Origin of the sequence: Kitasatospora sp. NPDC094015, assembly GCF_040304075.1 — a bacterium.
Lineage (GTDB): Bacteria > Actinomycetota > Actinomycetes > Streptomycetales > Streptomycetaceae > Kitasatospora.
This window is the reverse complement of sequence record NZ_JBEOUL010000007.1, coordinates 227,461-283,888: the sequence shown is the minus strand read 5'-3', so window position 1 is coordinate 283,888 and position 56,428 is coordinate 227,461. Positions and strand designations below refer to the sequence as shown.

The following is a 56,428-nucleotide window of genomic DNA, read 5'->3' as shown; positions in this document are numbered from 1 at the left end:
GAGCTCGGCCGCCAGGTCCTCGTACGCCTGGAGCTGGCCGCGCTTGGCCTCCAGCGTCTCGGCGGAACGGCCGCTGACCCGGCGGACACCCTCCGACTCCTTGCGCAGCACGCCGCCGAGCAGGCCGCCGTGCAGCGGGGACCACGGGATCAGGCCGAGCCCGTAGTGCTGGGCGGCCGGGACGACCTCCAGCTCGACGTTGCGCTCCAGCAGGTTGTAGATCGACTGCTCGCTGGTCAGGCCGAGGAAGTTGCGCGCCCTGGCGCTCTCCTGGGCCTGGGCGATGTGCCAGCCGGCGAAGTTGCTGGAGCCGACATAGATGATCTTGCCCTGGGCGACCAGTACCTCCATCGCCTGCCAGATCTCGTCCCACGGGGTCGCCCGGTCGACGTGGTGCATCTGGTAGAGGTCGATGTGGTCGGTCTGCAGCCGCCGCAGGCTGGCGTCGACGGCGCGGCGGATGTTGAGCGCGGAGAGCTTGCCCTCGTTCGGCCACTCCCCCATGTCGCCGTAGAGCTTGGTGGCGATGACGGTCTTCTCCCGGCGGCCGCCGCCCTTGGCGAACCAGCTGCCGATGATCTCCTCGGTGCGGCCCTTGTTCTCGCCCCAGCCGTAGACGTTGGCGGTGTCGAAGAAGTTGATGCCCTGTTCGTGGGCGGTGTCCATGATCACGTGCGCGTCGGCCTCTTCGGTGTGCGGGCCGAAGTTCATGGTGCCGAGGCACAGGCGGGACACGGTCAGGCCGGTACGGCCGAGGTGGGTGAACTCCATGACCGCCAGCCTCTGCCGCACCGGCCGGTTTGTCCAGCATTTCGTTCCGCCGCTGCATCAACTCCCGTCACGGCACGAACGAACCGGCGCGAACCGGACGGGGCAGGGCCACCAGGGCGGGGCAGAGCCACCAGGGCGGGGCAGCGGGCGGGCGGCAGGCGGGCTCAGACCGTCCCGGCCAGCGCCCGCGGCAGCACCAGGGCGACGTACTCGGCCGGCTCGGTCACGTGCGGCACGTGGCCGGCGCCCCGGTAGAGGTGGCTCTCCGCCTGCGGGAGGGTCAGTGCGATCCGGTCGAGCACCGGCTCGAACAGCGGCGGGCTGTTGTCGCTGCGGGTGAGCAGCACCGGATCCCGGTAGCGGGCCAGCGCCGCCAGGTCGAGGTCGAACGCCTCCGGATCGCGCAGCTCGTCCAGGTAGCTCGGCGCGTTGCGGATGAAGGTGTGCCGCAGCGGGGCGGGCACCCGCGGCCAGGAGTCCGGCCCGAACGCGACCGTGTCGACGAACAGTTCGGCCGCCGCCGCGGACTCGCCGGCCTCCAGCAGTACCCGGACCGGCTCGTTTCGCTCGACGAACTGCCGAGACAGCGCGGCGAGTTCGGGATCGTCGCGGAGCAGGCCGAGGGCCGGCGGCTCGTGCACGGCGAGGCCGCGGACCAGGTCCGGCCGGGCGACGGCCAGCCGCAGGGCGATCAGCGCGCCGAAGGAGTTGCCGCACACGAAGGCCGGGGCGAGGCCGAGTTCCTCGATCAGGGCGGCCAGGTCGGCGACGTCCTGGTGCACCGAGCCCTGGCCCGGCGGGTCCTCGCTGCGGCTGTGCCCGCGCCGGTCGTACGCCACCACCCGGCACCGGCCGGCCAGGCCCGGCACCACCCGGGCCCAGCCGTCCGCGTCGCTCCAGGAGCCGTGCACCAGGATCACGCCCGGTCCCTCGCCGTGGGCCTCGTGGTACAGCGACACCCCGTTGACGTCGATCTCGGACATCCCGCGCCTCCAGACCCTCGGTGCCGCCAGCTCAGCACGCCCGTACGGCGGTCGCGAGCCCCGTCGGCCGTCCGGGCGTGCCGGGCCCCGACGCCGCGCCGGGCGTGCCGCGCGCGGGGCTCAGCCGGTGCGGCGCAGCAGCGCGAGGTACATCGCGTCGGTGCCGTGCAGGTGCGGCCAGAGCTGGACGTCCGGGCCGGCGCCGAGGCCCGGGAGGCCGGGCAGCAGCGGCCGGGCGTCGATCCACTCCACCCCGAGGTCCTCGCGCAGCACGTCCTCGACCACCGCGCGGGTCTCGGCCAGGTGCGGGGAGCAGGTGGCGTAGCCGACCACGCCGCCGGGCCGGGTGGCCCGGATCGCGGTGCGCAGCAGGTCCCGCTGGAGCGGGCCGAAGCCGGCGATGTCGTCCGGGCGGCGGCGCCAGCGGGCCTCGGGGCGGCGGCGCAGCGCGCCGAGGCCGGAGCACGGGACGTCGACCAGGGTCCGGTCGAAGGAGCCCGGCCGCCAGGCGGGCCGGGTGCCGTCGGCCGCGATCACGGTGTACGGGCCGGGGTTGCCGTCCAGCGCGCGGGCGACCAGGCGGGCCCGGTGCGGCTGCTTCTCCGAGGCGACCAGGGCGGCGCCGCGTTCGGCGGCCAGCGCGCCGAGCAGCGCGGCCTTGCCGCCGGGGCCGGCGCAGCCGTCCAGCCAGAGCCGGTCGGGGCCGTCCAGCGGGGCGGCGGCCAGCGCCAGCGCGACCAGCTGGCTGCCCTCGTCCTGGACGCCGGCCCGGTTCTCCCGGACGGCGTCGACCCCGGCCGGGTCGCCGCCCTCGGCGAGCCGCAGCGCGAACGGCGACCAGCGGCCGGGCTCGGCCTCCGGCAGGGCGGCGGCGAGCTCCTCGACGGTGGCGCGGCCGGGCCGGGCGATCAGGGTGACCTCGGGCCGCTCGTTGTCGGCGGCGAGCAGCTGCTCCATCGCGCTACGTCCGCTGGCCTCGGGCTGCCAGCGGCCGAGCGAGTCCCAGAGCGAGGAGACCACCCAGCGCGGGTGCGAGTGCACCACCGCGAGGTGGTCCTCCGCGTCCTGCTCGTACGGCGGGGCGACCTGCTGGAGCCAGGCGTCCAGGTCCTGGGCGCTGATCTTGCGCAGGACGGCGTTGACGAACTTGGCCCGGCCGTCGCCGAGCACCGCCCGGGCCAGCTCCACGGTGGCGGAGACGGCGGCGTGGGTGGGGATCCGGGTGCCGAGCAGCTGGTGGGCGCCGAGCGCCAGCACGTCCAGCACCGGCGGGTCGACCTCGCGCAGCGGGCGGTCGACGCAGGCGGCGATGATCGCGTCGTAGCTGCCCTGCATCCGCAGGGTGCCGTAGACCAGCTCGGTGGCGAGGGCGGCGTCGCGCCGGTCCATGCCCTTCTGCTCGGCCTCGCGCAGCAGCGAGGGCAGGATCAGGTTCGCGTAGGCGTCGCGCTCGTCGACGGCGCGCAGCGCGCGGAAGGCGACCGTGCGGGCCGGGTCCTTCTTGGGACGGCGGTGCGGGCGGGGGGCGCGCTTGGCGCTGGGGGTGGTCACTGGTGCCTCAAGGTGCTACGGAATCAGGTGAATTCGGATACGGGAACAACAGGTGGGAGCAGGCCGGGAGCGGGGGCGCGTGCCGGAACGAGGAGCGCGCGCCGGGCCCCGGACGCCGGTCAGAGGCCGAGCCGCTCGCCGGACTCGATCCGCACCCCACGGGCCCAGTCTGCCGCGCGCATCGGCTTCTTGCCCTGGGGCTGGACCTCGCCCAGCTCGATCTCGTGGCTGCCGGTGCCCGCGCGGACGCTGTTCTTGCCGACCGCCAGCTCGCCCGGGGCCAGCTCGGCGGCGTCGGTGACCAGCCGGACCGGGCCGGAGAGCTTCAGCCGCTCGCCCCGGAAGGTGGTCCAGGCGCCGGGTGCGGGGGCGCAGCCGCGGACCAGCCGGTCGATCCGCAGCGCGGGGTGGTTCCACTCGATCCGGGCGTCCTCGACGTTGATCTTCGGGGCCAGGGTGACCCCCTCGGCGGGCTGCGGGACGCCGTACAGCGAGCCGTCCGCCAGGCCGTCCATGGTGGCGGCCAGCAGCCGGGCGCCGGAGTGCGACAGCCGGGTCAGCAGCTCGCCGCTGGTGTCGCTCGGGCGGATCTCCTCGGTGATCACGCCGAACACCGGGCCGGAGTCCAGACCCTGCTCGATCAGGAAGGTGGAGGCGCCGGTCACCTCGTCGCCGGCCAGCACCGCGTGCTGCACGGGCGCGGCCCCGCGCCAGGCGGGCAGCAGGGAGAAGTGCAGGTTCACCCAGCCGAGCTCGGGGATCTCCAGCGCGCCCGGCCGGATCAGCGCCCCGTACGCGACCACCGGGCAGCAGTCCGGCGCCAGCTCGGCCAGCCGGGCCAGGAACTCGGGCTCGCTCGGCCTGGCCGGCTTGAGGATCTCGATCCCGGCCTGCTCGGCGCGCTGGGCGACCGGGCTGGCGACCAGCTTGCGGCCGCGGCCGGCCGGGGCGTCGGGGCGGGTGACCACCGCGACGACCTCGTGCCGGTCGGAGGCGAGCAGGGCGTCCAGGGCGGGAACGGCGACCTCGGGGGTGCCGGCGAAGACGAGGCGCATGGGTGCCTTTCAGCGGATCGACAGGGCGGAGCGGGGTAGGTAGGAGCGCGGGTCGGTGGGAGCGCGGGTCGGTGGGAGCGCGGGTAGGCAGGAGCGCGGGGCTCAGCGGGCGGACCCGAAGGTGCTGTGCGGGGAGATCCGGACGGTCGGCGCGGGCCCGTCGCCCCACTCCGCCTCACGGATCGCCCGGAGCGCGGCCTTGCGCTGCTCCCGGTCCAGCCGGTCGATGAAGATGATGCCGTCCAGGTGGTCGGTCTCGTGCTGGATGCAGCGGGCCAGCAGCTGGGTGCCCTCGACGGTCACCGGCTCGCCGTGCATGTCGAAGCCCTTGGCCACCACCCCGTAGGCCCGCTTGGTGTCGAACCGCAGGCCGGGCAGCGACAGGCAGCCCTCGGGGCCGTCCTGCTCCTCCTCGGTGAGGCTCAGGTCCGGGTTGATCAGGTGGCCCACCACGCCGTCCACGTAGTAGGTGAACACCCGCAGCGAGACGCCCAGTTGGGGCGCGGCCAGGCCGGCCCCGGGGGCGTCCAGCATGGTGTCGGTGAGGTCCTTGACCAGCCGGCGCAGCTCCTTGTCGAACACCGTCACCGGCTTGGCGGTGGAGCGCAGCACCGGGTCGCCGAATATCCGGATCGGCTGGATCGCCATGGCGTCGGGCTCCTGTTCGGGACGGGGTCGGCGGTCGGGGTCCGCGGAGGACCACCGGGAAGTCTATGCAATGGCCGCCCCACGTCCGGCCCATCATCTGGCATAACCCTTCTCCGAGCGGGCGCGTGACCCCTGCCCCGGTCGGGCGTTGGTCAAGTGGAATTGACCGGGACGCCGAGCGTCCCTCCCTCACGGAGAGGTGGCATCCAGGCCATGGCCGAGCAGATCAACCACGACGCCCGCGCGCGGGCGTCGCTGCACCTGCTGGTGCGGGACATCGAGCGGGTGCGGCGGCAGGTCGATGCGCTGCGGACCCTCACCGCCCAACTGGGCAACGTCTACCGGCCGCGCCGCCCGAGCACCTCGGCCGGGTTCGTGGTGTACGGGCGGGCGCCCGCCCCCACCGTCCGGCTCGCCCAGGAGCTGCGCGAGAGCGTGGAGACGCTGGTGGCGGCGGCGGTCGAGTTCGACCGGGCGCTCGGCTTCTCCTGGGACTCGGTCGGCTCGGCGCTGGGCGTGACCAAGCAGGCGGTGCACCGTCGCTACGGCATGCGGCGGCCGACCGGCGAGCTGCTGACGGCCGCCGCCGTGCCGGCCCCGGGCGGCCCGCGGGACGACCGGCCGGCCGAGCCGCTCACCGTGGCGCCGCCCCGCGAGGAGCAGGCGCCCGCACCGGCGCTGTCGCGTTCCGTACCGCAGGCCCGTCAGGGCGGGCTCACGCCCCAGGGGGCGCGGGTCGGCCACTGAGCGCCCCTGAGCGCCCCGCTTTCCCGCTCGCGCAGTCCTCCGCTCCTCCCCACCGACCGCCCCGCAGGGGCGCGAGGCACTGCGCGGGTCACCCGATGTCGGGTGGATCGATCCGGATCCGCACCGGCTCCGAGCCCCGCAACGCCAGGCGGGCGATCTGCGCGGCCTTCAGCGCCGCCGCCAGCGCGGCCCCCTGCCCCGGCTCGACCCGCAGCAGGGCGCGCTCCACGTCCTCCCCGCGCGCCCCCGGCGCCGGCACCGGCCCCAGCACGTCCGCCCCCTCGGGCAGCCGGACCAGCCCCAGCAGATCGGCGACCGCCTGCGGCGGACCGGTCACCGAGGCCATCCGGGAGACCGGCGGGAAGCGCAGCTGCGCCCGCTCCTCCAGCTCCAGCGCGGCGTGCCCGGCCGGATCCCAGCGCACCAGCGCCTGCACCGGCCGCGCGGTCGCCTCGGCGACCACCACCACCGTGCCCCCGGCCGAGGCCGGCCGGACGAGGGCCGCGGCCGTCAGCCACCGCCGCAGCGCCTCCTCCCCCGCCCGCAGGTCAGGCCGGTTGAGCAGCGCCCAGCCGTCCAGCAGCAGCGCGGCCGCGTACCCGCCCTCGGCCAGCGGCTCGGCCCCCGGCGTGGCGATCACCAGCGAGGGCTCCCCGGGGACGGTGGCCAGCACCGCGTCCTTCCCGGAGGTGCGCACCGGCACCCGGGGGAACGCCTTGCCCAGCTCCTCCGCCGTCCGCCGGGCACCGACCACCTGGGCTCGCAGCCGGAACGAGCCGCACTCGACGCAGTGCCAGTCCGGCTCCGGGGTGCCGCACCAGCTGCAGGACGGCGGCCGGTCGGCGCCCAGCGCCTCCAGCGGGCCGCCGCACGGCCGGCAGCGGGCCGGCTCCCGGCACCGCCCGCAGGCCAGCCGCGGCTGGTAGCCGCGTCGCGGCACCTGGATCAGGACCGGACCGCGCTCCAGCGCCTCGCGCGCCGCCGTCCAGGCGACCGAGGGCAGCCGGGCGGCCCGGGCGGCCTCGTCCCTGGCCTCGTCCAGATCGGTGACGGTACGGATCCGCGGCGCCAGCGCGCGCACGGTCTCCCGGTCGGCCGCCAGCGGGCGGGCCCAGCCGGTGCGCAGCAGCTGCGCCGCCTCGACCGTGGTGGACAGGCCGCCGAGCAGCACCCCGGCGCCCTCCTCGGCGGCCCGCAGCAGCGCCACCTCCCGCACGTGCGCGTACGGCGCGTGCAGGTCGCTGTGGCTGCTGTCGCCGTCGGACCAGACCACCACCAGGCCGAGGTCACGGACCGGGGCGAACATCGCCGCCCTGGTCCCGATCACCGCGCGCACCGAGCCGCGGCTCACCGCCAGCCAGCGCCGGTAGCGCTCCTGCGGCCCCGCCCCGGCGGCCAGCGCGGCGTGCCGGCCCGGGCCGAGCAGGGCGGTGAGCGCCTCGTCCACCCGCCCGGCGGCGCGTCCGTCCGGCAGCACCACCAGGGCGCCCCGGCCGCCGGCCAGGGTGGCGGCGACCGCCCGGGCGATCTCCTCGGGCCAGGTCGGCCCCGGGAGCGCCGTCCAGACCGCGCGCGGGGCGTGGCCGGCGGCCAGCGAGGCCAGGAAGGCGGGGCCCTGCGGGTAGCGGACCCAGCTGCCGGGCTCGGGCAGCGCGGGCGACGGCAGCGGCGCGGGCGACGGTTCGGCCTCGGCCCCGGCGTGCCGCGGCGGCACCGCGAGCTGGAGCACGTCGGCCAGCGTGCCCGCGTACCGGTCGGCGACCGCACGGCACAGCCGCAGCAGGGCGGGGGTGAGCACCCGCTCGGGCGAGAGCACCCGGGACAGCGGCGCCAGCGGCCCGGCGTAGTCGGAGGCGGCGAGGCGCTCCACCACGAAGCCGTCGTGCAGCTGCCCGCCCTCGCGCCGGCCGGAGGCGCCGACCCGGGCCCCGAACCGGACCCGGACCCGGACGCCGGGCTGCGCCTCCTGGTCCATCGCGGCGGGGACGGCGTAGTCGAAGTACTGGTCGAGGCTGAGCACGCCCTTGTCCACCAGCACCCGGGCGACCGGCAGCTGCTCGGCCAGCTCCAGGCCGCGCGCGGCCCTGGGCCGGGAGCGGCGGACCGTCTCCCGGATGAAGGCCAGCTGCTCGCCGGCGCCCTCTGCGCTGCCCATCGCTCCCGTGCTCCACGCTCCCGACCTGGTCGGCCGACCCGGCCCGAGCATCAACGTAGCCGATCCCGCCGACATCCCCCGGAACGCGCCGGACGGCGGCCGCCCGGCAGGGCGACCGCCGTCCGGCGGAGTCGGGCGTCAGGCCTGGACGGCCTTCTTCAGGTCGTCCACCCGGTCGGTGCGCTCCCAGGTGAAGTCCGCGTCCTCACGGCCGAAGTGGCCGTAGGCGGCGGTCTTCGCGTAGATCGGGCGCAGCAGGTCCAGGTCGCGGATGATCGCGGCGGGGCGCAGGTCGAAGACCTTCACCACGGCTTCCTGGATCTTGAGGACCGGGACGGTCTCGGTGCCGAAGGTCTCCACGAACAGGCCCACCGGCTCGGCCTTGCCGATCGCGTACGCGACCTGGACCTCGGCCCGGGTGGCGAGGCCGGCGGCGACGATGTGCTTGGCGACCCAGCGCATCGCGTACGCGGCCGAGCGGTCCACCTTGGACGGGTCCTTGCCGGAGAAGGCACCGCCGCCGTGGCGGGCCATGCCGCCGTACGTGTCGATGATGATCTTGCGGCCGGTCAGGCCGGCGTCGCCCATCGGGCCGCCGATCTCGAAGCGGCCGGTCGGGTTCACCAGCAGCCGGTAGCCGTCGGTGACCAGCTTGATGCCGTCGTCGGCGAGGCGCTTGAGCTCCGGCTCCACGACGAACTCGCGGATGTCCGGGGTGAGCAGCGAGTCCAGGTCGATGTCGCTGGCGTGCTGCGAGGAGACCACCACGGTGTCCAGGCGCAGCGCCTTGTCGCCGTCGTACTCGATGGTGACCTGGGTCTTGCCGTCGGGACGCAGGTACGGGATGGTGCCGTTCTTGCGGACCTCGGACAGCCGGCGGGAGAGCCGGTGCGCCAGGGTGATCGGCAGCGGCATCAGCTCCGGCGTGTCGTCGCACGCGTAGCCGAACATCAGGCCCTGGTCGCCAGCACCCTGCTTGTCCAGGTGGTCGTCGTCGCCCTCGACCCGCGCCTCGTACGCCGTGTCCACACCCTGCGCGATGTCGGGCGACTGCGAACCGATCGAGACCGAGACGCCGCACGAAGCGCCGTCGAAGCCCTTCTTCGAGCTGTCGTAGCCGATCTCCAGGATCTTCTCCCGGACGAGCTGCGCGATCGGCGCGTACGCCTTGGTGGTGACCTCACCGGCGATGTGCACCAGGCCGGTGGTGATGAGCGTCTCCACGGCCACGCGCGAGGTGGGGTCCTCGCGGAGCAGGGCGTCGAGGATGGTGTCGCTGATCTGGTCAGCGATCTTGTCGGGGTGTCCCTCGGTGACCGACTCCGAGGTGAACAGGCGGCGAGACACAGCGCTCCCTGGGGTTGCAGCGGCTGCTGACTGAACGACCACGGTTCGGCGGACCGGCCATGGTCATCCGGAAAGACTTGATTCCTGGAGTGTAACGGTCAGGCCCCTTCGGCGGGCTACCCGCCCGCGCAATGGGATGCCCGGGCAGCGCGGATCACACCGGGATCAGCGGGCCGCCGGGCTGGGCAGACGGGTGACGACCTGGTCCCAGACCGTGTCCGCCAGGGCCTCCTTCGGGCCGTCCGGGATGGCCACCTCGGCGCCGTCGGCGGACAGCACCACTGCGGCGTTCGTGTCACGGCCGAAGGCCTTGCCGTCCCCGACCTCGTTCACCACCAGCAGGTCGCAGCCCTTGCGGGCGAGCTTGGCCCGGCCGTTCTCCAGCACCCGGTCGGTCTCGGCGGCGAAACCCACCACCAACTGGTCCGGACGGGTGCGGTGGGCCGACAGCTCGGCCAGGATGTCGGGGTTGCGGACCAGCGCGACCGGGGCCGGCTCGACCCCCTCGACCTTCTTGATCTTGCCGGTGGCGTACTCGGCGGGCCGGAAGTCGGCGACCGCCGCGGCCATCACCACCACGTCCGCGTCCACCGCCGCCCCGATCGCGGCCTCGCGCAGCTGGAGCGCGGTGGAGACGTGCACCACGTCCACCCCGGCCGGGTCCGGCAGCTCGGCGTTGGCGGACAGCAGGGTGACCCGGGCGCCCCGGGCGGCGGCGGTGGCGGCCAGCGCGTAGCCCTGCTTGCCGGACGAGCGGTTGCCCAGGAAGCGGACCGGGTCGAGCGGCTCCCGGGTGCCGCCGGCCGAGACCACCACGTGCCGGCCGGCGAGGTCCTGCTCCAGCCCGCCGCGGGCCAGCACCCGGCGGCAGGCCTCGAAGATCGCGGACGGCTCCGGCAGCCGCCCCTTGCCGGTGTCCACGCCGGTCAGCCGGCCGACCGCCGGCTCCAGCACGATCGCGCCGCGGCGGCGCAGGGTGGCGACGTTCTCCCGGGTGGCCGGGTGCTCCCACATCTCGGTGTGCATGGCCGGGGCGAAGACCACCGGACAGCGCGCGGTGAGCAGGGTGTTGGTGAGCAGGTCGTCGGCCAGCCCGTGGGCGGCCTTGGCCATCAGGTCGGCGGTGGCGGGGGCAACCACCACCAGGTCGGCCTGCTGGCCGATCCGCACGTGCGGCACCTCGTGCACGTCGGCCCAGGTCTCGGTGGCGGCCGGCCGGCCGGACAGCGCCGCCCAGGTCGCCTCGCCGACGAAGTGCAGCGCGGCGGCGGTCGGCACCACCGTCACCCGGTGGCCCGACTCGGTGAACCGCCGCAGCAGCTCGCAGGCCTTGTACGCGGCGATGCCGCCGCTGACACCGAGGACCACGCGCGGGGCTTGGGCCTGCTCCGGGCTCGCGTTCATGGGTGCTGCCTCTCCTCGGGGCCAGCTGGCGGCCCACCGTACGACCGGCCCCCGCGGAGCCGGCCCACCGTACGACCGGCCCCGGCCGGGCCGGTCGTCGCTACGACCGGCCCACCTTACGACCCGTCGGACGCGCGGTGCGAGGCGCCCCGCAGCAATGCGGAAGGGCCCGTCCACCCGGTCTTTCGACCGGGTGGACGGGCCCTTCGCGAGCGTCGCCGGATCAGGCGGCCTCGATCGCCTCGGCGGTCAGCAGGCCGGCGTTGATCTCGCGGAGCGCGATCGACAGCGGCTTCTCGTGCACGTGGGTGTCGACCAGCGGACCGACGTACTCCAGCAGGCCCTCGCCCAGCTGCGAGTAGTAGGCGTTGATCTGACGAGCACGCTTGGCCGCGTAGATCACCAGGCTGTACTTGGAGTCGGTGGCCTCGAGCAGCTCATCGATCGGCGGGTTGATGATGCCCTCAGGCGCGGTCATCGAAGAGGACACGCTAAAACCTTCCGAAGTGGATATCTCCGACCCGGACAGGCTCACGAGCCGATCCGGTCAGACTACACCGAGCAAGGCTAGCAGCTCAGCGGCCACCTGCTCGACCGAGGTGTTGACCAGCGTGGTGTCGAACTCCGGCTCGGCCGCCAGCTCCACCTTGGCCGCCTCCAGCCGCTGGTCGATCACGTGCTGCGGTTCGGTGCCCCGACCGGTGAGCCGGCGGACCAGCTCGTCCCAGCTCGGCGGGGCCAGGAACACCAGCTGGGCCTCGGCCATCGACTCCCGCACCTGGCGGGCGCCCTGCAGGTCGATCTCCAGCAGCACCGGGACCCCGGCCTCCAGCTTGTCCTGCACGGCGCCGCGCGGCGTGCCGTACCGGTTGCCGGCGAATACGGCCCACTCCAGCAGCTCGCCGTTGGCGATCAGCTTGTCGAACTGGTCGTTGTCGACGAAGTAGTAGTGGACCCCGTCCTTCTCGCCGGGCCTCGGGTGCCGGGTGGTCACCGACACCGAGAGCCAGACCTCGGGGTGCTGCTTCCTCATATGAGCGACGACCGTGCTCTTGCCGACCCCCGAAGGGCCGGAGAGCACGGTCAGCCGCGGACGCTCACTCATGCACCGATTATCCCGGATCGCGGACGGTCGCGGGACCACGGGGTGCGACGCGGGGCCGGGTCAGGAGGCCGCGCCGCCGAACTCCCGCTCCAGGGAGGCGATCTGGTTGGTGCCGAGACCCCGGACACGACGGCTCTCGCTGATGCCGAGGCGCTCCATGATCTGCTTGGCGCGCACCTTGCCGACACCCGGCAGGCTCTCCAGCAGGGCGGAGACCTTCATCTTGCCGATGACCTCGTCATCGGCCTTGCCGGCCTTGATCACGTCGTGCAGCGAGGCGCCGGAGTGCTTGAGCCGGTTCTTGACGTCGGCACGCTTCCGACGAGCCTCGGCGGCCTTGGCGAGCGCAGCGGCGCGCTGTTCAGGAGTAAGGGGCGGAAGAGCCACGCCGTTCACCTCAGGTGTGAATGGAAGGGAGGAGCTATGACTGGTGGTGCCCGGCCATCGAACACAGAACCGGAGCGCAAGGCTCTGACCTGCGGGAGCGACGCAATGTGCCGCCGTTCGGTGACCTACCGCCGGACACTACCCAACTTGGGCTTCCGCGTCAGGAAAAGAACACGAAAAGTCCTGGTCAGCCAGGGCCGACCCAGGACTTTCCGGGCAAATGCACCGGCTTGCGGCCGGTATTCTCAGCCGTTTGTGACTGCGCTCACATCGTCGACGAAGCGCGCGGCGGCCTCCCGCAGGGCCGCCACCGACGGTCCGTGCTTCAGCACGTCACGGCTCACACTGGGCACCACGTTGCGCACCGAGGCGCCGAAGACCCGCGGCAGGTCCTTCGCGGTCGCCCCCTGCGCGCCCACCCCGGGCGCCAGCAGCGGGCCGTTGATGGCGAGGTCCGCGCCGGCCTCGGCCAGGGTCGCACCGACCACCGCGCCGAACGAGCCGAGCGGCTCCGCGCCGGCGTTCTCGGCCGCCAGCCGGTCGAGCACGCCCTGCGCGACGCTGCGCCCGTCCGCCCCGGTGGCCCGCTGCACCTCGGCGCCCTCCGGGTTGGAGGTGAGCGCCAGCGCGAAGATGCCGGCCCCGCTCGCCCGGGCCAGGTCCAGCGCGGGCTGCAGCGAGCCGAAGCCCAGGTACGGGCTGACGGTCAGCGCGTCCGAGAACAGCGGGCTGCCCGGGGCGAGGAAGGTCTCGGCGTAGGCCGCCATGGTGGAGCCGATGTCGCCGCGCTTGGCGTCCATCACCACCAGGGCGCCGGCCGCCCGGGCCTCGGCGACGCTGCGCTCCAGCACCGCGATCCCGCGGCTGCCGAACCGCTCGAAGAAGGCCGCCTGCGGCTTGAGCACGGCGACCCGGTCGGCCAGTGCCTCGACCACCGTGCGGGAGAACGTCTCCAGGCCGGCGACGTCGTCGGTCAGGCCCCAGGCGGTGAGCAGGGAGGAGTGCGGGTCGATGCCGACGCAGAGCTGACCGCGGGTGTCGAGGGCCTGGCGCAGCCGGGCGCCGAAGGGGGCGAGGGTCATGAGGTCCTTCCAGCAGGGGTGTCGGTGCGGTGGGCCAGGCCCACCACGTCGGTGAAGGCGGCGAAGCCCCGGGCCGCCAGCTCGCCGCGCAGCTCGTCCAGGATGCGCGGCGGGGCGGTGGGGTCGTTGAACAGGGCGGTGCCGACCGCGACGGTGCTCGCGCCGGCGAGGGCGAACTCCAGCGCGTCCCGGCCGGTGCGCAGGCCTCCCATGCCGGTGATCGGCACCGGCGGGATCCGGCCGGCCAGCATCGCGGCGTGCACCTCGTAGACGCAGCGGACCGCGATCGGGCGGATCGCCGGTCCGGACAGGCCCCCGGAGCCGGCCGCCAGGGCCGGTCGCAGGCTGTCCAGGTCGATGGTGGTGCCCAGGGTGGTGTTGATCATCGCGAGGCCGTCCGCGCCGGCCTGGACGCACGCGGCGGCGATCTCGGTGATCGAGGCGACGTCGGGCGAGAGCTTGGCCTGCACGGGCAGAGCGGCGTCGGCGGCCCGGCGCACCGCGCGGACCACGTCGTAGGTGGTGGCCGGGTTGCGGCCGAAGAGCAGGCCGCGGTCGGCGCTGTTGGGGCAGGAGATGTTGAGCTCGATGCCGATCACCCCGGGCAGCCCGTTCAGCCGGGCGGCCACCTCGGCGAACTCCTCCAGCCGCTCGCCGGCGATCGAGACCACCACCCGGGCGCCGCGCTCGGTCAGCCAGGGCAGCTCGTCGCGGACGAAGGAGTCGATGCCGGCGCCCGGGAGGCCGAGCGCGTTGAGGATCCCGGACGGGGTCTCGGCCAGCCGCGGGGTGGCGCCGCCGGCCCGCGGCCGGAGCATGACGGTCCGGGTGGTGACCGCGCCCAGCTCCTCCAGCGGGACGAACCTGGCCAGCTCCCGACCGTAGCCGGCGCAGCCGGCGGCGGTGGTGAGCGGATTGGGCAGGGTGAGCGGCCCGTACGGGACCGACAGGTCGACGTCCTCGGGGTTCATCGGGCCGCCACCCCCGCCCCGGCCGGGCCCGCCGGGTCGGGCGGCCCGCTGCCGGCCTGCGACCAGCGGACCCGGGCGCCGTCGAAGACCGGGCCGTCGGTGCAGCAGCGGGTGAGGCGGTCGACGCCGTCGGCGCCGACCACCGGCAGCACGCAGGCGGCGCAGAGGCCGGTGCCGCAGCCCATCGCCGCCTCGACCGCCGTCCAGCAGCGGGCGCCGAGGCCGAGCGAGATCCGGCTGACCTCGGCCAGCAGCGGCGGCGGGCCGCAGGCGTACACCACCCGGGCGTCGATCGCCTTGATCGCCTCCCCGAGCGGGTCGGTGACCTGCCCGGTCAGGCCCGCCGAGCCGTCCTCGGTGACCACCAGGACGTCGGCGGTGAGCGCGCGGGCCTGCTCGACCCCGAGCAGTCCTTCGGCGCTCGCCGCGCCGAGCACGAAGCCCACCTGGCCGCCGCCGCGCCGGATCTCCTCGGCCAGCGCGGGCAGCGGCGCGGCGCTGTGCCCGGTGGCCACCAGCAGCGTGCTGACCGGGGCCTCCGGGAGCGGGAACGGCGTTCCGAGCGGGGCGATCAGGTCGACCTGCTCCCCCGCCCGGGTGCGCGCCAGCTCCCGGGTGCCCGCGCCGAGCTCCTCGACGAGCAGCTCGACGGTGCCGGCGGCCGGGTCCGCGCGGTGGATCCAGAACGCCCGGCGCAGCAGCGCCGAGGAGAGCGGGCCGCCGACCGCGACGGTCGTGAAGTGGCCCGGTCCGACCCGGGGGGCGGCGGCGGGGGCGTGCAGCACCAGCCGCCGGTAGGCGCCTTCGGGGGTGCTGGACAGCACCTCGGCGGCGGTCCGGACAGGATTGGCCATTGCGCATCACCTTTCGGCCGGCCGTCGTGACGGTGTGAACTCTCCCAAACCCGCGCGGACGCTGTCACTTCGCCCGCGCACCGGTCCGCTCCCCGCCCCCGGCCGCCCCTCCCCGGGCCGCCGCGGCGCCCGCTACGGCTTGGCCGTGCCCACCGCCTCCGCGATGGTGCGGTGCCCGCTGGCCCGCAGCCGGTCGGCCAGGCCCTTGTGCACCCGCCGCATCCAGAACGGTCCCTGGTAGATGAACGCGCTGTAGCCCTGGACCAGGTCGGCGCCGTGCAGGATCCGCTGCCAGGCGTCCTCGGCGGTCTCGATGCCGCCGACCGAGATCAGGGCGAGCCGGCCCTCGGTCCGTGCCCGCAGCCGCTGCAGCACCTCCAGCGAGCGGTCGGCCAGCGGGGCGCCGGACAGGCCGCCCATGCCGATCTCCTCGATCCGGGCGGCGGGTTCGCGCAGGCCGTTCCGGCCGATGGTGGTGTTGGTGGCGATGATGCCGTCCAGCCCGAGGTGCAGGGCCATGTCGGCGATCTCGTCGATGTCCTCGTCCGCGAGGTCGGGGGCGATCTTCACCAGCAGCGGCACGTGGTGCGCCACGGCCGCGTCGGCGGCCTTGCGGACGTCCCAGAGCAGCGGGCCGAGCACCTGGACGGCCTGCAGGTTGCGCAGCCCGGGGGTGTTCGGCGAGCTGACGTTGACCACCAGGTAGTCGGCGTACGGGGCGAGCCGCTCGGTGCTCTTGAGGTAGTCGGCGGTGGCGTCGGCCTCCTCGACCACCTTGGTCTTGCCGATGTTGACGCCGATCACCGGGGTCGAGGTGGTGTGCGGGCGCCGGGCGAGCCGGGCCGCGACCCGGGCCGAGCCCTGGTTGTTGAAGCCCATCCGGTTGATCAGCGCGCGGTCCTCGACCAGCCGGAACAGCCGCGGCGCGGGGTTGCCGGGCTGCGGCTCACCGGTGACGGTGCCGATCTCGACGAAGTCGAAGCCCAGCATCGACAGGCCGTCGATGCCGATGCCGTCCTTGTCGAAGCCGGCGCCGAGGCCGAACGGGCCGGGCAGGTCGAGGCCGAGCGCGGTGGTGCGCAGCGAGCGGTACCGCGGCGCGAGCACCAGCCGGACCAGCTGCCGCAGTCCGGGCACCGAGGCGGCCAGCCGGATCCAGAAGAAGGCCAGGTGGTGGGCCTTCTCCGGGTCCATCTTCCGGAAGACCAGGTTGAACAGGATCTTGTACACGGGCGGGAACGCGCCTTCCTGGAGCGACAGCGGGACAGCGGGACGACATGGGAAGTGGGGGGCACCCGTGCTCGGTGCCCCCCACCAGGGTGTCGCTACTTGCGCCCGGCGTTGATCAGCGCCGCGTGCTCCTGGAGCGACATCACCCCGATCTCGCCGTGGGTGAGGGCGTCGATGCCCTGGACGGCCGCGCCCATCGCCTGCACGGTGGTCAGGCACGGGACGCCGCGCGAGACGGCCGCGGTGCGGATCTCGTAGCCGTCGAGCCGGCCGCCGGTGCCGTACGGGGTGTTGATGATCAGGTCGACCTCGCCGTCGTGGATGAGCTGGACGATGGTCCGCTCCCCGTTCGGGCCCTCGCCCTCGCTGTGCTTGCGCACGATGGTGGACGGGATGCCGCCGCGCTGGAGCACCTCGGCGGTGCCGGCGGTGGCGAGCACCTCGAAGCCGAGCTCGACCAGCGCGCGGGCCGGGAAGACCAGGTTGCGCTTGTCGCGGTTGGCGACCGAGACGAACACCTTGCCCTTGGTCGGCAGCGCGCCGTACGCGCCGGCCTGGGCCTTGGCGTACGAGGTGCCGAACACCTTGTCGATGCCCATGACCTCGCCGGTGGAGCGCATCTCCGGGCCGAGCACGGTGTCGACGCCGCGCCCGTGGATGTCGCGGAAGCGGCTCCACGGCATCACGGCCTCCTTGACGGAGATCGGGCAGTCGGCCGGCAGGGTGCCGCCGTCGCCCTCGGCCGGGAGCATGCCCTCGGCGCGCAGCTCGGCGATGGTGGCGCCGAGCGAGATCCGGGCCGCCGCCTTGGCCAGCGGCACGGCGGTCGCCTTGGAGGTGAACGGCACGGTGCGCGAGGCGCGCGGGTTGGCCTCCAGCACGTAGAGGATGTCGCCGGCCAGCGCGAACTGGATGTTGATCAGGCCGCGCACCCCGACGCCCTTGGCGATCGCCTCGGTGGAGGTCCGCAGCCGCTTGATGTCGTAGCCGCCGAGGGTGATCGGGGGCAGCGCGCAGGCGGAGTCACCGGAGTGGATGCCGGCCTCCTCGATGTGCTCCATCACGCCGCCGAGGTAGAGCTCGGCGCCGTCGTAGAGCGCGTCGACGTCGATCTCCACCGCGTCGTCCAGGAAGCGGTCGATCAGCACCGGGTGCTCGGAGATCAGACCCGCGTGCCGCTCCAGGTAGGAGGCCAGCGAGGGTTCGTCGTAGACGATCTCCATGCCGCGCCCGCCGAGCACGTACGAGGGCCGGGCGAGCACCGGGTAGCCGATCTCGTCCGCGATCGCCTTGGCGTCCTCGAAGGAGAAGGCGGTGCCGTGCTTGGGGGCGGGCAGGCCGGCGTCGCGCAGCACCCGGCCGAAGGCGCCGCGCTCCTCGGCGAGGTCGATCGCCTCGGGCTGGGTGCCCACGATCGGCACGCCGTTGTCCTTGAGCGCCTGGGCGAGGCCCAGCGGGGTCTGGCCGCCGAGCTGGACGACGACGCCCGCCAGCGGGCCGGCCTGCTGCTCGGCGTGGACGATCTCCAGCACGTCCTCCAGGGTGAGCGGCTCGAAGTAGAGCCGGTCGGAGGTGTCGTAGTCGGTGGAGACGGTCTCCGGGTTGCAGTTGACCATGACGGTCTCGTACCCGGCCTCGGCGAGCGCGAAGGAGGCGTGCACGCAGGAGTAGTCGAACTCGATGCCCTGGCCGATCCGGTTCGGACCCGAACCCAGGATGATCACGGCGGGCTTGGTGCGGGACGCGACCTCGTTCTCCTCGTCGTAGGACGAGTAGAAGTACGGGGTCCTGGCGGCGAACTCGGCCGCGCAGGTGTCGACCGTCTTGAAGACCGGGCGGATGCCGAGCGCGTGCCGCACCTCGCGGACCACGTCCGGCTTCAGGCCGCGGATCTCGCCGATCTGCTGGTCCGAGAAGCCGTGCCGCTTGGCGTGGCGCAGCAGCTCGGGGTGGAGCTTGTCGGCCTCGGCCAGCTCGGCGGCGATCTCGTCGAGCAGGAAGAGCTGGTCGACGAACCACGGGTCGATCCGGGTGGCCTCGAACACCTCCTCCTGGGTGGCGCCGGCCCGGATGGCGGCCATCACGGTGTTGATCCGGCCGTCGGTCGGCACCTGGGCCCGGGTCAGCAGCTCGGCCTTGTCGCCGGGCTCGCCGGTCCAGCTGAACTGCGAGCCCTTCTTCTCCAGCGAGCGCAGCGCCTTCTGCAGCGCCTCGGTGAAGTTGCGGCCCATCGCCATGGCCTCGCCGACCGACTTCATGGTGGTGGTCAGCGTGGCGTCGGCGCTCGGGAACTTCTCGAACGCGAACCGCGGGACCTTGACCACGACGTAGTCGAGGGTCGGCTCGAAGGAGGCCGGGGTCTGCTCGGTGATGTCGTTGGGGATCTCGTCGAGGGTGTAGCCGACGGCCAGCTTGGCGGCGATCTTGGCGATCGGGAAGCCGGTGGCCTTCGAGGCCAGCGCCGAGGAGCGCGAGACCCGCGGGTTCATCTCGATGACGATGACCCGGCCGTCCGCCGGGTTGACCGCGAACTGGATGTTGCAGCCGCCGGTGTCGACGCCGACCTCGCGGATCACCGCGATGCCGATGTCGCGCAGGATCTGGTACTCGCGGTCGGTCAGGGTCATCGCCGGGGCGACGGTGATCGAGTCACCGGTGTGCACGCCCATCGGGTCGAAGTTCTCGATGGAGCAGACCACCACGACGTTGTCGTGCTTGTCGCGCATCAGCTCCAGCTCGTACTCCTTCCAGCCGAGGATGGACTCCTCCAGGAGCACCTCGGTGGTCGGCGACAGGGCCAGGCCCTGGCCGGCGATCCGGCGCAGGTCCTCCTCGTGGTGCGCGAAGCCGGAGCCGGCGCCGCCCATGGTGAAGGAGGGGCGGACCACGACCGGGTAGCCGCCGAGGGTGTCGACGCCGGCGAGCACGTCCTCCATCGAGTGGCAGATCACCGAGCGGGCCGACTCGCCGTGGCCGATCTTGGCGTTGACGGCCTCGACCACGCCCTTGAACAGCTGGCGGTCCTCGCCCTTGTTGATCGCCTCGACGTCGGCGCCGATCAGCTCGACGTTGTACTTGTCGAGGGTGCCGGCGGCGTGCAGCGAGATCGCGGTGTTGAGCGCGGTCTGGCCGCCGAGGGTGGGCAGCAGCGCGTCGGGGCGCTCCTTGGCGATGATCTTCTCGACGAAGTCCGGGGTGATCGGCTCGACGTAGGTGGCGTCGGCGATCTCCGGGTCGGTCATGATGGTGGCCGGGTTGGAGTTGACCAGGATCACCCGCAGGCCCTCGGCCTTGAGGACCCGGCAGGCCTGGGTCCCGGAGTAGTCGAACTCCGCCGCCTGGCCGATCACGATCGGGCCGGACCCGATGACCAGGACGGACTTGATGTCGGTGCGCTTCGGCACGGGTCAGCTCCCTGTGGTGGTGCGGGCCGGGGCACCGGCCATCAGGTCAACGAAGCGGTCGAAGAGGTACGCGGCGTCGTGCGGGCCCGCCGCGGCCTCCGGGTGGTACTGGACGCTGAACGCCGGGGTGTCCAGGCACTGCAGGCCCTCGACCACGTCGTCGTTCAGGCAGACGTGGGAGACCTCGGCCCGGCCGTACGGCGTGTCGCTGACCTTGTCCAGCGGGGCCTCCACGGCGAAGCCGTGATTGTGCGCGGTGACCTCGACCTTGCCGGTGGTGCGGTCCTGCACCGGCTGGTTGATCCCGCGGTGACCGTACTTCAGCTTGTAGGTGCCGAAGCCGAGCGCGCGGCCGAGGATCTGGTTGCCGAAGCAGATGCCGAACAGCGGGGTCCGGCGGGCCAGCACGCCCTGCATCACCGCGACCTGGTGGTCGGCGGTGGCCGGGTCGCCCGGGCCGTTGGAGAAGAACACGCCGTCGGGCTCGACCGCGTAGACGTCCTCGATGGTGGCGTCGGCCGGCAGCACGTGCACCTCGATGCCGCGCTCGGCCATCCGCTGCGGGGTCATCGCCTTGATGCCGAGGTCGACGGCGGCGACCGTGAAGCGCTTGGTGCCGATCGCCGGCACCACGTACGCCTCGGTGGTGGCGACCTCGGCGCAGAGGTCCGCGCCCTTCATCTCGGGCGCCTCGTTGACCCGGGCCAGCAGCGCCGCGTCATCGGGCAGCGCGGGGCCGGAGAAGATGCCGACCCGCATCGCCCCGCGCTCGCGCAGGTGCCGGGTGAGCGCGCGGGTGTCGACCCCGCTGATGCCGACGACGCCCTGCTCGGCGAGCTCCTCGTCCAGCGAGCGCCGCGAGCGCCAGTTGGACGGGACCCGGGAGGGGTCGCGCACCACGTAGCCGGCGACCCAGATCCGCCGGGACTCCGGGTCCTCGTCGTTGACGCCGGTGTTGCCGATGTGCGGGGCCGTCATGACGACCACCTGGCGGTGGTACGACGGGTCGGTGAGGGTCTCCTGGTAGCCGGACATGCCGGTGTTGAAGACCGCCTCGCCGAAGGTCTCGCCCTGGGCGCCGTAGGCCTGGCCGCGGAAGATCCGGCCGTCCTCCAGGACGAGCACGGCGGGCACGCGCTCCCGCCTCAAGCGCTGAGTGGTCGGGGCAGGTGCGGTCATGATGCGGTGCCTTCCGTCTGCTGCGTGCGGGTGGAGAGTTCGAGGATGGCGGCGATCCAGGCCGCGTGCTGGTCCGGCCGGTCGAGCCGGAAGCCGGACTCCAGGCCGGTGCTGCCCAGGCGCCAGCCGACGACCAGCAGGCCCGAGGGGACGACCTTGCCGGCGATGCCGGAGTCCTGCCGGGCACCGGCCAGCGCCTCGACCGGGATCCACAGGTCGGCGGTGCCCGGGCGGCGGGCCAGCAGGCCGCGCTCGGTGAGGGTCAGGTCGGCGAGGCTGCGGGTGCCGAGGTCGTGCGCGACGACCCGGTCCAGCCAGTTCCCCGCGGTGGTGGTCCCGTGGTAGCGGCCGGCGGCGGTGCGGGTGACGGGACCCGGGTCGGCCGGCACCTCGGGCAGCGCCGGCAGGTCGGACTGCAGGGTGCGGCGCCAGTTCCAGCCCTGCCGCATCAGCCAGTAGACCAGCGCGATCACGATCACCAGGCCGACCGTCCAGCCGATGTAACCGGGCCAGTTGGTCACCTGGGCCTGGCCGTCGGCGGCGAGCGACGCGGGTGCGAGGGCGCTCACGCGAGGTCGCCCTGCTCGGCCAGCTCGCCGGCCAGCACGGTGGCGGCGCCGCGCAGGAAGGTGGCGTGCACCCGCCCGGGGAGGTCGAGACCGCGGTAGGGGCTGTTCCGGCTGCGGGTCGCAAAGGTTTCGGGGTCCACGGCACCACGGTACGCGGGATCGAACAGCACCAGGTTGGCCGGTTCACCGACCGAGACGGGCCTTCCGTGGCCGGTCAGGCGCCCGATCCGGGCCGGCCGGCGGGACATCCGGTCCGCCACGCCCTCCCAGTTCAGCAGGCCGGTGTCGACCATGGTCTGCTGCACGACCGACAGCGCGGTCTCCAGGCCGACCATGCCCATCGCGGCGACCGCCCACTCGCAGTCCTTGTCCTCGGCCGGGTGCGGCGCGTGGTCGGTGGCGACCGCGTCGATGGTGCCGTCGGCCAGCGCGGCGCGCAGCGCCTCCACGTCCGCGGCGGTGCGCAGCGGCGGGTTGACCTTGTAGACCGGGTCGTAGCTGCGGACCAGCTCGTCGGTGAGCAGCAGGTGGTGCGGGGTGACCTCGGCGGTGACGTCCCAGCCCTTGGCCTTGGCCCAGCGGACGATCTCGACCGAGCCGGCCGTGGAGAGGTGGCAGACGTGCAGCCGGGAGCCGACGTGCGCGGCCAGCAGCACGTCCCGGGCGATGATCGCCTCCTCGGCGACCGCGGGCCAGCCGCCGAGCCCGAGCTCGCCGGAGACCTGGCCCTCGTTCATCTGGGCGCCCTCGGTCAGCCGCGGCTCCTGGGCGTGCTGGGCGACCACGCCGTCGAAGGCCTTCACGTACTCCAGCGCGCGGCGCATGATCACCGCGTCGTCGACGCACTTGCCGTCGTCGGAGAAGACCCGGACGCCGGCCGCGGAGTCGTGCATCGCGCCGAGCTCGGCGAGCTTCTTGCCCTCCAGGCCCACCGTGACGGCGCCGACCGGCTGCACGTCGCAGTAGCCGGACTCCTGGCCGAGCCGCCAGACCTGCTCGACCACGCCGGCGGTGTCCGCCACCGGGAAGGTGTTGGCCATCGCGTGCACGGCGGTGTACCCGCCCTTGGCGGCGGCCTGGGTGCCGGTCAGCACGGTCTCGGCGTCCTCCCGGCCGGGCTCGCGCAGGTGGGTGTGCAGGTCGACCAGGCCGGGCAGGGCGATCAGGCCGTGGCCGTCGATCTCCACGTCCGCCTCGGCGGCCAGGGCGGTGCCGATCTCCCGGAACACGCCGTCGGCGATGAGGATGTCCTGGGGCGCACCGCCGAGGATCTGGACGTTGCGGATCAGGTAGCTCGTCACTTGGCGGCCTCCGGGGATTCGGTACGGGTGGTGTCCGCTGCGGCGGTGTCGGCGAAGACCGCCCCGCCGAGCAGGAGGTAGAGCACAGCCATCCGGGTGGAGACGCCATTGGCGACCTGCTCGACCGCGGTGCAGCGCGGGGAGTCGGCGACCTCGGCGGTGATCTCCATGCCGCGGACCATCGGCCCGGGGTGCATCACGATGGCGTGCTCGGGCAGCTGCGCCATCCGGATGCCGTCCATGCCGTACCGCCGGGAGTACTCGCGCTCGGTCGGGAAGAAGGCCGCGTTCATCCGCTCGCGCTGGACCCGGAGCATCATCAGCGCGTCGGTCTTGGGCAGCACCGCGTCGAGGTCGTAGGAGACCTGGCAGGGCCAGTTCTCGATCCCGATCGGCAGCAGGGTCGGCGGGGCGACGAAGGTGACCTCGGCGCCGAGCGTGGTCAGCAGGTGGACGTTGGAGCGGGCGACCCGGCTGTGCAGGACGTCGCCGACGATGGTGACCCGGCGGCCGGCCAGGTCGTGCCCGGCGCCCGGGTTGAGGTGGCGCCGGATGGTGAAGGCGTCCAGCAGGGCCTGGGTGGGGTGCTCGTGGGTGCCGTCGCCGGCGTTGATCACGCTGCCGTGCAGCCAGTCCGACTGGGCCAGCCGGGCGGGCGCGCCGGAGGCGTGGTGGCGGATCACGACCGCGTCGGCGCCCATCGCCTGGAGGGTCAGCGCGGTGTCCTTGAGGCTCTCGCCCTTGGAGACCGAGGAGCCCTTGGCGGAGAAGTTGATGACGTCGGCCGACAGCCGCTTCTCGGCGACCTCGAAGGAGGTCTTGGTGCGGGTGGAGTCCTCGAAGAAGAGGTTGACGACGGTGCGCCCGCGCAGCGTGGGCAGCTTCTTGACGGAGCGTGCGGAGAGGTGGGCCAGCTCCTCGGCGGTGTCCAGGATGAGCAGGGCGTCGTCGCGGCTGAGGTCTGCGGTGGAGACGAGATGGCGCTTCACGCGGTCACTCCGGGAGGTGCGGGTCGGACGGCTGGGCGGCGAGCGCCTGGGAGGACCGGGCGGCGTAGTCGCGGTCGCCGACCAGGACGGCGTCGCGGCCGTCGGTGTCGGCGAGCTGGACCTGGACCGCCTCGCGCAGCGAGGTGGGGAGGTTCTTGCCCACGTAGTCGGCGCGGATCGGCAGCTCGCGGTGGCCGCGGTCGACCAGCACGGCCAGCTGGACGGCGCGCGGGCGGCCGATGTCGCTCAGGGCGTCCAGCGCGGCCCGGATGGTGCGGCCGGAGAACAGCACGTCGTCGACCAGGATGACCAGCTTGCCGTCGATGCCCTCGGCGGGGATCTCGGTGTGCTCCAGCGCGCGGGCCGGCTTCAGCCGCAGGTCGTCCCGGTACATGGTGATGTCGAGGGTGCCGAGCGGGATCTCGCGGCCGGCCACCTGGTTGAGCCGGGTCTGCAGCCGGCGGGCGAGGTGGACACCGCGGGTGTGGATGCCGAGCAGCACCACGTCGTCGGCGCCCTTGGCGCGTTCGACGATCTCGTGGGCGATCCGGGTGACGATCCGGGCGATGTCGCCGGCGTCGAGCACCTGGTGCGGCGGGCGCGGCGGCGATGGGAGTTGTGTGGTCATGCCGAAGCGGACCTCCTTCCCCGCCTCACTGGACGGGCCTTAAAGGATGTCTGGGAGAGCACTCCCGACCGTGGCGGGAGCCTCGCCCATGGTAGCAGTGCGCTCACCCGCGTTCAGGACCGGCCGGTTCCGTTTTGCCTGATCCGCCGTACCGCGCCGGTTCACGGACCGGCCCGGAGCTATTCGCACGACTGCCCCATTCGGCTTGACGCGACTACCTCACTCTACGTAACCTCACAGTGAGTTACGAGACCGCCGCTGTACCCACCGGTACGGTCGGCCGGGTCCGCGGTCATCACCCGCTCGCTCGTGGCTCGCCACTGAACGCGAAGCAATCTCGTCCGGGGAGATCTATGTCCAGCGACTACGCGAAGCAACTCGGGGCCAAGCTCCGGGCGATCCGCACTCAGCAGGGTCTCTCCCTGCACGGCGTCGAGGAGAAGTCCCAGGGTCGCTGGAAGGCAGTCGTCGTCGGCTCGTACGAGCGCGGCGACCGCGCGGTGACGGTGCAGCGCCTGGCCGAACTGGCCGAGTTCTACGGCGTCCCGGTGCAGGAGCTGCTCCCCGGCGGGACCCCGGGCGGCGCGGCCGAGCCGCCGCCGCGCCTGGTGCTCGACCTGGAGAGACTGACTCAGGTGCCGTCCGAGAAGGCCGGTCCCCTCCAGCGCTATGCGGCCACCATCCAGAGCCAGCGCGGCGACTACAACGGCAAGGTGCTGTCGATCCGCCAGGACGACCTGCGCACGCTGGCCGTGATCTACGACCAGTCGCCGTCGATCCTCACCGAGCAGCTGATCAGCTGGGGTGTGCTCAACCCGGATGCCCGGCGCGCGGTGCGCGAGGAGGACGCCGGCTGACGCTCAACCGTCAGCAGAAACGTCACGGCGGGGTGCGCTTCGGCGCACCCCGCCGTCGTGCCGTCCGGGCATCGGCCCGGCGGCCGTGCCGTCAGCACACCGTGCCGAGGCTGAAGCCCGGCCTGGCCTCCACCCCGTCCAGCTCGACCGCGGCCGGCGCGTACCCGGAGCCGGCGCTCTGCCAGGCCCAGGCGACCTGCCGGTACTCCCCGCAGGCCTGCGCCGAGCCCTGCGAGCCGTGCAGCAGCGCCGCCCCGGGCAGCTCCCGGACCAGCCCGGCGCAGAGCACCGCGCAGACCAGGTCCAGGTCCTCGTCGTTGATCCGCACCACCCCGTCCTCCCAGTGCAGGATCCGGGCGTCCGCCGCCAGCCGCCCGCTCGGGCCGTCCACCACGCAGTGGAACTGGTAGGTGCCGGCGCCCGCGCCGACCAGCATCCGGCGGAACAGCTCCGAGGCCCGCTCGTACGCCTGCCGGACCTGGGGCGACGCCTGCTCCTGGGCGCCGCACAGCCCGCCGTCCAGCAGCAGGTCGGCGTGGCGCAGGGTCAGCCCGCCCTCCCGGGCCCGGACCAGCCGCGGCAGGAAGTCGTCGGCGAGCTCCTCGCCCTGGTAGGGCAGCAGTTGGGTCTGCAGCGGCGGGTTGACCAGGTAGCGGTCCCGGGCGACCTGTTCACCCGGGTCGAGCGCGTGCAGCAGGCAGAAGTCGGCGAAGTCCTCGGGGTGGAACATCCGCGCCTGCACGGTGCCGAACACCCGGCGGGCCTCGGCCAGCAGCGTCGCGGTGTCCCGCAGGTACGTCTCGTGGTCGGGCGCCTCGGTCAGCCCCCACGGGCGGGCCCGCTCGAAGTCCTCCGCACTGGTGAGGATGCCGGTCACGAAGGCCTCCTCGGGCCTGCGGCCGCCGGCCGCCCCGGTGGAGGTGCAGCGGGAGGACCGGGGGGTGCGGCTGTTGCGGGGCATCGAGGCTCCTGGGGGGCGGGGAGTCGCAGGGGGCGGCCGGCCGGCCGCTGCCCCTCTTCCTCCCCACCCTCACCCGGTGCACACGTACGGGTTGTCACAGCCCTGTAACCGAGTGCGACGACCCGGCGCGCCCCGGCCCGCTACGGCTGTCGCGGGACGCGGGCCAGCTGGCGGGACTGGGCGACCAGCCGGCCGGCCGAGTCCCAGACCTCGGCGTCCTCCTCGAAGTAGCCGCCGGCCACGTTGCGGGTGGCGTGGCTGACCCGCAGCCAGCCCGGCTCCGGACGGGCCCGCAGGTGGACCGTGAGTTCGATGGTGGGGGCCCAGCCGGGCATCCCGAGGTCGAAGGTGACCGGCGGCAGCGCGTCGGCCACCAGGAGCAGCAGCAGCGGGTCGGGCTCGCGGCCGTCCGCCAGCCGGAACCAGCCCTGGATCCGGCCCTCCTTGGACGGCTGCCCGACCGCCCAGCCGATGGTGGCCGGGTCGAGTCTCAGGTCGAAGCGCTCCAGCAGCGCCGCCTGCTCCAGCAGCGCGGGCGGGGCGTGCTCGACCCCGATGCACTCCTGCGGCGGCGGCATGACCGGCGGCCGGGCCGTGGTGAGCACCTCGCCGGCCGACCGGCCCAGGTCGCCGTAGGTGGCCAGCACCCGCAGCCGCTCCTCGCCGTCCTGGCTGATCGAGGCCGTGCCGGTGGACAGCGAGCGGCCCTGGCGGACCAGCTCGGTGCGCACCTCGGCCGGCCCCGGCCGGGCGGCCGAGAGGTAGTAGCCGCTGATCGACATCGGGTCCGGGTGCTCGCCGTGCCGCAGCGACAGCGCGTGGCCGGCCACCGCGAGCAGCAGGCCGCCGTTGATGCCGCCGCCGATCTGCCAGCCGGCGCCGAGCTCTGCCCGGTAGCGGTCGGACTCCTCGGGGTGCGGGGTCAGGGCGATGCCCCGGTCGAACTCGCTGCGGATCGCGGTGGTCATCGGGGGGTGCCCTTCGCTGCGACGGTCCCGGCCTGCGCCTGGTTACTGATGAGTAGCCTACGCCGTGGGGGCCGCACCGACCAGGTGCTTCCGGCGGCCGGACATGCGTGAAGGCCGCCGGACCGTGGTCCGGCGGCCTTCACGCAGGGGACGGGGATCAGTCCCGGCGGATGGTCGGCTTCAGCTCCATGAACCGGGCCAGCAGGCCGTTCACGAAAGCGGGCGAGTCATCCGTGGAGTACTCCTTGGCGATCTCGACGGCCTCGTCGACCACGACCGCGTCCGGAACGCCGTCCTCCCAGATCAGCTCGTAGGTGCCCAGGCGCAGGACGTTGCGGTCCGCGACGGGCATCCGGTCGAGCGTCCAACCGACCGCGTAGGTGGCGATCAGGTCGTCGATCCGGCGGGCGTACCGGGAGTACCCCTCGACCAGCTGCATGGTGTACTCGGCCACCTGCGGGATGCCCTCGTCGGGCTTGGGCTCGCGTGCGCGGGCCACCCAGTCGGCGAGCACCTGCTCGGGGGAGACACCGCGGTGATCCGCCTCGAACAGGATCTGGAAGGCCCGGGTGCGGGCCTTGCTGCGTGCAGCCGCCACGGTTACTTGTTCACCCGGCCGAGGTAGCTGCCGTCGCGGGTGTCGACCTTGATCTTCTCACCGGTGGTGATGAAGAGCGGGACCTGGATCTCGGCGCCGGTCTCCAGGGTGGCCGGCTTGGAGCCGCCGGTGGAGCGGTCGCCCTGCACGCCGGGCTCGGTGTGCTCGATGACCAGCTCGACCGAGGCCGGGAGCTCGATGTACAGCGGGGCGCCCTCGTAGACCGCGACCAGGGCCTCGAAGCCCTCCAGCAGGTACTTGGCGGCGTCGCCGACGACCGCGGGGTCGATCGGGAGCTGGTCGTAGGTGTCCGTGTCCATGAACACGAACTGCTCGCCGTCCTTGTAGGAGAACTGCATGCCGCGCTTGTCGACATTGGCGGTCTCGACCTTGGTGCCCGCGTTGAAGGTCTTGTCGACGACCTTGCCGGTCAGGACCTCCTTGAGCTTGGTGCGCACGAAGGCCGGGCCCTTGCCGGGCTTGACGTGCTGGAACTCGACGACGGACCAGAGCTTGCCGCCGTCAAGCTTGAGGACCATGCCGTTCTTGAGATCGTTCGTGGAAGCCACGGGCGCACTAACTCCTGGATATAGCTGTCAAGGAACCAAGAATGACGCGCAACCTGCTGCCGGGCCGGGGCCGCGGGCTACAGGGCGAGGAGCTCCTTGGTCGTTATGGTGAGCAGCTCGGGCCCGCCCTCCTCAGGGGGGCGCACCACGAGCGTGTCCTCGATCCGGACACCGCCCTTGCCCGGGAGATGGACCCCCGGACCGACGGTGACCGGCACGCGATTGTCCAGTTTACCCATGTCGGCGGGGCCCAGACGCGGCGCCTCCCGGATCTCCAGGCCGATTCCGTGTCCGACCGGATGCACGGAGCGCTCGCTGTGGCCGGCCGCCTGGAGGATCGAGCGGGCCGCGTCGTCCGGTACGTGCTGCGCGACGCCGGGCCCGAGCGCCTCCCGACCGGCCCGCTGGGCGTGGAAGACCAGCCGGTGCAGCTCGACCTGCCAGGGCGAGGGGGCCGCGCCGATCACGAAGGTGCGGGCGGTGCGCACGCCGTACCCCCGGTACTGGGCGCCGAGCACGACGGTGAGGAAATCACCCTCCTCGACCCGGTGGTCGGTGGGCTGGTGGTGCTCCAGGCCGGAGTGCGCGCCGGTGCCGACGGAGACCGGGAAGGCGGCCCGGTCGGCGCCGTGGTCGATCATGCGGCGCTCCAGCTCCATCGCCAGGTGCCGCTCGGTCCGGCCGACCAGGATCGACTCCAGCAGCTCGCCGAGCGCCTGGTCGGCGATCTCGGCGGCGATCCGCAGGTCGGCGATCTCGTGCTCGTCCTTGACCACCCGCAGCCGCTCCACCGCCTGGTCCAGGTCGAGCAGCCGCAGTCCGGGGTCCGTCCGGCTCAGGTCGCGGTGGCGGCCGACCGTGAGGTCGTGCTCCTCCACGGCCAGGTCGGCCACCTTGAGCCGGACCGCCGCCTCGGCCAGCGCCAGCGCGGTGTCGGTCTGCGACAGCACCGGCAGCCGGGCGATGTCCTCGGCGATCAGGTGTTCGCCGGCGTCGTCCGGTGGCAGGTCGTCCGGGACCGCCAGCAGCACCCGGTCCCGGGTGAGCAGCAGACCGGCCCCGCACGGCGGGCAACCGGTGAGGTAACGGACGTTGGCCGCGCGGGTGATGAGCGCGGCGTCGGCCCCGGAGGCACTGCAGTACTCCCGGAGGCGTTCCCGTCGGGCCGCGTGCACATCGGACATGGATCGAGCGTACGGAGCCGGGCGGCCGTCCGCCCGTCGGGACGGCCGCCCGTGCCACGGCTACTCGTGCCGCAGGGCGGTGGGCCGGGTGCCGCGCCGCAGGGCGGGCAGGGTCAGCACGGTCACCCCGAGCACGGCGGCGGCGGCCGTCCCGGCCAGGGCGAGCACGCCCGTCCGGTCGACGGTGCCGGGCAGGCCGGCCAGCGTGAGCAGGGCGCGCCCGAGGCCGGTACCGACCGCGACCGCCAGCAGCAGCCCGACCGCGGCCGGCACCGCGCTCTGCCACAACAGGGACCAGGCCAGGGTGCGCCGGGGCGTGCCGAAGGCCACCAGGCAGGCCAGCGCACGGCGGCGCTCGCGCAGCTGCTCCAGCAGGCCGACCAGCATGCTCAGCGCGATCAGCAGCACGGTGGCGGTGGCCGCGGCGGTGAGCGCCCGGCGGACCCCGTCGAAGCCCCGGTCGGCGTCGTCCACGGTCTCGTCCGGGAAGTGCACCCGGGCCGCGGGGTCGAGAGCAGCCACGGCGTTGCGCACCCGCTCCCGGGCGTCCGGCTCCCCCGCGTCCAGGGTCAGGGCGACCTGGGCGGGCAGGCCGCTGCGGACCCCGTCGGGCAGGGCCGCCGGGGTGGCCAGGACGACCCCGTCGAGGAAGCGCCGGTCCTGCCCGGGGCGGGCCTCGACCGGGGACAGCGCGGCGGGCAGGCGCCACCGGGTGCCCTGCCGGCCGTCGAGCGCCGTGACCTCGGCGCCCGGGGTCGGGCGGACGGCCACCGGGCCCGCGCCGGCGACCACGAAGGCGTCGCCGTCGGCGCAGGAGGGCAGCACGGCGAAGGTCTTCAGGGCGGTGCAGTCACCCACCCGGACCAGGTCCGGCCGGTCCCCGGCGCCGCTCTCGCTCAACCACAGCTCGGTGTACCCGGTGCTGACGGTCGTGCCCTGCACGGCGCGCAGCCGGGCGGCCAGCTCGTCGGCCCGGTCACCGGCGCCCGCGAAGGTGGCCGTGCCGCTCGGGGCGCCCGCCCCGGCGGCGCCGCGCGGATCGCGCTCCCGATGGCCGGCCGCGATGCCGCCGAACAGGCTCTGCAGCGCGATCGCCCCCGCCACCGCGACCAGCACGCCGGCCGTCGCCCGGGCTGCGGCCCCGCCGCCGAGCCGCAGGCGTCCGGCCGCCAGCTGCCAGGACGGCGGGCCGGTCGGCAGGAGCCTGGCGACGGGGTCGAGCAGGGCCGGCAGCACCACCGCGATGCCGATCAGCAGCAGGACCATGCCGAGGCACACCGCCACCGACGAGCGCGGATCCGCCATCAGGTCGCCGCCGTCCCGGGCCTGCCCCAGCAGCAGGGCCCCGGCCGCGGGCAGCGCCAGCCGCCACCACAGCCGGCGCCGCGGCGCGCCACGCCCGCGGGCCACGCCGAGCGGCTCGGCGACCACGCCGCGCATCGCCACCAGGGCGGCGGCCACCGCGAGCAGCGGGACCACCGCCATCACCACCGCGGCCAGCAGCGGATCGGGGACGATGTCGGCGGCGAAGACGCTGATCCCCTCGATGGTCACCGACTCCGCGAGCCGCCCGGCCAGCAGGAACAGCAGCCAGCCGACCGCGAGACCGGCCAGCGCGCCGGCCAGCGCCTCGCCCGCGGCGATCCGGGCGGTCATCGCCCGGTCGGCGCCGACCAGGCGCAGCGCGGCCAGCCGCCGGTCCCGGGCCTCGCCGCCGAACCGGGTGGCGGCGCCGGCGAACACGGCCACCGGGGTCAGCAGGACCACCACACCGACCACGGTGAGCAGCACCAGCTCGGGCTCCGGCGCCCGGGGCGGGTAGGAGTCACCGAACGAGTCGATCCGTACCGCCCCGCGGTCGCGGCTCAGGTCGTCGGCGCCGAGCACGAAGGAGAGGTCGCCGGGGCCGACCAGGCCGCCGTTGCCGATCCCCCCGCTCACCGGGTGGTCCAGCCGTTCCTTCAGCAGCCGCCCGTCGGCCGAGCCGAGCAGGTCGGCGAGGGCGGGCGAGACCACCATCCCGCCCGGCGCCGGGTACCTGCTCAGACCGGGCGGCAGCGGGGCGTTCGGGCCCTCCGGTTGCACGATCCGGCCGCGCACCTCGGTGCCGTGGTAGCTGGTGGAGGCGTCGACCACCAGCAGGGTGCCGGGCCCGGCGGCCAGGCTGTCGTCGGCGTGCAGGGTGTCGACCAGGGCGTGGATCCGGTCGTCGCGGTGGTGCTTCATGGTCTGGAACGAGGACGCGAGGAGCAGGGTGGCGACGCCGAGCCCGACCCCGACGGCGGTCAGCAGGGTCCGGACGAGGCTGTCCCGGCCGCCGGTGAGGGCGAGCCGGACGCCGAACGCGAGCTGGCCGAGCCGGCGCAGCCGTACGGTCGGGGCGGGGGTGGTCTGGTTCACGGGGCGGGCTCCGGGTCGCGGGCGTCACCGTGCACGAGGACGGCGCTCAGGTCGGGGGCGGTGACGGCGCTCCAGCACAGCCGGATCAGCCGGCGGCTGTCGCCCAGCGGGCCGGGGGCCTGCTGCTGCCGGTCCTCGCCGGCGGCGGAGTACGCCAGGGCGAGGAGCAGCGCGGCGGCGGCGAGACCGGCACCGAACCGGCGCGGTCGGGCGCGGTCCGGGCGCGCGGCCGCGGGCCTCACCGGGCGGCCCCGGGCTCGCGGGTGCGGCCGTCGCGGACCACGACCTCCCGGTCGGTGTAGGCGGCCACCCGGGCCTCGTGGGTGACCAGGACGACGGCGGCGCCGGTCTCCTCCACCGCGGACCGCAGCAGCCGCAGCACCCGCTCGCCGTTGAGCGAGTCGAGCGCGCCGGTCGGCTCGTCGGCGAACACCACCCGCGGTCCGGTGACCAGCGCCCGGGCCACCGCGACCCGCTGGCCCTGACCGCCGGAGATCTCGCCGGGCCGCTTACCGGCGGCGTCCGCCACCTCCAGGCGCTCCAGCCACTCGCGGGCCTTGGCCTCGGCGGCCCTCCGGCGCACGCCGTTCAGGCGCAGCGGCAGCGCCACGTTGTCCAGGCAGCTGAGTTCCGGCACCAGCTGGCCGAACTGGAAGAGGAAGCCGAAGTCGGTACGGCGCAGCGCGCTGAGGCTGCGGTCGGTGAGGTCCGACAGGCTCTGGCCCCGGTAGGTCACGACGCCCTCGTCCGGCCGGACGATGCCGGCCAGGCAGTGCAGCAGGGTGGACTTGCCCGAGCCGGAGGGGCCCATCACCGCGACCAGTTCGCCGGGCATCACCCACAGGCCGGCGCCGGCGAGAGCGGTGGTGGGGCCGTAGTGCTTGACCAGTCCGGCCCCGCTCAGCAGGGCTCCGGGGTGGGCCAGCGGGTGCTCGGCGACGGGGTCGGCGGCGGGGCCCGAGCCGATCACCTCGACGGGGGAGATCCTCATGCGGGACGCACCTCCCGGCCGAGCTCGTCCAGCCGGGCGCCGGTCAGTTCCAGCCAGCGCAGGTCGGCCTCCAGGTGGAACAGTGCATGGTCGCAGATCAGCTGGTCGGCGAGGTCGCCACCGGCCTTGCGGCGGGTCAGCTCGCGCATCTGCCGCAGGTGCTCGGCGCGCTGCACGTCCAGCACCTCGTACGCCGGGCGCCCGGTCAGCAGGGCCAGCACGACCTTGGTGTACAGGGTGTTCTGCAGGTACGGCTCGGGGCTCTCGGCGCGGGCCAGCCAGCCGGCCACGTCGGTGACGCCGGCCTCCGTGATGGCGTACCGCTTGCGCTCGGGGCCGCCGCCGGGCTCGACGCCCTCGACCTCGACCAAGCCGCTCTTCAGCAGCCGGGAGAGCGTCGAGTAGACCTGCCCGTAGGCGAGCGACCTGGTCCGGCCGAACTGCTCGTCGTAGGCGCGCTTGAGGTCGTAGCCGTGGCGCGGGTGGGACTCCAGGAGCCCGAGGATCGTGTGTCCGAGTGACATGGCAGGACTATACCCCGAGGGTATACACCGAGTGCATAGTGGCCCCGACGGAGGATCCGCACCCCGGGAATGAACCGGAGGCAGGGCCGGTTATGAACCCATGACAATGACTTCCATTGCCAACAGAAGGAGGGCGACCATGGCCCGCAGCGACCTGCGCCCGATCGTGACCCTGCGATCGACGGCCGGCACCGGCTACACGTACGTGACCCGCAAGAGCCGCCGCAACGACCCCGACCGGCTGGAGATCCGCAAGTTCGACCCGGTCGCCGGCGCGCACGTGCTGTTCCGCGAACAGCGCTGAACCACCGCCCGCAGCAGCAGGAGCACTCGCAGAGGAGAGACGACATGCAGCACGGCATCCACCCCGCGTACCGTCCGGTGGTCTTCCGGGACCGCGCCGCGGACCACGCGTTCCTGACCCGCTCGACGCTCGCCGGCACCGGCACGGTCGAGTGGGCCGACGGGAACCGCTACCCCGTGGTCGACGTCGAGACCTCCTCGGCCAGCCACCCGGTCTACACCGGCAAGGCCAGGATCCTGGACACCGCCGGCCGGGTCGAGCAGTACCGCCGCCGCTACGGCCAGGGCTGACCGCCCAGCACCACCACCGGGTCGCACCCCGGGCCTCCGGGCCCGGGGTGCGACCCGGTTCGCTGCTGCCCGGCCGTCAGCTCCCCGCCCCTGAGTGGCTGTTGACCCACCCGCCCCACCGGTACGGCCGCGGCGGTGGACGCTCATCCCGCCGAAGCCCGCAATTCCTTGTCATGTCACCTTCCGTGCGCTCGAATGGTCGACGCTCTTCCCCAGCGCCCCGACCTTCCCCGCACAGGAGGAACCTTGACCGTCCGTCGCATCCTCGCCGCCGGCCTGCTCGCCCTCGCCGCGGCCGCGGTGATACCGGCTCAGCAGGCGGTCGCCGCCGGGCCCGGCGAGCTCCCCTTCGGCTCCGCCACCACCGTCGGCCTGCACAACACCTACGACCCGGCAGCCTTCCCGTACCTGGCCCAGGGCCTGGACACCGGCACCGGCCTGATCGAGCTGGACGCCTGGACGGACACCATCACCAAGGAGTGGAAGGTCAGCCACTCCAACCCGCTCGGCAACGCCAACAACTGCGTCAACGCGAGCACCGCCGCGCAGCTGTACACCGGGGGCGCCAACAAGAACCTGGAGAGCTGCTTCGACGACATCCGGGTCTGGCTGGGCGCGCACCCGACCGCCGGGCCGCTGGTGGTCAAGCTGGAGCTCAAGGGCGGCTTCGCGGCCAACCGGGGCATGGGCCCCAAGGAGCTCGACGCGCTGATCGCCGCGCACCTGGGCAGCGCCGCGTTCCGCCCCGCCGACCTGCTCGCCAAGGCGGGCGGCGGCGCGTACCCGTCGCTGGACGACGCCGCCCGGGCCGGGAACTGGCCGAGCCGCGCCGCCCTGGCCGGCCGGGCGATGGTCGAGGTGATCCCCGGCACCGTCGAGGAGAGCAACCCCTTCGACACCCTGCACACCGACGTCGAGTACGGCCGCTACCTGCGCGACCTGGCCGCCGCCGGCAAGCTCGGCCAGGCGCAGATCTTCCCCGCCGTGCACGGCGCCGCCGCGGCCGACCCGCGCAGCCGGTACGAGGCCGCGATCCGGCCCTGGTTCGTGCTCTTCGACGGTGACGCGGCCGCCTACCTGAACGGCATCGACACCTCCTGGTACGACAGCCGCCACTACCTGCTGGTGATGACCGACGCGCAGAACGTCGCGCCCGCCATCAGCGGCACCGACCCGACCGCCGACCAGGCCCGGGCCCGCGCGGTGCAGCTGGCCGCGGCACACGCCTCCGTGGTCTCCAGCGACTGGCGGCACCTGCCCGAGGTGCAGTCCCTGGTCCTGCCGCGCGGCTGACGCCGGCCGACCGACCGCGAGCGGCCGCCCGACCCGGGCGGCCGCTCAGCCGTCCCCGGGGGGACAAGTGACGCGATTTTCCCCGGGGTTGGGCGGGCCGGCCGGGGGTGTGGCCCGGCCGCCCCGGCCAGGGGTGCCCGTACCGGCTGGGTAGGGTGGGCGGACACCCGCAGCGAGAGGCACCCGCCCATGGCCAAGACGTCCGCCGAGGCCCGCAAGGCCCTGCTCCAGCTCACCGGAGTGAGCCGCACCTACGGTGAGCGGCAGGTGCTGCACCCGGTCGACCTGCACCTCGCCGCCGGCGAGTGCCTGGCGCTGCTCGGCCACAACGGCTCCGGCAAGTCCACCCTGCTGCGGATCGCCGCCGGCCGGGAGCTGCCGACCGGCGGGACGGTCCGCTTCGACGGGCTCCCGATGGACGAGAACGACCCCCGGATCCGGGCCCGGGTCGCCGTGGTCGGCGACACCGTCGCCTGCTACCCCGACCTGTCGGTGCGCGAGCACCTGCTGCTGGTCGCCGTCGCCCACGGGGTCGCCGACGCGGCCGACTGGATCGAGCACGTGCTGACCGAGCGCAACCTCGCCGACCGCGCCGACGCCCTGCCGTCCGCGCTCTCCTCCGGGCAGCTGCAGGCGCTGCTGCTGGCCTGCGCCATGGTCCGCCCGCGCGACCTGCTGCTGCTCGACGAGCCGGAGCAGCGCCTCGACCCGGACGCCCGCCGGCGGCTCGCGGAGCTGCTGACGGCGGAGCTCGCGGACGGCGTCGCCGTGCTGCTGGTGACCCACCACACCGACCTGGCCCTGGAGGTGGCCGACCGCGTGATGGTGCTGGAGGACGGCAAGGTACTGGCCGAGGGCCCCCCGCGCGGCATCCTCGCGGACGGGATCACCGGCGGCGTCCTCGCCGCCGCCACCGCCACCGCCACCGCCGGCACCCCTGCGGCCACCCCCGGCACCCCCGCCGCCCGCAAGCGTGGTGCCGGCGCCGGCGGCAAGGGCGGCGCCCGGTGAGCGAGTCCGCGGCCCTGTCCGCCGCAGCCCCGCACGCCGCCGCCGATGCCGCCGCCGATGCCGTCGATGCCGTCGAGCCCGAGGACCTCCCGGCGGACTGGACCGCGGAGGACGACTGGACCGACGAGGCGCTCACCCTGCTGCGCACCCTGCGCGCACCGCACCGCCGCAGCCGGGCCGGCCAGATCGCCTTCATGGTCTACTGCACCGTGCTCGTCCTGGTCGCCTGGGGCGTCACCCCCAGCTTCGGGCTGCTGCTGCAGTCCTCGATGGGCGCCGACTACACCGGCCACGGCCCGACCCTGCTCGCCGCCCTGCCCAGCGCCGTGGCCGCGGCCTCGCTCGCCACGCTGCTGCTCGCCGCCCGCGACGGCCTGTGGCGCGGGCCGGTGATACCGCCCCGGGCGACCGCCGACTGGCTGCTGCCGCACCCGGTCCGCCCGCGCCGGGTGCTGCGCCCCTGGTTCTGGCTGTCCTGCGCGCTGGCCACCGCACCCGGCGTCCTCGCGGCGGCCGGCGCGATGGTCGTGCTGGCGCTCACCACCCACGCGTCGCTGCCCGCGGCGTTCGGCTGGTGCCTGCTCGGCGGTGTCTGCCTGCCGCTGCTGGCCACCTGCACCGGGCTGGCCGTGGAGCGCAGCGACCGGGTGGCCGCCGCCGTCCACCGGCTCACCCCCTGGGTGACCGTGGCGGTGCTGCTGCTCGCCACCCAGAGCGTGTTCGCCGCCCAGGGCCACCGGGTGGGCCGGCTGGAACGGATCGAGCTGTGGTCCGGGCCGTGGGGCTGGGCGGGCCTCGCCGCACTCGCCCCGACGCCCGCGGCCAGGCCCGGCGCCTGGGCGGCCGCGGCACTGCTGGTCCTGCTCACCGCCGGCTGCGTGGTACTGGCCGACCGGTACTGCGGGGACATCGCGCCGGCCCGGCTGCGCGAGCGGGCCCGGACGGCCGCCGGCGTGCTGGCCGCCCTGCGCACGGTGGAGCTGCGGGCCGCCCGGCTCACCGTCAGCAGCACCACCAAGGGCCGGGGCCCGCGCCGGCTGCGGCTGCCGGCGCCGCGCGCCCGCTGGCTCGCCGTGCCCTGGCGGGACGCGCTGACGCTGCTGCGCGCCCCCGCCCGGCTCGGTCGCGCGCTGCTGCTCACGGTGCCCTCGGCGCTGTGCGCGTACCTGGTCCACTCGGCGTCCGGCCTGGTCTCCTGGGGCGGGACGGCGCTCGCCCTGCTGTTCGGCTACCTGGCGACGGCGCAGCTGCTGGAGCCGGCCCGGATCGAGACCGACGACGCCCGGCGCGCCTCCTGGTCGCCGTACCCGTTCGCCGGGCTGATGCTGCGGCACGCCGTGGTGCCGACCGTGCTCGGGGTGGTCGCGGGCGCGGTGGCGGCCGGGGCGGCGGTGATCGCCGGGTCCGGCGGGCGGGCCTGGCTGGCGCCCGCCGCCGTACCCGCGATGGTGGCCGCCGGGCTGGTGAACGCCTGCCGGGGCTTCATCCGGCAGGACCTGATGTTCGGTTCCGCCCGGGCGCCCGGCTCGGGCGGCGGGCCGCTGCTGTTCGCCGCCTGGTACGCGGCCGGGCCGGCGGTGGCTGTGGTGGTGCTGACCGTCCCGTTCACCGAGGCGCTCACCGACGGCTCACCCACCGCCGTACTGAAGACCGTGGCGCTGAGCCTGGTGACGGCGGCGGTCCTGCTCTGGTGGGCCTACGACCGGGCCGGCAACGTGACCATCCGCAGCCAGGCCGCGCGGGCCGCGCAGCAGCGCTAGCGGATCTAGCGGCGCTAGCAGTCCTATCGGCGCTATCGGCACTGGTGTCGCTAGCACTGCTAGATCGTCCGGCCGGCTGGTGGCGACAGCTTCGCTAGCGGCGCTAGAACTTCCAGCGCCGCTAGCGGCCGAGGTCGGCCGACGGACGCGCCGCGTCGTGCCCCCGGCGGTCAGGGCACCGGCCAGCCGTCCCGGGTGGTGGAGGTGCGGTGGTATCGGCCGTCCGGGCCGGTGGAGCGGTAGTCCTCCACCGCGCTCGCCGTCCGGACGGTGGCGTCGCCGTCGTGGCGGTGCGCGCTCGGGCGCAGGGTGTGGTCGACGGTGGTCCGCCGGAGCGGCAGCGGCCCGAGGCTCAGGGTGTCCTCCTGGTGGCGCCCGAGGGCCATGGTGGTCAGCTGGTCGGTGTTGCCGGCCGCGTCCCGGGAAAATCGGTAGTCGACGTCCAGCGGGTCGCTCTCATGGCTGCTGCGCAGCTGCGGCAGGCAGCCGCCACCGCGGGTCTCGCTGGAGCGGGTCAGGTCGGTCCGGTTGTGGAGGGTCAACTCGTTCCCGGATGCGCCGAGTTGCTGCTCCGAGGAGAAGGTGAGGTCGTCCCGGACCTCGGTGCTGACCCGGCCGTGCGAGGTCTGCACCCAGCCGGTCGCCCGGTCGTGCCGGGCGGCGGTGACCGTCCAGTGGCCGCTGCCGCCGCCCTGGTCGGTGAGCGCCGTGCTGACGGCCGCCGCCGGGGCGACCCGGTACTCGGTGAGGCCGCCCTCGGTGCGGGCCCGGCCGTGGTCGGTCTCGGCGAACAGGTTGACCTGCCCGGTCCACAGGTCGTTGCTCTGGCTCTCGGCCGCGTTGACCGCGACCCCGACGGCGTGCGGGCGCCCGTCCAGCAGCAGCCCGACGTACGGGGTCAGGTCGAGCCGGTAGGCGGGCAGTTCGAAGGCGCCGATCCCCGGGGTCGGCCGCCACAGGAGCGGGTCCCAGCCGCCGGTGTAGATCACCGGGTACGGCCAGACGGCGCCGGCCACCCGGCCGTCCACCGTCAGCGCCAGCTCGCGGAACGGCCCCTTGCCGCACAGCCCGAGGCCCGGATTGGCCCGCACGAAGTCGTCCGGCGCCGAGGCGTACGCGAACTCCTCGCAGGCGCCGCCGCCGCGGGTGTACACCTCGGCGGTCAGCCGCTCCAGGTTCGGCGGGAAGGTGAGCGGCACGGCGGCGGAGGGTGCGGCGCCGGTGAGGCCGAACGGGCCGGTGGTCAGCAGCCGGTCCGCGGCGGGGGCGGCCGGCCAACGGGCGGAGGTGGTGAAGAAGGTGAGGGTCGCGGTGATCCGGAAGACCCCGGTGTAGGTGCTGTCGGTGACGTTCGGCAGGTCGAAGGCGAACGGCTGCAGGCGGTCGAACAGCGGGGCGTAGCGGGTCAGGTCGCTCTCGACGTGCCACTCGATGCCGTCCGCGGACGGCTCGGGGGTGGAGGAGAGCAGCACCTCGACCCCGCCGATCCGGACGGTGAACAGCCGGTCGAACTGGCGGCCCGCCACCTGCCCGTGCAGGTCGAGCAGCACCGCCGACCAGGGGCCCCGGCAGCCCGCGGGCGGCGTGACGGTGGCGGTGTACGGGGTGTCCGGCGGGTTCCCGTACCCGTTGCTGAACGGCTGGTCGTGCATCGTCTCGACGGTGCAGGACCTGGTGTCCGGCCTGGTCAGCGGCTTGGTCACACTGAACGGGTCGTGGTAGTCGGTGCCGAAGTCGGCCTGGGCCGGGCCCACCGCCAGCACGGTCACGGCAAGGGCGAGCAGGGCGGCGAGCAACCGCGCGGCGCGGCGGAGCAGGGGACGGACGGCCATCGCGGGATGCCTCTCTTCACTGCCGGGGTCGAGGCATCCTCCCGATTCTGACATGCCATGGTCAAGAGGGCCGGGACTGCCGGATCCCGTAAAATCTTTGTCCGCGCATCGTCAAATCCCTTCTGGTGGACCGCACTTCACGGCTAGCGTCGTCCGCTGTGATTACCAGCCGAACCAGATCGTTCGCCCTCGTCACAACCCTCCTCGCCGCCCTCGCCGCCACCCTGCTCTCCCCCGCGGCGGCCCGGGCCGGCACCCTCGGCACCGCCGCCGCCGGAACCGCCGCCGCCGGCACCGTGCGCGACGGCGCCAGCCAGCCGGTCTACTCCTACGCCGGCGCCGTCCGCGAGACGGTCTGGGTCGACACCGGCCTGGACGGCGACGGCGACGGCCGCACCGACCGGGTCGCGGCCGACATCGTCCGCCCCCGAGAACCGGCCGCGGCCGGCCTGCGGATCCCCGTGATCATGGACGCCAGCCCGTACTACTCCTGCTGCGGGCGCGGCAACGAGAGCCAGTTGAAGACCTACGACGCGCAGGGCGCGCCGGTGCAGTTCCCGCTCTTCTACGACAACTACTTCGTGTCGCGCGGCTACGCCGTCGTCCTGGTCGACCTCGCCGGCACCAACCGCTCCGACGGCTGCGTGGACGTCGGCGGCCCGTCCGACGTGACCTCCGCGAAGGCGGTGGTGGACTGGCTGAACGGCCGCGCCCACGGCTACCGCACCCGTACCGGCACCACCACCGCCGACCCGGGCTGGGCCTCCGGCGCGGTCGGCATGATCGGCAAGTCCTGGGACGGGACGATCGCCAACGGCGTGGCCGCGACCGGCGTGCCGGGCCTGCGGACCGTCGTGCCGATCTCCGCGATCAGCTCCTGGTACGACTACTACCGCTCCGACGGCGCCCCGCTCTACAGCGGCACCCCCGCCGACCTGTCGAGCTACGTGGAGAGCTCGGCCACCCTCGGCCGCTGCGCCAAGGTCCAGCGGCAGCTGACCAGCGGGGCGCCCGCGAACGGCAACTGGACAGCGCTCTGGCAGGCCCGCGACTACGTCGCCTCGGCCTCCCGGGTGCGCGCCAGCGTCTTCGTGGTGCACGGCATGCAGGACCTCAACGTCCGCGACATCAACTTCTCGCAGTGGTGGTCCGCCCTCGCGCAGAACGGCGTCGAGCGCAAGATCTGGCTCTCCCAGACCGGCCACGTGGACCCGTTCGACTTCCGCCGCTCCGCCTGGGTGGACACCCTGCACAGCTGGTTCGACCACTACCTGCTGGGCGTCGACAACGGGATCGAGCGCGGCCCGGTGGCCGACCTGGAACGCTCCCCCGACCAGTGGACCCAGGACCCGACCTGGCCCGCCCCCGGAACCGTGACCAGCACCCTCGGCCTGCGCCCGGGCGCCCTCACCACCGCGTCCGGCAGCGGCACCGCCCGGTTCACCGACGACCCGTCCCGGGACGAGAACGCCTGGGCCGCCGACGCCGACCGCAGCACCCCGGACAAGACCGTCTTCACCACCGGAGCGCTGAGCGCACCGCTGCGGATCTCAGGCGGCGGTTCGATCACCCTGACCGCCACCCCCTCGACCCGCAGCGCCCGGCTCAGCGCCGTGCTGGTCGACCTCGGACCGGCGACCATCCGTGACTACCGGGCCGACGGCGAGGGCATCAGCACGCTGGCCACCCGCTCCTGCTGGGGCGACAGCACGGCCGGCGACAGCGCCTGCTTCCTGGACACCGCCGCCGACACCGCGCAGGTCGGCGCCACCGTGTTCAGCCGCGGCTGGGCCGACCTCGGCCACTACGCGGGACTCGACCGGTCGGTGAACCTCACCCCCGGCACCGCCTACCCCATCACCTTCGACCTGGCCGGGACGGACCACGTGGTGCCCGCCGGCCACCGGCTCGCCCTGATCGTCGCGGGCACCGACGCCGGTCTGATCGACCCGCCCTCGACCAGGCCTGCCGTCACCCTCGACCTGGCCCGCTCGGCGCTGCGGCTGCCGGTCGTGGGCGGGGTGACCACGCTGCCGCGGGCGGCAGCCCCGACGGCCGGGCCCGCCCTGCCCGGCCTGCTCCCCGGGAAGGCCGGCACCGCCGCCCGCCCGGAGACCTTCCGCTAGAGCGGGTCCACCAAGTCCCGCCCGCCCCGAGCCGGGTCGCCGCCGAGCCTGACCGGCGGCGGCCCGGCCGAACGGCGCGCCCGACCGAGCGGCGACCCGACCGAGCGGCCGACCGGCTCAGCGCTGCTGGCAGGCCGGGCACCAGAAGAGGTTCCGGGCGGCGTGCTCCTCGGTGCGCACCGGGGTGCCGCAGACCAGGCAGGGCTGGTCGGTCCGGCGGTAGACGTAGACCTCGCCACCGTGGTCGTCCACCCGCGGCGGGCGCCCCACCGCCTCCGGGGTGTGCTCCGGCCGTACGGTGTCGATCCGGCCGATCCCGGCCCCGTCGTGCATCAGGGCCACCAGATCGCCCCAGATCGCGTCCCACTCCGCCCTGCTCAGGTCGCGGCCGGCCCGGTGCGGGCTGATCCCGAGGCGGAACAGCACCTCGGCCCGGTACACGTTGCCGACCCCGGCCAGTACCTTCTGGTCCATCAGCAGCGCGGCCACCGTGGTCGGGCTGCGGGAGATCCGCTGCCAGGCCGGCCCCGGGTCGGCGCCGGCCCGCAGCGGGTCGGGCCCGAGGCGGCGGTGCACCGCGGCCTTCTCCGCCGGGGTGAGCAGCTCGCAGGTGTTGGGGCCGCGCAGGTCGGCGTAGGCGTCCTCGGAGGCCATCCGCAGCCGGATCAGGCCGACCGGCGCCGGCGCCGCACCGGTGCCGAAGGTGAAGCCGCCGTAGAGGCCGAGGTGGATGTGCAGCCAGTCCTCGCCGAACCCGAGGAACAGGTGCTTGCCGTGGGCCTCCGCCTCGTCCAGGGTGCGGCCGTCCAGCAGCGCCGCACCCTCGGCGAACCGGCCCTGCGGGCTGGAGACGCCGACCGGGCGGCCCCCGAAGGTCCGGAGGTTCTCGGTGGCCAGGCGGTGGATGATGTGGCCCTCGGGCACGGGCGTCAGCTCCTCGGCAGATCCGTTGCGACGCCTCCATCATCCCAGCGGGGTACGACACCCCCGGCCCGGCTCCGGGCTACCGCTTGGGGGTGACCAGCCGGGCGGCGCTCCAGTTGGCCGCGACGCTGGCCGACTTGGTCTGCGACAGGCCGGCGGTCTGCGCGGCCTCGCTGATCTCGCTGGGCTCCAGGTGGCCGGGCCGGCCGGCCTTGGGGGTGAGCAGCCAGATCATCCCGCCGTCCTCCAGCAGCCCGATGGCGTCGACCAGGGCGTCCGTGCAGTCGCCGTCGTCCTCGCGGAACCAGAGCAGGACGGCGTCCACCACGTCGTCGAACTCCTCGTCCACCAGGTCCTGGCCGGTGGCCTCCTCGATCGCCTCCCGGAGCTCGAGGTCGCAGTCCTCGTCGTACCCGATCTCCAGGACGACCTGGCCGGGCTGGAATCCCAGCCGGGCAGCCGGATTCGCGCGCTCCTCGGCCTGGTCGGCGGTCGCCGTCATCGCAGTCTCCCTCTGTGCCCGTTCGTGGTTTCCGCCCACCATGGCCGACGACCGCCCGTAGGCCCGGCAAGCACGAGTTACGTCACTCGATCGAGTGAAACGAGCCCCCCGGAGCGCACCCACGCGCCCACGCACCCACGCGCCCGAGCCGATCGCCCCGGCAGCTCAGCCGATCGGGCGGCCGGTCAGCCGGGAGAGGATCGCGTGGTCCAGCGCGGCGGCGGTGGAGGCCACGTCCAGCTGGGAGTTGTCGATGATCGGCAGCCCCGAGGTGCGCCAGCCGGCCATCCGCCCGTGGATCCGGGCGACCTCCTCGTCGCTGAGCCGCCGGTTGCCGCTGCGCCGGGCGTTGCGGGCGAGCACCGAGTCCAGGCCGGGCAGCAGCACCACCGGGATCATCCCCGGGCCGATGTGCCGCTTCCAGCCGCCGAGGCCGATCGCCGGGCGGTCCGGGAAGACCGCGTCGTCGATGATGCAGGAGATCCCGTTCGCCAGGTAGTTCCGGCAGGCGAAGCCGCAGGTGCGGCGGGCCAGCCGGTACTGGGCCTCGGAGGCGGTGTTCCAGCCGGACTGCGGGTTGGCGAATCCGGCCTGCACCCACTCGCGGACGTCGTCCAGGCTGATGTGCGCGGTGGCGGTCGGCCGGCGCTCCGCCCAGTGCCGGGCGACGGTGGTCTTGCCCGCGCCGGCGGGACCGATCAGCAGCACCGCGAGCGGCCCGGTGGGCAGGTGCGGCGGCGGTTGCGCGGGAAGCTGCACGGGAGCTCCGGTCGGCAGCACGAAGTGCCCGGTCGCCCCGGGCGGTACGACACCAGGAGGTATGACACCGGGGGGCACCGCGCCGGGCGGTACGGACCCGGGCGCGCCCGGGTGCGGCGGCCGGGCCGGGGTGTACGGCGGCTGCGGGCCCGCCTGCTGGGTGGGGTACGGCGGCGCCAGTGGTCGCGGAGGCACCGGCCCTCCCCCTACGTACTGCGTCACGGTCACCTCCCGACGGGGACACTACACGTCGGCCCGGTGGCGGGCACAGTCCGCCACCGGGCCGATGATCGCACGTCAGCGCGTGGTGAGCTGCTCCGCGAGCGCGCGCAGCGCCAGCTCGTACGAGCCGAGGCCGAAGCCGGCGATGGTGCCGGAGGCGACCGCGGCGATGACCGAGGTGTGCCGGAACTCCTCGCGTGCGTACGGGTTGGAGATGTGCACCTCGATCAGCGGCGCGGTCCGCTGGGCGGCGGCGTCGCGCATCGCGTACGAGTAGTGCGTGAACGCGCCCGGATTGATCACCACCGGGGTCTGCCGGTCGGCCGCCCAGTGCAGCCATTCGACCATCTGCTGCTCGGAGTTGGTCTCCTTGACCTCCACCTCGAAGCCGAGCTCCTTGCCGAGCGCGGTGCAGCGCTCGACCAGGCCGGCGTAGGAGGTGGCGCCGTAGACGTCCGGCTCGCGACTGCCGAGGCGGCCGAGGTTGGGGCCGTTGAGCACCAGGACCCGGCTCACCCGGACACCTCCGCGTAGGCGCCGACCAGCAGCGTCGGGTCCGGGCCCTCCAGGATGGAGGTCTTGCCGAGGCCGTCGAGCACGACGAAGCGCAGCAGGTCGCCGCGCGACTTCTTGTCGATCTTCATGGCGTCCAGCAACTTGGGCCAGGCGTCCGCCCGGTAGGTCAGCGGCAGGCCGACCGAGCCGAGCACGGCCTTGTGCCGGTCGGCGGTCTCGTCGTCCAACCGGCCGGCCAGCCGGCCGAGTTCGGCGGCGAACACCATGCCGATCGAGATCGCCGCGCCGTGCCGCCACTTGTAGCGCTCGTTGCGCTCGATGGCGTGACCCAGCGTGTGGCCGTAGTTGAGGATCTCCCGGCGCCCGGACTCCTTGAGGTCGCCGGAGACCACGTCGGCCTTGACCTGGATGGCGCGCCGGATCAGCTCCACGGTGTGCGGCCCGGACGGCGTGGTGGCGCCCTGCGGGTCGGACTCGATCAGGTCCAGGATCGCCGGGTCGGCGATGAAGCCGCACTTGATCACCTCGGCCAGGCCGGAGATGTAGTCGTGCCGGGGCACGGTCTCCAGGGTGCCGAGGTCGGCGAGCACGCCGGCCGGCGGGTGGAAGGCGCCGACCATGTTCTTGCCCTCGGCGATGTTGATGCCGGTCTTGCCGCCGACCGCCGCGTCCACCATCCCGAGCAGGGTGGTGGGCATCGAGATCCAGCGCACCCCGCGCAGCCAGGTGGCCGCCACGAAGCCGGCCAGGTCGGTGGTGGCACCGCCGCCCAGGCCCACGATCACGTCGCTGCGGGTGAAGCCGGTCTGCCCGAGCACCGACCAGCAGTACGCGGCCACCTCGGCGCTCTTGGCCTCCTCCGCGTTCGGCACCTGGAGCGCGATCGCCTCGTAGCCCTCGGCCGCCAGGTCCTCCCGGATCGCCTCGCCGGTGGCCTCCAGCGCCTCCGGGTGGATGATCGCGACCCGCTTGGCCCGGTTGCCGATCAGCGGCGCCAGCTCGCCGAGCAGCTGATGCCCGATCAGCACCTCGTACGGGTCGTGGCCGGCGCTGCCGCCGACCCGGATCGTCACGGTGTCAGTCATCGATCTTCAGCTCCAGTGCTTCCAGTACGGCGCCGGCGACCTGCTCGGCCGTACGCCCCTCGGTGTCGACCGTGACGGTGGAGACCGCCAGGTAGACCGGGCGGCGGACGTCCATCAGCTCGCGCCAGCGGGCCCGCGGGTTGATCGCCAGCAGCGGCCGCGGGGCGTCCAGGCCGACCCGCTTGACGGCGTCGCCGAGCGCCACGTCGAGGAAGACCACCGGCAGCCCGGCCAGCACCTCGCGGGTGGCCTCGGCCATCACCGCGCCGCCGCCGAGCGCCAGCACCCCGGCGTGGCCCTCGACGGCGGCGCGGACGGCCCGCTGCTCCAGCTCGCGGAAGTGCGGCTCGCCCTCGTCCACGAAGATCTCCGGGATCGGCTTGCCGGCCAGCGCCTCGATGTCCGCGTCGGTGTCCCGGAAGGGGACCCCGAGCCGGTCGGCGAGCAGCCGTCCGACCGTGGTCTTGCCGGCCCCGGGCGGGCCGACCAGCACGACCACCGGCGCGTTCATCGGACGATCAGGTTGTCGAGGTAGCCCTGCACGTTGCGGCGGGTCTCGGAGACGTTGTCGCCGCCGAACTTCTCCGCGACCGCGTCGGCGAGCACCAGCGCGACCATCGCCTCGGCGACGATGCCGGCGGCCGGCACCGCGCAGACGTCCGAACGCTGGTGGTGCGCCTTGGCGGGCTCGCCGGTGCGCACGTCCAGGGTCTGCAGCGCGCGCGGCACGGTCGCGATCGGCTTCATCGCGGCCCGCACCCGCAGCAGCTCGCCGGTGGACAGGCCGCCCTCGGTGCCGCCGGAGCGGCCCGAGGTCCGCCGGACGCCCTCCGGGGTGGGGACGATCTCGTCGTGCGCCTGCGAGCCCGGCACCCGGGCCAGGTCGAAGCCGTCGCCGACCTCGACGCCCTTGATCGCCTGGATGCCCATCAGCGCGGCGGCCAGCCGGGCGTCCAGCCGGCGGTCCCAGTGCACGTGCGAGCCGAGGCCGACCGGCACGCCGTACGCCAGCACCTCGACCACACCGCCCAGGGTGTCGCCGTCCTTGTGGGCCTGGTCGATCTCGGCGACCATCTGCTCGGAGGCCTCCGGGTCCAGGCAGCGCACCGGGTCCGCGTCGAGCCGGGCCTCGTCCGAGGGCACCGGGTAGACGCCGGCCGGGGCCTTGGCGGCGGCCAGCTCGACCACGTGCGAGACGAGCTCGATCCCGCAGGTCTCCTTGAGGTAGGAGCGCGCCACGGCGCCGAGCGCGACCCGGGCCGCGGTCTCCCGGGCGGAGGCGCGCTCCAGGATCGGCCGGGCCTCCTCGATCGAGTACTTCTGCATGCCGGCGAGGTCGGCGTGGCCCGGGCGCGGGCGGGTGAGCGGCTCGTTGCGGGCCAGGTTGGCCAGCACGTCCGGGTCGACCGGGTCGGCCGACATCACCTGCTCCCACTTCGGCCACTCGGTGTTGCCCACCATCACGGCGACCGGGCTGCCCATGGTGAGGCCGTGCCGGACACCGCCGAGGAAGGTCACCTCGTCCTGCTCGAACTTCATCCGCGCACCTCGGCCGTACCCCAGCCGGCGGCGGGCCAGTGCGTCGGCCACCAGCTCGGTGGTGACCGGCACACCGGCCGGCAGGCCCTCCAGCGTCGCGACCAGAGCGGGACCGTGCGACTCCCCCGCCGTCAGCCAGCGCAACCTACCCAACGGAGCTCCTTCGTCAGCGGCCCGGACCGCAGCAGCGGGCCGGGCCGGGCGTTTCGTCGGCGGTCCCGTGCGGGTCCCGCCCTCCGTCTCCGATCTTTTCATGCCTGGCGGCCGACCGGGTCCACGGTCCGCGTTGCGGACATCGAACATCCGCCCCTTGTCCGCCGGCACCTGCTCCGACCTGCGGGATCGCCGGCGTCCCGGGAGCGGTCCGGCGGATTCGGACGCCGGTTCTCAGTCAGGTCCGGTCGGCCGCCGCCGGGCCGGCCAGTGCCGCCTCGCCCGCAGCGCGCATCGCCGCCAGCGGGCCGCCCGACCCGCCCGGACCGCCGGACCCGGCGGTGAACTGGTCGAACTGCAGGACCGCCTGGTGCACCAGCAGGTCCAGGCCGCCCAGCACGGTCGCCCCGCGGGCGGCGCAGGCGGCAGCCAGTGCCGTCGGCCACGGGTGGTAGAGCACGTCGAACAGCGCGCCCGGACGCTCCGGGACGTCCGGCGCGAAAGCGTCGGTGGCGCCCACCGGCGTGGTGGAGATGGTCAGCGGCGAAGCCAGGGCCTCGGCCGCCCGGTCCCAGCCGGCCGTCCGCAGCCGCAGTCCGAGCCGCTCGCCGAGCGCGCGCATCTCGGCCGCCCGTTCCGGGCTGCGGACGTACGCCGTCACCTCGCCGTCGCAGATCCGGGCCAGCGCCGCCAGCGCCGAGGAGGCGGTGGCGCCGGCGCCCAGCACCGCGGCCGCCTCGACCCGGTGGATGCCGCGCTCGGCCAGCGCGTTGACCAGGCCGGGGACGTCGGTGTTGTCGCCGCGCCTGCTGCCGTCCGGGCCGAACACCACGGTGTTCACCGCCTGCACGGCGCGCGCGGTCCCGCTCACCTCGTCCAGCAGCGGCATGATCGCCCGCTTCAGCGGCATGGTCAGCGACAGGCCGGCCCACTCCGGGCCGAGGCCGGCCACGAAACCGGGCAGCGCGGCCTCGTCCACCTCGAAACGGTCGTAGCTCCAGGCGCCCAGCCCCAGCGCGGCGTACCCGGCCCGGTGCAGTGCCGGGGAGAGCGAGTGCGCGATCGGCGAGCCGAGTACGGCCGCCCTGTGCTGCGTGGTCACGAGCCTGGTCACCTTTCGCCGGGATCGCCGTGGGCGGAGATCACCGAGAACGATAGCGCCGTCAGCGGGCGGGCCCGCGGGCAGCCGCCGTGGCCGCCCAGCGGCCCTCGTCGCGAGTGATCCGGATCGGGTGCCGGAAGCACGCGCTGACCAGTTCGGTGGTCAGCACCTCGGCCACCGGGCCGGCGGCGACGGTCTCGCCGTCGCGCAGCAGCAGGGCGTGCGTGGTGCTCGCCGGCAGCTCCTCCAGGTGGTGCGTGACCAGCACGCTCGCCAGCTCGGGGTGGCGCAGCCGGAGGTCGTCCAGGCTGGCCAGGAGCTGTTCGCGGGCGGTCAGGTCCAGGCCGGTGGCGGGCTCGTCGAGCAGCAGCAGCCGGGGCGCCGGCATCAGCGCCCGGGCGATCAGGGCCCGGCCCCGCTCGCCCTGGGAGAGCGTCGGCCAGGGCGCCTCGGCCCGGTGGGCGATGCCGAGCGTCGCGATCAGCGCGTCGGCGTGCGCCGCCTGCTGTCCGGTCGGCTGCCAGCGCGGAAACAGCTCGATGCTGTTGGTCACCCCGGTCAGCACCACCTGGCGCAGCGTCAGCGGCGAGCGCAGCGGGTGCCGCGGGTTCACGTGCCCCAGGTACGAGCGCAGCTCGCGCAGGTCCACCCGGCCCAGCTGCCGCCCGAGTACCCGGACCTCGCCCCGGGTCGGGTGGCTGACCGCGCCGAGCAGGGCGAGCAGCGTGGTCTTGCCGGCCCCGTTGGCGCCGAGCACCGCCCAGTGCTCGCCGGGCAGGACCGCCATCGAGACCCCGCGCAGCAGGTACCGGCCGTCGCGGACCACGTCCACCCGCTCGGCCCGCAGCAGCGGTTCGGCGCCGTCCGCGGTCACTTGCACATGCCCGCGCTCTCGTCGAAGCCCTGGTTGTGGGCGGTGCAGTAGTCCTTGACGTCCTTCTTGAAGTCGTCGAAGGTGACCGCGAACCTGGTCTCCTTCGCGGACAGCGCCACGAAGTACGCCCAGTCGCCCGGCGTCGGGTTGAGCACCGCCTGGATCGCCTCGTCGCCCGGGTTGGCGATCGGCGTGGGCGGCAGGCCCTTGTTGACGTAGGTGTTGTACGGGCTCTTGTCCCCGTCCTTCTCCGCGACGGTGAACTTGGTCCGGCCCAGCTTGTACTGGAGCGTGGTGTCCAGCTGGAGCTTGCCCTGGGTCGCGGGCGTGTTCAGCCGGTTGTAGAGCACCCGGGCGATCTTGCCGAAGTCCGCGTCGTTGTTGCCCTCGGCCTGCAGGATGCTGGCCTCGATGAGCACCTCGTAGCCGCTCTTGAGGCCGATCTTCTGGGCGCCCTCGTCGAGCTTGAGGTCCTGGAAGTGCTGGACGGCCGTGGAGACCATCTGCTTCAGCAGCTCCTCGGGCTTCATCCCGTCGGCGATCGAGTACCGGGCCGGGAAGAGGAAGCCCTCGGGGTTGCCCTGCGCGTACGGCGGCAGGCCGAGCGAGGCCACCTGGGCCTTGGCGGCGTTCGCCGTGGTGCCCTTCTCCAGCTTGAGCTTGCCGTCGATCAGCGCGTAGATGTCCGAGGCCTTCTTGCCCTCGGGGACGACCAGCACGTTGCCGCCGGCCGAGTCCACCAGGTACTTCACCGCGGCCTCGCCGGACATCTGGTGGTGCATGGTGAAGAAGCCCGGCTGGATGGTGCCGGCCTTGGGGTTCTTGTTGAAGGCCGCGATGAAGGCGTCGGCGCTCTTCACCACGTCGGCCTCCTTCAGCGCCGCGCCCATGGCGGCGCCGGAGCCCGGCTTGATCTCGATGTTGACCGAGCCGGAGCCCTCGCCGGCGTAGTCCGGCGGCGGCCCGAAGTGGTTCTGGTAGAAGCCGTACCCCCACCAGCCGGCGCCGGCCACGCCGCCGAGCAGCACCAGGGCGACCACCAGGCAGGCGCCGCGGTTGCGGCGGCCGGCCTTCTTGCCCTTCTCCTTGCGCTTGCGCTCGGCGTCCCGGGAGGTGTCCTCCTCGGCGGCGCCGAAGAAGGACTCGTCCGTCGCCTCCGCGGGCTCCTCGAAGCCGAGTTCGGACTCGTCCTCCCAGTCCTGCGCCTGGGGCTCGGCCTGCGGGGAGTCCAGCGCGGCGGCCTCGGCCTCCCAGTCGATGCCGTCCGGTCCGGGGGCGGCGGCCTGCCGGCGCGCGGGCTGCTGCGGCACGGGCTGCGGCTGCGGCGCCGGTCGGGGCTGCTGCTGCACCTGCTGGGGCTGCTGCTGGTAGCCCTGTTGCTGCGGGGGCTGCTGGTACACCGGGGTCTGCGGCTGGCCGTACTGCGGCTGCTGGTAGCCCTGCTGGCCGCCGTACGAGCCGCCCTGCTGCGGCCAGCCCTGCTGCGGGTACGGCTGCTGCTGGGGCTGCTGCTGTTGCGGGTAGCCCTGCTGGGGCTGCTGCTGGGGGTAGCCCTGCTGCTGCCCGTACGGCCCGCCCTGCGGGTACCCCTGCTGCTGGCCGTACGGCCCGCCCTGCGGGGGCTGCTGCTGCCAGGCGCCCGGCTGGCCGCCGGGGTGGGGCTGCCCGTCGCCGCCCGGGGAACCGGGGTACCACGGCTGCTCGCCCTGGGGGCGGTAGCCCCCACCCTGATCAGTCATCGATCCCCTTAAGCGCCCCTGCGGCTGCGGCGGACCGCAGACGTATCGAACCGGCGTGCTAGGGACACGCCCGAAAGGAGACGTTACCGTACCGCAGCGTAGCCCCCGGCCGGGTGCCCGCCGCCCTCACGGGGAGGACGGCGCAGGTGAGGACGGATGCTGCGCGCTGTAGGCGTTGAAGTCCGCGACGTTCTTCAGGTGCTGTTCGGGACTGTCCGTGAACCTGGTGTCCCCCGGGCTGACCGTGACGAAGTAGATCCAGTCGCCCTCGGCGGGGTGGGTGGCCGCACGCAGGCCGTCCCGGCCGGGGTTGCCGATCGGACCGGGCGGCAGGCCCTTGTGCAGGTAGGTGTTGTAGGGCGAGTCCAGCTGGGTGTCGGTGGCGGTGGTGGTCAGGGTGGAGCGGCCCATCGCGTAGTTGATGGTGGAGTCGAGCTGCAGCGGCATGCCCTTGGCGAGCCGGTTGTAGATCACCCGGGCCACCTTGGCCATGTCGTCCGGGTTGTCCGCCTCCGCCTCCGCGAGGCTGGCGACGATCAGCGTCTGGTACGCCGACTGCCCTTCGGTGGCCACCACGCCACTCGCGTCGGCGGCCCTCCTGGCTTCCTTCACCATGTCCTGGAGCAGGCCGAACGGCGTGGTCTCGCCGGTGATCGGGTAGGTCGAGGGGTACAGGTAGCCCTCGGGGTTGCCGTGCGCGTCGGGCGGCAGGCCGAGCTCGCCGGAGCGCTGCTGGGCGACCGCCTGGGTGGTGCCGGCCGGCAGGTTCAGCCGGGAGTCCACCGCCGCGTAGATCTGGGTGGTCCGCCGGCCCTCGGGGATGGTCAGCGCGTTGGCGTTGCCGGGGTCGAGCAGCACGTTCAGCGCGGCGGCCGCCGCCATCCGCCTGTGCAGGGTGTACGTGCCGGGCTGGATCCGGTTGCCCGCCGGGCTCTTGGCCGCGGCCTCGGTGAACGCCCGGGTGCTGGCCACCACATCGTCCTTGACCAGCACCTGGCCGATCTGGGTCAGGGTGGCGCCCTGGCTCACCGAGACCTGGACCGTGCCGCTCCCGCTGCCGGTGTAGTCGGCCGCCGGCGGCCGGCCCTGGGGCCACAGCAGGTAGCCCGCCAGCAGCACCGCGCTCGCCACCGTGAACAGCGCCACCGCCGTGAGCAGGCAGGCCAACCCGGTGTGCCGGCGCCGCGGGTCCGGCGGCCGCGGCGGCTCCCCGCCGATCGGCACGTACGGCTCCGGGTCCAGCACGGGCGCGCCGAGGTGGCCGGAGGTGAGGCCGGGAGTGAGACCGGGGGTGATGAACGGGTCGGACACGGGAACCCTCGGGTCGGCGGCAGGCGGCGGGGAACGGCAAGGGGCCCGTACGGACTCGCGTCCGCACGGGCCCCATCCCGCACGCTAGGCCAGACCGATCAGCTGACCGGTTCGACGCTCTCACCAGGGGCGCGCCCGCTCACCCGTTCGGTCTCCAGGGCGCTCTGCAGGATCACCACGGCCGCGGCCTGGTCGATCACCGAGCGGCCCTTCTTGCTGCTCCGCCCGGAGGCCCGCAGACCCTGGCTGGCGGTGACGGTGGTCATCCGCTCGTCCACCAGGCGGACCTCGACCGGGGCGACCAGCGCCGCCAGCCGCCCGGCGTACGCCCGGACCTTGGCCGCCGCCGGGCCCTCCTTGCCGCTCAGCGAGCGGGGCAGGCCGACCACGATCTCGATCGCGTCGTACTCCTCGGCGATCTCCTTCAGCCGCGCCTGCGACCGGCCGCCGGCCGGGACCGTCTCCACGGGGGTGGCGATCAGCCCGTCGGGGTCGCAGGACGCGACCCCGATCCGGGCGTCACCCACGTCGACGGCGATCCGGCGGCCGCGGCGGAAGACCTTCTCCGGCTGCTCCTCCATCAGGCGGCGCGCTCCGCCACCAGGGCGCGGACCGCGGCGATCGCCTGGTCGACGGCGCCGGCGTCGGTGCCACCGCCCTGGGCGACGTCGTCCTTGCCGCCACCGCCGCCACCGAGCGCCTTGGCCGCGGCCCGGACCAGCTCGCCGGCCTTGGCGCCGCGCGCGCGGGCGTCCTCGTTGGTGGCGATCACGGTCAGCGGGCGGCCGTTGGCCACGGTGAAGGCGGCGACCACGGCCGGGCGCGAGCCCAGCCGCGAGCGGACGTCGAGGACCAGCTTGCGCAGGTCGTCGGCGCCGACGCCGTCCGCCACCCGGGCGGCCACCAGGGCCACCCCGCGGACGTCCTCGGCCGCGTCGGCGAGACCGGCCGCGGCGGCGAGCACCTTCTCGGCGCGGAACCGCTCGATCTCCTTCTCCGCGTCCTTGAGCTTGGCGAGCATGCCCGAGATCTTCTCCGGCAGCTCCTCCGGACGGCCCTTGACCAGCTCCTGGAGCTGCGCGACCACGGTGTGCTCACGGGCCAGGAACTTGTACGCGTCGACGCCGACCAGCGCCTCGACCCGGCGCACGCCGGAACCGATCGAGGACTCGCCGAGCAGCTTCACCAGGCCCAGCTGGGCGGTGTTGCCGACGTGGGTGCCACCGCACAGCTCCTTGGAGAAGTCGCCGATGGTGACCACGCGCACGGCGTCGCCGTACTTCTCGCCGAACATCGCGATGGCGCCGGCCTTGCGGGCCTGGTCCATCGTCATCACCTCGGCGGTGACCTCCAGCTCCCGGACCAGCACCTCGTTGATCTTCTGCTCGACGTCGGTCAGCACGCTGCCGGGCACGGCGGCGGGCGAGCCGAAGTCGAAGCGGAAGCGGCCCGGCGCGTTCTCCGAACCGGCCTGGGCGGCCGTCGGGCCGAGCGCGTCACGCAGCGCCTGGTGGGTCAGGTGGGTCGCCGAGTGGGCCCGCGAGACGGCCCGGCGGCGGTCGATGTCGATGGTGGCGTACGCGGACGCGCCGAGTGTCACCTCACCGAACAGCACCGCGCCGGAGTGCACGATCACACCGGGCACCGGCTGCTGGACGTCGCGGATCTCCACCACCGCGCCGGAGTCCAGCCGGATCCGGCCGTGGTCGGCGAGCTGGCCGCCGCCCTCGGCGTAGAACGGGGTCCGGTCGAGGATGAGCTCGACCTCGTCGCCCTCGCCGGCGACCGGCGCGGGCACGCCGTCCACCAGCAGGCCGACCACGGTGGCCTCGCCCTCGGTGGCGTTGTAGCCGGTGAAGACGCTGGCGCCGGAGGTGTCCGCCACCTCGCGGTAGGCGGCCACGTCGGCGTGGCCCATCTTCTTGGCCCTGGCGTCGGCCTTGGCCCGGTCGCGCTGCTCCTGCATCAGCCGGCGGAACCCGGCCTCGTCCACCTGCAGGCCCTGCTCCTCGGCCATCTCCAGGGTGAGGTCGATCGGGAAGCCGTAGGTGTCGTGCAGCTTGAAGGCCTGGTCGCCGGAGAGCACCGCGCCGCCGGACTTCTTGGTCTCGGTGACGGCCGCGTCCAGCAGGTTGGTGCCGCTGCGCAGGGTCTGCAGGAACGCGGTCTCCTCGGCGACCGCGACCGTCTCGATCCGCTTGCGGTCGGTCCCCAGCTCCGGGTACTGCGGGCTCATCGCCTCGATGGTGACCTCGGTGAGCTCCTTGGCCACCTGCCCGGTGGCGCCGAGCAGCCGCATGTTGCGGATGGCGCGGCGCAGGATGCGGCGCAGCACGTAGCCGCGGCCCTCGTTGCCGGGGGTCACCCCGTCGCCGATCAGCATCACCGCGGTGCGGAAGTGGTCGGTGACCACGCGCAGCGAGACGTCCGACCTGTGGTCGGCACCGTAGGTGTGGCCGGTCAGCTCGGCCGCCCGGTCGAGGATCATCCGGCTGGTGTCGATCTCGAAGAGGTTGTCGACGCCCTGCAGGATGGCGGCGAGGCGCTCGAGGCCGAGGCCGGTGTCGATGTTCCGGCTGGGCAGGTCGCCCAGGATCTCGAAACCGTCCTTGCCGTCGCCCTGGCCGCGCTCGAACTGCATGAAGACCAGGTTCCAGATCTCCAGGTAGCGCTCGCCGTTGACCGCCGGGCCGCCCTCCTCGCCGTACGCGGGGCCGCGGTCGTAGTTGATCTCCGAGCACGGGCCGCACGGGCCGGGGACGCCCATCGACCAGAAGTTGTCCTTCATGCCGAGCCGCTGGATGCGCTCGGCGGGGACGCCGATGACGTCCCGCCAGATCTTCTCGGCCTCGTCGTCGTCCTTGTAGACGGTGATCCAGAGCTTCTCCGGCTCCAGGCCGTAGCCGCCGTCGGCGACCGGCGTGGTGAGCAGCTCCCACGCCGACCTGATGGCGCCTTCCTTGAAGTAGTCGCCGAAGGAGAAGTTGCCGCACATCTGGAAGAACGAGCCGTGCCGGGTGGTCTTGCCGACCTCTTCGATGTCCAGGGTGCGCACGCACTTCTGCACGCTGGTGGCGCGCGTGAACGGCGGCTTCACCTCGCCGAGGAAGTACGGCTTGAACGGCACCATGCCGGCGTTCACCAGCAGCAGGGTGGGGTCATCGGCGACCAGCGACGCCGACGGAACGACGGTGTGGCCGCGCTCCTCGAAGAAGCGCAGCCAGCGGCGGCGGATCTCTGCCGACTCCATCAGTGGTCCTTCCGGTTGGGGCCTCCCGGCAGCTCGTCGAGCCGGCGGGAGGGCGAATCAAGGGCTTGGGGGGTGGTGCGGGTACTGCGCGACGGGGGCAGGGCGGCGGCCGGGGAGCCCGGGGCCGCCGAGATAGCTCGGTACGTCGGCTCGCCGCGCAGCGGGGCCCGGCGGCGCGGCGGCTCGACCACCGCGGTGCCGTCCAGGCCGAGGTCCGCGCGCAGTTGCTCCTCGCGCTCGACCATCCCGGTGCGGACGTCCCGGGCGAAGCGCTTGGCGGCGTCGCCCAGGTGCAGGGCGCCGCGCGCGGCGGTGCCGGACAGGCTGTCAGGGGTGAGCCGGTGCACGGCCTCGTTGGCCTTGTTCATGGCCCAGACGGTGGCGCCCGCGCCGACCGCCATCCAGAAGATGCGACGAACCATGG

General features: G+C 74.0%; 53 protein-coding genes (1 of these 53 cut by a window edge). 8 read left to right on the top strand and 45 right to left on the bottom strand.

Translation table 11 applies throughout. The features are described from left to right. From ABT014_RS12350 to def, 5 genes are all read right to left on the bottom strand, one after another. Nucleotides 1-771: the 5' portion of an aldo/keto reductase gene (locus tag ABT014_RS12350; RefSeq protein ID WP_350638628.1), read on the bottom strand. Its footprint begins 201 nt before the window's first position; only the first 771 of its 972 coding nucleotides appear in the window; its start codon is at nt 769-771; its stop codon lies beyond the left edge, outside the window. A 164-nt stretch (nt 772-935) separates the two neighbouring features. Continuing rightward, the gene (locus ABT014_RS12345) at nt 936-1,754 is read right to left on the bottom strand and encodes an alpha/beta fold hydrolase (RefSeq protein WP_350638627.1); all 819 of its coding nucleotides are present in this window, start codon (nt 1,752-1,754) and stop codon (nt 936-938) included. A gap of 120 nt (nt 1,755-1,874) precedes the next feature. Further along, entirely contained in the window at nt 1,875-3,305 is a 1,431-nt protein-coding gene (locus ABT014_RS12340) for an RsmB/NOP family class I SAM-dependent RNA methyltransferase (protein WP_350638626.1), read from the bottom strand. Between the two features lie 119 nt (nt 3,306-3,424). Further along, a complete protein-coding gene (gene fmt / locus ABT014_RS12335; protein WP_350638625.1) occupies nt 3,425-4,360 on the bottom strand; it encodes a methionyl-tRNA formyltransferase in 936 nt (311 codons plus the stop codon). A gap of 102 nt (nt 4,361-4,462) precedes the next feature. Next, nucleotides 4,463-5,008: a peptide deformylase gene (gene def / locus ABT014_RS12330; protein ID WP_350638624.1), complete on the bottom strand. Its 546-nt coding sequence runs from the start codon at nt 5,006-5,008 to the stop codon at nt 4,463-4,465. A 213-nt stretch (nt 5,009-5,221) separates the two neighbouring features. Between def and ABT014_RS12325 the strand changes: the two genes are divergently transcribed. After that, the gene (locus tag ABT014_RS12325; protein WP_350638623.1) at nt 5,222-5,755 is read left to right on the top strand and encodes a hypothetical protein; all 534 of its coding nucleotides are present in this window, start codon (nt 5,222-5,224) and stop codon (nt 5,753-5,755) included. An 88-nt stretch (nt 5,756-5,843) separates the two neighbouring features. On the opposite strand, the gene ABT014_RS12320 is transcribed toward ABT014_RS12325, so the two are convergent. The 16 genes from ABT014_RS12320 to pyrR form a co-directional block, all read right to left on the bottom strand. Continuing rightward, nucleotides 5,844-7,910: a primosomal protein N' gene (locus ABT014_RS12320; RefSeq protein WP_350638622.1), complete on the bottom strand. Its 2,067-nt coding sequence runs from the start codon at nt 7,908-7,910 to the stop codon at nt 5,844-5,846. Between the two features lie 138 nt (nt 7,911-8,048). Continuing rightward, on the bottom strand, nt 8,049-9,257 hold the full coding sequence (gene metK, locus ABT014_RS12315; RefSeq protein WP_350638621.1) for a methionine adenosyltransferase: 1,209 nt from the start codon (nt 9,255-9,257) through the stop codon (nt 8,049-8,051). 165 nt (nt 9,258-9,422) lie between these two features. Continuing rightward, the gene (gene coaBC, locus ABT014_RS12310; protein ID WP_350638620.1) at nt 9,423-10,661 is read right to left on the bottom strand and encodes a bifunctional phosphopantothenoylcysteine decarboxylase/phosphopantothenate--cysteine ligase CoaBC; all 1,239 of its coding nucleotides are present in this window, start codon (nt 10,659-10,661) and stop codon (nt 9,423-9,425) included. Between the two features lie 223 nt (nt 10,662-10,884). Next, nucleotides 10,885-11,151, bottom strand: coding sequence for a DNA-directed RNA polymerase subunit omega (gene rpoZ, locus ABT014_RS12305; RefSeq protein WP_033819200.1), 267 nt, complete (start codon nt 11,149-11,151; stop codon nt 10,885-10,887). 57 nt (nt 11,152-11,208) lie between these two features. Next, complete coding sequence (gmk, locus tag ABT014_RS12300) at nt 11,209-11,766, bottom strand: guanylate kinase (RefSeq protein WP_350638619.1); 558 nt, start codon at nt 11,764-11,766, stop codon at nt 11,209-11,211. Nucleotides 11,767-11,826: 60 nt separating this feature from the next. Further along, complete coding sequence (mihF, locus tag ABT014_RS12295) at nt 11,827-12,153, bottom strand: integration host factor, actinobacterial type (protein ID WP_033819202.1); 327 nt, start codon at nt 12,151-12,153, stop codon at nt 11,827-11,829. A 245-nt stretch (nt 12,154-12,398) separates the two neighbouring features. Beyond that, complete coding sequence (gene pyrF, locus ABT014_RS12290; RefSeq protein WP_350638618.1) at nt 12,399-13,235, bottom strand: orotidine-5'-phosphate decarboxylase; 837 nt, start codon at nt 13,233-13,235, stop codon at nt 12,399-12,401. Continuing rightward, nucleotides 13,232-14,206, bottom strand: coding sequence for a dihydroorotate dehydrogenase (locus ABT014_RS12285; RefSeq protein ID WP_350638617.1), 975 nt, complete (start codon nt 14,204-14,206; stop codon nt 13,232-13,234). The genes pyrF and ABT014_RS12285 overlap by 4 nt, the downstream gene beginning before the upstream one ends. Then, nucleotides 14,203-15,060: a dihydroorotate dehydrogenase electron transfer subunit gene (locus ABT014_RS12280; protein WP_350638616.1), complete on the bottom strand. Its 858-nt coding sequence runs from the start codon at nt 15,058-15,060 to the stop codon at nt 14,203-14,205. Before ABT014_RS12280 ends, ABT014_RS12285 begins: the two co-directional genes overlap by 4 nt. A 132-nt stretch (nt 15,061-15,192) precedes the next feature. Next, nucleotides 15,193-16,290, bottom strand: coding sequence for a quinone-dependent dihydroorotate dehydrogenase (locus ABT014_RS12275; RefSeq protein ID WP_350638615.1), 1,098 nt, complete (start codon nt 16,288-16,290; stop codon nt 15,193-15,195). Nucleotides 16,291-16,385: 95 nt separating this feature from the next. Then, on the bottom strand, nt 16,386-19,694 hold the full coding sequence (carB, locus tag ABT014_RS12270) for a carbamoyl-phosphate synthase large subunit (RefSeq protein WP_350638614.1): 3,309 nt from the start codon (nt 19,692-19,694) through the stop codon (nt 16,386-16,388). A gap of 3 nt (nt 19,695-19,697) precedes the next feature. After that, complete coding sequence (carA, locus tag ABT014_RS12265; protein ID WP_350638613.1) at nt 19,698-20,873, bottom strand: glutamine-hydrolyzing carbamoyl-phosphate synthase small subunit; 1,176 nt, start codon at nt 20,871-20,873, stop codon at nt 19,698-19,700. Continuing rightward, nucleotides 20,870-21,442: a PH-like domain-containing protein gene (locus ABT014_RS12260; protein ID WP_350638612.1), complete on the bottom strand. Its 573-nt coding sequence runs from the start codon at nt 21,440-21,442 to the stop codon at nt 20,870-20,872. Before ABT014_RS12260 ends, carA begins: the two co-directional genes overlap by 4 nt. Beyond that, entirely contained in the window at nt 21,439-22,743 is a 1,305-nt protein-coding gene (locus ABT014_RS12255) for a dihydroorotase (RefSeq protein ID WP_350638611.1), read from the bottom strand. Before ABT014_RS12255 ends, ABT014_RS12260 begins: the two co-directional genes overlap by 4 nt. Then, nucleotides 22,740-23,732: an aspartate carbamoyltransferase catalytic subunit gene (locus ABT014_RS12250; protein ID WP_350638610.1), complete on the bottom strand. Its 993-nt coding sequence runs from the start codon at nt 23,730-23,732 to the stop codon at nt 22,740-22,742. Before ABT014_RS12250 ends, ABT014_RS12255 begins: the two co-directional genes overlap by 4 nt. A gap of 4 nt (nt 23,733-23,736) precedes the next feature. Next, on the bottom strand, nt 23,737-24,360 hold the full coding sequence (gene pyrR, locus ABT014_RS12245; protein WP_350638609.1) for a bifunctional pyr operon transcriptional regulator/uracil phosphoribosyltransferase PyrR: 624 nt from the start codon (nt 24,358-24,360) through the stop codon (nt 23,737-23,739). A gap of 353 nt (nt 24,361-24,713) precedes the next feature. Between pyrR and bldD the strand changes: the two genes are divergently transcribed. Next, complete coding sequence (gene bldD / locus ABT014_RS12240; protein WP_014134541.1) at nt 24,714-25,217, top strand: transcriptional regulator BldD; 504 nt, start codon at nt 24,714-24,716, stop codon at nt 25,215-25,217. Nucleotides 25,218-25,308: 91 nt separating this feature from the next. Here the strand turns inward: bldD and ABT014_RS12235 are convergent, their stop codons facing one another. The 9 genes from ABT014_RS12235 to ABT014_RS12195 form a co-directional block, all read right to left on the bottom strand. After that, a complete protein-coding gene (locus ABT014_RS12235) occupies nt 25,309-26,178 on the bottom strand; it encodes a DUF8829 domain-containing protein (protein WP_350638608.1) in 870 nt (289 codons plus the stop codon). A gap of 140 nt (nt 26,179-26,318) precedes the next feature. Continuing rightward, nucleotides 26,319-27,146 carry a thioesterase family protein gene (locus ABT014_RS12230; RefSeq protein ID WP_350638607.1) on the bottom strand — a complete coding sequence of 276 codons (828 nt, stop codon included), beginning with the start codon at nt 27,144-27,146 and terminating at the stop codon, nt 26,319-26,321. 157 nt (nt 27,147-27,303) lie between these two features. Further along, nucleotides 27,304-27,744, bottom strand: coding sequence for a transcription antitermination factor NusB (nusB, locus tag ABT014_RS12225; protein WP_350638606.1), 441 nt, complete (start codon nt 27,742-27,744; stop codon nt 27,304-27,306). A 2-nt stretch (nt 27,745-27,746) separates the two neighbouring features. Then, complete coding sequence (efp, locus tag ABT014_RS12220; RefSeq protein ID WP_350638605.1) at nt 27,747-28,313, bottom strand: elongation factor P; 567 nt, start codon at nt 28,311-28,313, stop codon at nt 27,747-27,749. Between the two features lie 77 nt (nt 28,314-28,390). Next, nucleotides 28,391-29,497 carry a M24 family metallopeptidase gene (locus tag ABT014_RS12215; protein WP_350638604.1) on the bottom strand — a complete coding sequence of 369 codons (1,107 nt, stop codon included), beginning with the start codon at nt 29,495-29,497 and terminating at the stop codon, nt 28,391-28,393. Nucleotides 29,498-29,557: 60 nt separating this feature from the next. Then, the gene (locus tag ABT014_RS12210; RefSeq protein ID WP_350638603.1) at nt 29,558-31,897 is read right to left on the bottom strand and encodes an ABC transporter permease; all 2,340 of its coding nucleotides are present in this window, start codon (nt 31,895-31,897) and stop codon (nt 29,558-29,560) included. Continuing rightward, nucleotides 31,894-32,139 carry a hypothetical protein gene (locus ABT014_RS12205; RefSeq protein WP_350638602.1) on the bottom strand — a complete coding sequence of 82 codons (246 nt, stop codon included), beginning with the start codon at nt 32,137-32,139 and terminating at the stop codon, nt 31,894-31,896. Before ABT014_RS12205 ends, ABT014_RS12210 begins: the two co-directional genes overlap by 4 nt. Further along, entirely contained in the window at nt 32,136-32,888 is a 753-nt protein-coding gene (locus ABT014_RS12200; protein WP_502894950.1) for an ABC transporter ATP-binding protein, read from the bottom strand. Before ABT014_RS12200 ends, ABT014_RS12205 begins: the two co-directional genes overlap by 4 nt. Then, nucleotides 32,885-33,412, bottom strand: a complete 528-nt coding sequence (locus ABT014_RS12195; RefSeq protein WP_350638601.1) for a PadR family transcriptional regulator — start codon at nt 33,410-33,412, stop codon at nt 32,885-32,887. Before ABT014_RS12195 ends, ABT014_RS12200 begins: the two co-directional genes overlap by 4 nt. Nucleotides 33,413-33,551: 139 nt before the next feature. Here ABT014_RS12195 and rpmG point away from each other — a divergent pair, with 139 nt between their 5' ends. From rpmG to ABT014_RS12170, 5 genes are all read left to right on the top strand, one after another. Further along, complete coding sequence (gene rpmG, locus ABT014_RS12190; protein WP_350638600.1) at nt 33,552-33,716, top strand: 50S ribosomal protein L33; 165 nt, start codon at nt 33,552-33,554, stop codon at nt 33,714-33,716. Between the two features lie 44 nt (nt 33,717-33,760). After that, the gene (locus ABT014_RS12185; RefSeq protein WP_350638599.1) at nt 33,761-34,006 is read left to right on the top strand and encodes a type B 50S ribosomal protein L31; all 246 of its coding nucleotides are present in this window, start codon (nt 33,761-33,763) and stop codon (nt 34,004-34,006) included. A gap of 246 nt (nt 34,007-34,252) precedes the next feature. Next, nucleotides 34,253-35,299 carry a phosphatidylinositol-specific phospholipase C domain-containing protein gene (locus ABT014_RS12180; protein ID WP_350638598.1) on the top strand — a complete coding sequence of 349 codons (1,047 nt, stop codon included), beginning with the start codon at nt 34,253-34,255 and terminating at the stop codon, nt 35,297-35,299. 189 nt (nt 35,300-35,488) lie between these two features. Beyond that, nucleotides 35,489-36,310 carry an ABC transporter ATP-binding protein gene (locus tag ABT014_RS12175; RefSeq protein WP_350638597.1) on the top strand — a complete coding sequence of 274 codons (822 nt, stop codon included), beginning with the start codon at nt 35,489-35,491 and terminating at the stop codon, nt 36,308-36,310. Next, on the top strand, nt 36,307-38,070 hold the full coding sequence (locus ABT014_RS12170; protein ID WP_350638596.1) for a hypothetical protein: 1,764 nt from the start codon (nt 36,307-36,309) through the stop codon (nt 38,068-38,070). Before ABT014_RS12175 ends, ABT014_RS12170 begins: the two co-directional genes overlap by 4 nt. A 170-nt stretch (nt 38,071-38,240) precedes the next feature. On the opposite strand, the gene ABT014_RS12165 is transcribed toward ABT014_RS12170, so the two are convergent. After that, nucleotides 38,241-39,902 (bottom strand): peptide-N4-asparagine amidase, encoded by a 1,662-nt coding sequence (locus ABT014_RS12165; RefSeq protein WP_350638595.1) that lies wholly within the window; start codon nt 39,900-39,902, stop codon nt 38,241-38,243. A 161-nt stretch (nt 39,903-40,063) separates the two neighbouring features. On the opposite strand from ABT014_RS12165, the gene ABT014_RS12160 reads away from it, so the two are divergent. Continuing rightward, entirely contained in the window at nt 40,064-42,028 is a 1,965-nt protein-coding gene (locus ABT014_RS12160; protein WP_502894953.1) for a Xaa-Pro dipeptidyl-peptidase, read from the top strand. Nucleotides 42,029-42,145: 117 nt separating this feature from the next. Here the strand turns inward: ABT014_RS12160 and ABT014_RS12155 are convergent, their stop codons facing one another. From ABT014_RS12155 to ABT014_RS12090, 14 genes are all read right to left on the bottom strand, one after another. Continuing rightward, entirely contained in the window at nt 42,146-42,952 is an 807-nt protein-coding gene (locus tag ABT014_RS12155; RefSeq protein ID WP_350638593.1) for an Fpg/Nei family DNA glycosylase, read from the bottom strand. Between the two features lie 79 nt (nt 42,953-43,031). Continuing rightward, nucleotides 43,032-43,454 carry a DUF3052 domain-containing protein gene (locus ABT014_RS12150; RefSeq protein ID WP_350638592.1) on the bottom strand — a complete coding sequence of 141 codons (423 nt, stop codon included), beginning with the start codon at nt 43,452-43,454 and terminating at the stop codon, nt 43,032-43,034. A 165-nt stretch (nt 43,455-43,619) separates the two neighbouring features. Continuing rightward, on the bottom strand, nt 43,620-44,441 hold the full coding sequence (locus ABT014_RS12145; RefSeq protein ID WP_502894948.1) for an AAA family ATPase: 822 nt from the start codon (nt 44,439-44,441) through the stop codon (nt 43,620-43,622). Nucleotides 44,442-44,510: 69 nt separating this feature from the next. Next, entirely contained in the window at nt 44,511-44,951 is a 441-nt protein-coding gene (gene aroQ / locus ABT014_RS12140) for a type II 3-dehydroquinate dehydratase (protein WP_350638591.1), read from the bottom strand. After that, entirely contained in the window at nt 44,948-46,036 is a 1,089-nt protein-coding gene (gene aroB, locus ABT014_RS12135) for a 3-dehydroquinate synthase (protein ID WP_350638590.1), read from the bottom strand. The genes aroQ and aroB overlap by 4 nt, the downstream gene beginning before the upstream one ends. Next, a complete protein-coding gene (locus ABT014_RS12130; RefSeq protein ID WP_350638589.1) occupies nt 46,029-46,547 on the bottom strand; it encodes a shikimate kinase in 519 nt (172 codons plus the stop codon). The genes aroB and ABT014_RS12130 overlap by 8 nt, the downstream gene beginning before the upstream one ends. Next, complete coding sequence (aroC, locus tag ABT014_RS12125) at nt 46,544-47,728, bottom strand: chorismate synthase (RefSeq protein WP_350638588.1); 1,185 nt, start codon at nt 47,726-47,728, stop codon at nt 46,544-46,546. The genes ABT014_RS12130 and aroC overlap by 4 nt, the downstream gene beginning before the upstream one ends. Nucleotides 47,729-47,966: 238 nt before the next feature. Next, entirely contained in the window at nt 47,967-48,830 is an 864-nt protein-coding gene (locus tag ABT014_RS12120; protein ID WP_350638587.1) for a shikimate dehydrogenase, read from the bottom strand. Nucleotides 48,831-48,891: 61 nt separating this feature from the next. Continuing rightward, complete coding sequence (locus tag ABT014_RS12115; protein ID WP_350638586.1) at nt 48,892-49,704, bottom strand: ABC transporter ATP-binding protein; 813 nt, start codon at nt 49,702-49,704, stop codon at nt 48,892-48,894. Further along, the gene (gene mltG, locus ABT014_RS12110; RefSeq protein ID WP_350638585.1) at nt 49,701-51,443 is read right to left on the bottom strand and encodes an endolytic transglycosylase MltG; all 1,743 of its coding nucleotides are present in this window, start codon (nt 51,441-51,443) and stop codon (nt 49,701-49,703) included. The genes ABT014_RS12115 and mltG (ABT014_RS12110) overlap by 4 nt, the downstream gene beginning before the upstream one ends. Nucleotides 51,444-51,569: 126 nt before the next feature. After that, nucleotides 51,570-52,754, bottom strand: coding sequence for an endolytic transglycosylase MltG (gene mltG, locus ABT014_RS12105; RefSeq protein ID WP_350638584.1), 1,185 nt, complete (start codon nt 52,752-52,754; stop codon nt 51,570-51,572). Between the two features lie 98 nt (nt 52,755-52,852). Then, nucleotides 52,853-53,335: a Holliday junction resolvase RuvX gene (gene ruvX, locus ABT014_RS12100; protein WP_350638583.1), complete on the bottom strand. Its 483-nt coding sequence runs from the start codon at nt 53,333-53,335 to the stop codon at nt 52,853-52,855. Further along, nucleotides 53,335-56,004 (bottom strand): alanine--tRNA ligase, encoded by a 2,670-nt coding sequence (alaS, locus tag ABT014_RS12095; RefSeq protein ID WP_350638582.1) that lies wholly within the window; start codon nt 56,002-56,004, stop codon nt 53,335-53,337. The genes ruvX and alaS overlap by 1 nt, the downstream gene beginning before the upstream one ends. Further along, the gene (locus ABT014_RS12090) at nt 56,004-56,426 is read right to left on the bottom strand and encodes a DUF6167 family protein (RefSeq protein WP_350638581.1); all 423 of its coding nucleotides are present in this window, start codon (nt 56,424-56,426) and stop codon (nt 56,004-56,006) included. Before ABT014_RS12090 ends, alaS begins: the two co-directional genes overlap by 1 nt. Nucleotides 56,427-56,428: the final 2 nt, after the last annotated feature.

Excerpts from the sequence above, each read along its gene's own strand:
- ABT014_RS12345 (WP_350638627.1), bottom strand. The coding sequence starts at position 1,754 with ATGTCCGAGATCGACGTCAACGGGGTGTCGCTGTACCACGAGGCCCAC.
- fmt (WP_350638625.1), bottom strand. The coding sequence starts at position 4,360 with ATGCGCCTCGTCTTCGCCGGCACCCCCGAGGTCGCCGTTCCCGCCCTG.
- def (WP_350638624.1), bottom strand. The coding sequence starts at position 5,008 with ATGGCGATCCAGCCGATCCGGATATTCGGCGACCCGGTGCTGCGCTCC.
- ABT014_RS12325 (WP_350638623.1), top strand. The coding sequence starts at position 5,222 with ATGGCCGAGCAGATCAACCACGACGCCCGCGCGCGGGCGTCGCTGCAC.
- ABT014_RS12320 (WP_350638622.1), bottom strand. The coding sequence starts at position 7,910 with ATGGGCAGCGCAGAGGGCGCCGGCGAGCAGCTGGCCTTCATCCGGGAG.
- coaBC (WP_350638620.1), bottom strand. The coding sequence starts at position 10,661 with ATGAACGCGAGCCCGGAGCAGGCCCAAGCCCCGCGCGTGGTCCTCGGT.
- gmk (WP_350638619.1), bottom strand. The coding sequence starts at position 11,766 with ATGAGTGAGCGTCCGCGGCTGACCGTGCTCTCCGGCCCTTCGGGGGTC.
- pyrF (WP_350638618.1), bottom strand. The coding sequence starts at position 13,235 with ATGACCCTCGCCCCCTTCGGCGCCCGGCTGCGCCAGGCCCTCGACACC.
- ABT014_RS12285 (WP_350638617.1), bottom strand. The coding sequence starts at position 14,206 with ATGAACCCCGAGGACGTCGACCTGTCGGTCCCGTACGGGCCGCTCACC.
- ABT014_RS12280 (WP_350638616.1), bottom strand. The coding sequence starts at position 15,060 with ATGGCCAATCCTGTCCGGACCGCCGCCGAGGTGCTGTCCAGCACCCCC.
- carA (WP_350638613.1), bottom strand. The coding sequence starts at position 20,873 with ATGACCGCACCTGCCCCGACCACTCAGCGCTTGAGGCGGGAGCGCGTG.
- pyrR (WP_350638609.1), bottom strand. The coding sequence starts at position 24,360 with ATGACCACACAACTCCCATCGCCGCCGCGCCCGCCGCACCAGGTGCTC.
- bldD (WP_014134541.1), top strand. The coding sequence starts at position 24,714 with ATGTCCAGCGACTACGCGAAGCAACTCGGGGCCAAGCTCCGGGCGATC.
- ABT014_RS12235 (WP_350638608.1), bottom strand. The coding sequence starts at position 26,178 with ATGCCCCGCAACAGCCGCACCCCCCGGTCCTCCCGCTGCACCTCCACC.
- ABT014_RS12230 (WP_350638607.1), bottom strand. The coding sequence starts at position 27,146 with ATGACCACCGCGATCCGCAGCGAGTTCGACCGGGGCATCGCCCTGACC.
- ABT014_RS12215 (WP_350638604.1), bottom strand. The coding sequence starts at position 29,497 with ATGTCCGATGTGCACGCGGCCCGACGGGAACGCCTCCGGGAGTACTGC.
- ABT014_RS12200 (WP_502894950.1), bottom strand. The coding sequence starts at position 32,888 with ATGAGGATCTCCCCCGTCGAGGTGATCGGCTCGGGCCCCGCCGCCGAC.
- ABT014_RS12195 (WP_350638601.1), bottom strand. The coding sequence starts at position 33,412 with ATGTCACTCGGACACACGATCCTCGGGCTCCTGGAGTCCCACCCGCGC.
- rpmG (WP_350638600.1), top strand. The coding sequence starts at position 33,552 with ATGGCCCGCAGCGACCTGCGCCCGATCGTGACCCTGCGATCGACGGCC.
- ABT014_RS12185 (WP_350638599.1), top strand. The coding sequence starts at position 33,761 with ATGCAGCACGGCATCCACCCCGCGTACCGTCCGGTGGTCTTCCGGGAC.
- ABT014_RS12175 (WP_350638597.1), top strand. The coding sequence starts at position 35,489 with ATGGCCAAGACGTCCGCCGAGGCCCGCAAGGCCCTGCTCCAGCTCACC.
- ABT014_RS12165 (WP_350638595.1), bottom strand. The coding sequence starts at position 39,902 with ATGGCCGTCCGTCCCCTGCTCCGCCGCGCCGCGCGGTTGCTCGCCGCC.
- ABT014_RS12150 (WP_350638592.1), bottom strand. The coding sequence starts at position 43,454 with ATGACGGCGACCGCCGACCAGGCCGAGGAGCGCGCGAATCCGGCTGCC.
- aroB (WP_350638590.1), bottom strand. The coding sequence starts at position 46,036 with ATGACTGACACCGTGACGATCCGGGTCGGCGGCAGCGCCGGCCACGAC.
- ABT014_RS12130 (WP_350638589.1), bottom strand. The coding sequence starts at position 46,547 with ATGAACGCGCCGGTGGTCGTGCTGGTCGGCCCGCCCGGGGCCGGCAAG.
- mltG (WP_350638585.1), bottom strand. The coding sequence starts at position 51,443 with ATGACTGATCAGGGTGGGGGCTACCGCCCCCAGGGCGAGCAGCCGTGG.
- ruvX (WP_350638583.1), bottom strand. The coding sequence starts at position 53,335 with ATGGAGGAGCAGCCGGAGAAGGTCTTCCGCCGCGGCCGCCGGATCGCC.
- alaS (WP_350638582.1), bottom strand. The coding sequence starts at position 56,004 with ATGGAGTCGGCAGAGATCCGCCGCCGCTGGCTGCGCTTCTTCGAGGAG.
- ABT014_RS12090 (WP_350638581.1), bottom strand. The coding sequence starts at position 56,426 with ATGGTTCGTCGCATCTTCTGGATGGCGGTCGGCGCGGGCGCCACCGTC.